This is a genomic window from Streptomyces sp. NPDC060049 (assembly GCF_042736715.1).
Taxonomy (GTDB): Bacteria; Actinomycetota; Actinomycetes; order Streptomycetales; family Streptomycetaceae; genus Streptomyces.
The window spans coordinates 168,454-222,999 of sequence record NZ_JBHWVV010000013.1 but is presented as its reverse complement, the minus strand read 5'-3'; the positions used below and the strand labels follow the sequence as shown (position 1 = coordinate 222,999).

57 protein-coding genes and 1 riboswitch (2 of these 58 cut by a window edge) are annotated in these 54,546 nt (G+C 72.8%); of the genes, 25 read left to right on the top strand and 32 right to left on the bottom strand.

Annotated features, from left to right (window positions below; all coding sequences use genetic code 11):
* The 4 genes from ACFWBY_RS24795 to ACFWBY_RS24780 form a co-directional block, all read left to right on the top strand.
* A protein-coding gene (locus ACFWBY_RS24795) for a DEDDh family exonuclease (RefSeq protein WP_385341924.1) crosses the window boundary here: on the top strand, positions 1-560 show its 3' portion. It extends 415 nt beyond the left edge of the window; 560 of the gene's 975 nt are visible here — the last part of the coding sequence; its start codon lies beyond the left edge, outside the window; its stop codon occupies positions 558-560.
* Positions 561-624: 64 nt separating this feature from the next.
* Complete coding sequence (locus ACFWBY_RS24790; protein ID WP_215031936.1) at positions 625-858, top strand: hypothetical protein; 234 nt, start codon at positions 625-627, stop codon at positions 856-858.
* Positions 859-987: 129 nt separating this feature from the next.
* Positions 988-1,785, top strand: coding sequence for an SURF1 family protein (locus tag ACFWBY_RS24785; RefSeq protein WP_385341922.1), 798 nt, complete (start codon positions 988-990; stop codon positions 1,783-1,785).
* A gap of 10 nt (positions 1,786-1,795) precedes the next feature.
* On the top strand, positions 1,796-2,551 hold the full coding sequence (locus ACFWBY_RS24780) for an SDR family oxidoreductase (RefSeq protein ID WP_385341920.1): 756 nt from the start codon (positions 1,796-1,798) through the stop codon (positions 2,549-2,551).
* An 86-nt stretch (positions 2,552-2,637) separates the two neighbouring features.
* On the opposite strand, the gene ACFWBY_RS24775 is transcribed toward ACFWBY_RS24780, so the two are convergent.
* The 8 genes from ACFWBY_RS24775 to ACFWBY_RS24740 all read right to left on the bottom strand — a co-directional run bounded on the left by ACFWBY_RS24775 (position 2,638) and on the right by ACFWBY_RS24740 (position 8,024).
* Positions 2,638-3,183, bottom strand: coding sequence for an alkaline shock response membrane anchor protein AmaP (locus ACFWBY_RS24775; RefSeq protein ID WP_385341919.1), 546 nt, complete (start codon positions 3,181-3,183; stop codon positions 2,638-2,640).
* A complete protein-coding gene (locus ACFWBY_RS24770) occupies positions 3,180-3,710 on the bottom strand; it encodes a DUF6286 domain-containing protein (protein ID WP_385341917.1) in 531 nt (176 codons plus the stop codon). The genes ACFWBY_RS24775 and ACFWBY_RS24770 overlap by 4 nt, the downstream gene beginning before the upstream one ends.
* Positions 3,707-4,069 (bottom strand): hypothetical protein, encoded by a 363-nt coding sequence (locus ACFWBY_RS24765; protein WP_385341916.1) that lies wholly within the window; start codon positions 4,067-4,069, stop codon positions 3,707-3,709. The genes ACFWBY_RS24770 and ACFWBY_RS24765 overlap by 4 nt, the downstream gene beginning before the upstream one ends.
* Positions 4,066-4,269 (bottom strand): hypothetical protein, encoded by a 204-nt coding sequence (locus ACFWBY_RS24760; RefSeq protein ID WP_385341914.1) that lies wholly within the window; start codon positions 4,267-4,269, stop codon positions 4,066-4,068. The genes ACFWBY_RS24765 and ACFWBY_RS24760 overlap by 4 nt, the downstream gene beginning before the upstream one ends.
* Before the next feature lie 32 nt (positions 4,270-4,301).
* On the bottom strand, positions 4,302-4,742 hold the full coding sequence (locus ACFWBY_RS24755; RefSeq protein ID WP_385341912.1) for an Asp23/Gls24 family envelope stress response protein: 441 nt from the start codon (positions 4,740-4,742) through the stop codon (positions 4,302-4,304).
* A 138-nt stretch (positions 4,743-4,880) separates the two neighbouring features.
* Positions 4,881-5,660, bottom strand: a complete 780-nt coding sequence (locus ACFWBY_RS24750; RefSeq protein ID WP_385341911.1) for an enoyl-CoA hydratase/isomerase family protein — start codon at positions 5,658-5,660, stop codon at positions 4,881-4,883.
* A gap of 172 nt (positions 5,661-5,832) precedes the next feature.
* Positions 5,833-6,054 carry a helix-turn-helix domain-containing protein gene (locus ACFWBY_RS24745; RefSeq protein WP_018518904.1) on the bottom strand — a complete coding sequence of 74 codons (222 nt, stop codon included), beginning with the start codon at positions 6,052-6,054 and terminating at the stop codon, positions 5,833-5,835.
* Positions 6,055-6,425: 371 nt separating this feature from the next.
* Entirely contained in the window at positions 6,426-8,024 is a 1,599-nt protein-coding gene (locus tag ACFWBY_RS24740) for an ABC-F family ATP-binding cassette domain-containing protein (protein WP_385341909.1), read from the bottom strand.
* A 298-nt stretch (positions 8,025-8,322) separates the two neighbouring features.
* Here ACFWBY_RS24740 and ACFWBY_RS24735 point away from each other — a divergent pair, with 298 nt between their 5' ends.
* The gene (locus tag ACFWBY_RS24735) at positions 8,323-9,213 is read left to right on the top strand and encodes a neutral zinc metallopeptidase (protein WP_385341908.1); all 891 of its coding nucleotides are present in this window, start codon (positions 8,323-8,325) and stop codon (positions 9,211-9,213) included.
* A gap of 76 nt (positions 9,214-9,289) precedes the next feature.
* Entirely contained in the window at positions 9,290-9,685 is a 396-nt protein-coding gene (locus ACFWBY_RS24730) for a VOC family protein (protein ID WP_385341906.1), read from the top strand.
* 37 nt (positions 9,686-9,722) lie between these two features.
* Here the strand turns inward: ACFWBY_RS24730 and ACFWBY_RS24725 are convergent, their stop codons facing one another.
* A complete protein-coding gene (locus ACFWBY_RS24725) occupies positions 9,723-11,150 on the bottom strand; it encodes a hypothetical protein (protein ID WP_385341904.1) in 1,428 nt (475 codons plus the stop codon).
* A gap of 252 nt (positions 11,151-11,402) precedes the next feature.
* A complete protein-coding gene (locus ACFWBY_RS24720) occupies positions 11,403-12,545 on the bottom strand; it encodes an alpha/beta hydrolase family protein (RefSeq protein ID WP_385341902.1) in 1,143 nt (380 codons plus the stop codon).
* Positions 12,546-12,933: 388 nt separating this feature from the next.
* Between ACFWBY_RS24720 and ACFWBY_RS24715 the strand changes: the two genes are divergently transcribed.
* The 7 genes from ACFWBY_RS24715 (at position 12,934) to ACFWBY_RS24685 (ending at position 21,536) form a co-directional block, all read left to right on the top strand.
* Complete coding sequence (locus ACFWBY_RS24715; protein ID WP_385341900.1) at positions 12,934-14,202, top strand: anion permease; 1,269 nt, start codon at positions 12,934-12,936, stop codon at positions 14,200-14,202.
* Positions 14,203-14,230: 28 nt separating this feature from the next.
* Positions 14,231-14,452, top strand: coding sequence for a hypothetical protein (locus ACFWBY_RS24710; RefSeq protein ID WP_214955936.1), 222 nt, complete (start codon positions 14,231-14,233; stop codon positions 14,450-14,452).
* Between the two features lie 156 nt (positions 14,453-14,608).
* Positions 14,609-14,751, top strand: a riboswitch (cobalamin riboswitch).
* A 37-nt stretch (positions 14,752-14,788) separates the two neighbouring features.
* Entirely contained in the window at positions 14,789-15,754 is a 966-nt protein-coding gene (locus ACFWBY_RS24705; RefSeq protein ID WP_385341898.1) for a cobalamin biosynthesis protein, read from the top strand.
* On the top strand, positions 15,751-17,271 hold the full coding sequence (locus ACFWBY_RS24700; protein ID WP_385341897.1) for a cobyric acid synthase: 1,521 nt from the start codon (positions 15,751-15,753) through the stop codon (positions 17,269-17,271). The genes ACFWBY_RS24705 and ACFWBY_RS24700 overlap by 4 nt, the downstream gene beginning before the upstream one ends.
* Before the next feature lie 91 nt (positions 17,272-17,362).
* Positions 17,363-19,468 carry a putative cobaltochelatase gene (locus tag ACFWBY_RS24695; RefSeq protein ID WP_385341896.1) on the top strand — a complete coding sequence of 702 codons (2,106 nt, stop codon included), beginning with the start codon at positions 17,363-17,365 and terminating at the stop codon, positions 19,466-19,468.
* Positions 19,468-20,067, top strand: a complete 600-nt coding sequence (cobO, locus tag ACFWBY_RS24690) for a cob(I)yrinic acid a,c-diamide adenosyltransferase (RefSeq protein WP_385341894.1) — start codon at positions 19,468-19,470, stop codon at positions 20,065-20,067. Before ACFWBY_RS24695 ends, cobO begins: the two co-directional genes overlap by 1 nt.
* Positions 20,061-21,536, top strand: coding sequence for a cobyrinate a,c-diamide synthase (locus tag ACFWBY_RS24685; protein ID WP_385341892.1), 1,476 nt, complete (start codon positions 20,061-20,063; stop codon positions 21,534-21,536). Before cobO ends, ACFWBY_RS24685 begins: the two co-directional genes overlap by 7 nt.
* Positions 21,537-21,610: 74 nt before the next feature.
* On the opposite strand, the gene ACFWBY_RS24680 is transcribed toward ACFWBY_RS24685, so the two are convergent.
* Together ACFWBY_RS24680 and ACFWBY_RS24675 are read right to left on the bottom strand one after the other, a co-directional pair.
* The gene (locus ACFWBY_RS24680; RefSeq protein ID WP_385341890.1) at positions 21,611-22,396 is read right to left on the bottom strand and encodes a ZIP family metal transporter; all 786 of its coding nucleotides are present in this window, start codon (positions 22,394-22,396) and stop codon (positions 21,611-21,613) included.
* A complete protein-coding gene (locus ACFWBY_RS24675) occupies positions 22,387-22,539 on the bottom strand; it encodes a hypothetical protein (protein WP_385341888.1) in 153 nt (50 codons plus the stop codon). The genes ACFWBY_RS24680 and ACFWBY_RS24675 overlap by 10 nt, the downstream gene beginning before the upstream one ends.
* Positions 22,540-22,571: 32 nt before the next feature.
* Here ACFWBY_RS24675 and cobC point away from each other — a divergent pair, with 32 nt between their 5' ends.
* Both cobC and ACFWBY_RS24665 read left to right on the top strand, forming a co-directional pair.
* A complete protein-coding gene (gene cobC, locus ACFWBY_RS24670; protein WP_385341887.1) occupies positions 22,572-23,996 on the top strand; it encodes an Rv2231c family pyridoxal phosphate-dependent protein CobC in 1,425 nt (474 codons plus the stop codon).
* A gap of 312 nt (positions 23,997-24,308) precedes the next feature.
* Complete coding sequence (locus ACFWBY_RS24665) at positions 24,309-25,553, top strand: CapA family protein (RefSeq protein WP_385341886.1); 1,245 nt, start codon at positions 24,309-24,311, stop codon at positions 25,551-25,553.
* Here ACFWBY_RS24665 and ACFWBY_RS24660 read toward each other — a convergent pair whose 3' ends face one another.
* Both ACFWBY_RS24660 and ACFWBY_RS24655 read right to left on the bottom strand, forming a co-directional pair.
* Complete coding sequence (locus tag ACFWBY_RS24660; RefSeq protein ID WP_385409700.1) at positions 25,554-26,480, bottom strand: SCO1860 family LAETG-anchored protein; 927 nt, start codon at positions 26,478-26,480, stop codon at positions 25,554-25,556. It abuts the gene before it with no gap.
* 283 nt (positions 26,481-26,763) lie between these two features.
* A complete protein-coding gene (locus tag ACFWBY_RS24655) occupies positions 26,764-27,858 on the bottom strand; it encodes an amidohydrolase family protein (RefSeq protein WP_385344725.1) in 1,095 nt (364 codons plus the stop codon).
* Positions 27,859-27,941: 83 nt separating this feature from the next.
* Here ACFWBY_RS24655 and ACFWBY_RS24650 point away from each other — a divergent pair, with 83 nt between their 5' ends.
* Positions 27,942-29,027 (top strand): pyridoxal-phosphate-dependent aminotransferase family protein, encoded by a 1,086-nt coding sequence (locus tag ACFWBY_RS24650; RefSeq protein WP_385344727.1) that lies wholly within the window; start codon positions 27,942-27,944, stop codon positions 29,025-29,027.
* A 129-nt stretch (positions 29,028-29,156) separates the two neighbouring features.
* Here ACFWBY_RS24650 and ACFWBY_RS24645 read toward each other — a convergent pair whose 3' ends face one another.
* The 4 genes from ACFWBY_RS24645 to ACFWBY_RS24630 form a co-directional block, all read right to left on the bottom strand.
* Positions 29,157-29,867: a DsbA family oxidoreductase gene (locus ACFWBY_RS24645; protein ID WP_385344729.1), complete on the bottom strand. Its 711-nt coding sequence runs from the start codon at positions 29,865-29,867 to the stop codon at positions 29,157-29,159.
* A 58-nt stretch (positions 29,868-29,925) separates the two neighbouring features.
* Positions 29,926-30,417: a GNAT family N-acetyltransferase gene (locus tag ACFWBY_RS24640; protein WP_385344732.1), complete on the bottom strand. Its 492-nt coding sequence runs from the start codon at positions 30,415-30,417 to the stop codon at positions 29,926-29,928.
* 100 nt (positions 30,418-30,517) lie between these two features.
* Entirely contained in the window at positions 30,518-31,972 is a 1,455-nt protein-coding gene (locus ACFWBY_RS24635) for a peptidoglycan D,D-transpeptidase FtsI family protein (RefSeq protein ID WP_385344735.1), read from the bottom strand.
* 94 nt (positions 31,973-32,066) lie between these two features.
* On the bottom strand, positions 32,067-32,849 hold the full coding sequence (locus tag ACFWBY_RS24630) for an IclR family transcriptional regulator (RefSeq protein WP_385344739.1): 783 nt from the start codon (positions 32,847-32,849) through the stop codon (positions 32,067-32,069).
* A 152-nt stretch (positions 32,850-33,001) separates the two neighbouring features.
* Between ACFWBY_RS24630 and ACFWBY_RS24625 the strand changes: the two genes are divergently transcribed.
* The 4 genes from ACFWBY_RS24625 to ACFWBY_RS24610 all read left to right on the top strand — a co-directional run bounded on the left by ACFWBY_RS24625 (position 33,002) and on the right by ACFWBY_RS24610 (position 36,464).
* Complete coding sequence (locus ACFWBY_RS24625; protein WP_385344742.1) at positions 33,002-34,534, top strand: aldehyde dehydrogenase (NADP(+)); 1,533 nt, start codon at positions 33,002-33,004, stop codon at positions 34,532-34,534.
* Between the two features lie 61 nt (positions 34,535-34,595).
* Positions 34,596-34,817 carry a hypothetical protein gene (locus tag ACFWBY_RS24620; protein WP_385344745.1) on the top strand — a complete coding sequence of 74 codons (222 nt, stop codon included), beginning with the start codon at positions 34,596-34,598 and terminating at the stop codon, positions 34,815-34,817.
* Positions 34,818-34,937: 120 nt separating this feature from the next.
* Positions 34,938-36,194, top strand: a complete 1,257-nt coding sequence (locus ACFWBY_RS24615) for a TerD family protein (RefSeq protein WP_385409699.1) — start codon at positions 34,938-34,940, stop codon at positions 36,192-36,194.
* Between the two features lie 102 nt (positions 36,195-36,296).
* On the top strand, positions 36,297-36,464 hold the full coding sequence (locus tag ACFWBY_RS24610; RefSeq protein WP_385344993.1) for a hypothetical protein: 168 nt from the start codon (positions 36,297-36,299) through the stop codon (positions 36,462-36,464).
* A gap of 129 nt (positions 36,465-36,593) precedes the next feature.
* On the opposite strand, the gene ACFWBY_RS24605 is transcribed toward ACFWBY_RS24610, so the two are convergent.
* Together ACFWBY_RS24605 and ACFWBY_RS24600 are read right to left on the bottom strand one after the other, a co-directional pair.
* The gene (locus tag ACFWBY_RS24605; protein ID WP_385344990.1) at positions 36,594-38,033 is read right to left on the bottom strand and encodes an alkaline phosphatase PhoX; all 1,440 of its coding nucleotides are present in this window, start codon (positions 38,031-38,033) and stop codon (positions 36,594-36,596) included.
* A gap of 165 nt (positions 38,034-38,198) precedes the next feature.
* Complete coding sequence (locus ACFWBY_RS24600; RefSeq protein ID WP_385344987.1) at positions 38,199-39,746, bottom strand: hypothetical protein; 1,548 nt, start codon at positions 39,744-39,746, stop codon at positions 38,199-38,201.
* Positions 39,747-39,994: 248 nt separating this feature from the next.
* On the opposite strand from ACFWBY_RS24600, the gene ACFWBY_RS24595 reads away from it, so the two are divergent.
* The 3 genes from ACFWBY_RS24595 (at position 39,995) to ACFWBY_RS24585 (ending at position 42,824) form a co-directional block, all read left to right on the top strand.
* Complete coding sequence (locus ACFWBY_RS24595) at positions 39,995-41,836, top strand: endonuclease/exonuclease/phosphatase family protein (protein ID WP_385344985.1); 1,842 nt, start codon at positions 39,995-39,997, stop codon at positions 41,834-41,836.
* 58 nt (positions 41,837-41,894) lie between these two features.
* Positions 41,895-42,353 (top strand): GNAT family N-acetyltransferase, encoded by a 459-nt coding sequence (locus ACFWBY_RS24590; protein ID WP_385344983.1) that lies wholly within the window; start codon positions 41,895-41,897, stop codon positions 42,351-42,353.
* 216 nt (positions 42,354-42,569) lie between these two features.
* Positions 42,570-42,824, top strand: a complete 255-nt coding sequence (locus ACFWBY_RS24585) for a hypothetical protein (RefSeq protein ID WP_385344980.1) — start codon at positions 42,570-42,572, stop codon at positions 42,822-42,824.
* Between the two features lie 197 nt (positions 42,825-43,021).
* Here ACFWBY_RS24585 and dapD read toward each other — a convergent pair whose 3' ends face one another.
* Entirely contained in the window at positions 43,022-44,002 is a 981-nt protein-coding gene (gene dapD / locus ACFWBY_RS24580; protein WP_385341462.1) for a 2,3,4,5-tetrahydropyridine-2,6-dicarboxylate N-succinyltransferase, read from the bottom strand.
* Positions 44,003-44,011: 9 nt separating this feature from the next.
* Positions 44,012-45,229 (bottom strand): MFS transporter, encoded by a 1,218-nt coding sequence (locus ACFWBY_RS24575; RefSeq protein ID WP_385341466.1) that lies wholly within the window; start codon positions 45,227-45,229, stop codon positions 44,012-44,014.
* An 82-nt stretch (positions 45,230-45,311) separates the two neighbouring features.
* On the opposite strand from ACFWBY_RS24575, the gene ACFWBY_RS24570 reads away from it, so the two are divergent.
* Positions 45,312-46,190 (top strand): winged helix-turn-helix transcriptional regulator, encoded by an 879-nt coding sequence (locus tag ACFWBY_RS24570; RefSeq protein WP_385341460.1) that lies wholly within the window; start codon positions 45,312-45,314, stop codon positions 46,188-46,190.
* A 34-nt stretch (positions 46,191-46,224) separates the two neighbouring features.
* On the opposite strand, the gene ACFWBY_RS24565 is transcribed toward ACFWBY_RS24570, so the two are convergent.
* The 10 genes from ACFWBY_RS24565 to ACFWBY_RS24520 all read right to left on the bottom strand — a co-directional run bounded on the left by ACFWBY_RS24565 (position 46,225) and on the right by ACFWBY_RS24520 (position 53,809).
* Positions 46,225-46,743, bottom strand: coding sequence for a TetR/AcrR family transcriptional regulator (locus ACFWBY_RS24565; protein ID WP_385341459.1), 519 nt, complete (start codon positions 46,741-46,743; stop codon positions 46,225-46,227).
* Positions 46,743-47,066, bottom strand: a complete 324-nt coding sequence (locus ACFWBY_RS24560) for a DMT family transporter (RefSeq protein ID WP_385341457.1) — start codon at positions 47,064-47,066, stop codon at positions 46,743-46,745. Before ACFWBY_RS24560 ends, ACFWBY_RS24565 begins: the two co-directional genes overlap by 1 nt.
* 135 nt (positions 47,067-47,201) lie before the next feature.
* Complete coding sequence (locus tag ACFWBY_RS24555; RefSeq protein ID WP_214952726.1) at positions 47,202-47,549, bottom strand: metal-sulfur cluster assembly factor; 348 nt, start codon at positions 47,547-47,549, stop codon at positions 47,202-47,204.
* Entirely contained in the window at positions 47,546-48,007 is a 462-nt protein-coding gene (gene sufU, locus ACFWBY_RS24550) for a Fe-S cluster assembly sulfur transfer protein SufU (RefSeq protein WP_214952728.1), read from the bottom strand. Before sufU ends, ACFWBY_RS24555 begins: the two co-directional genes overlap by 4 nt.
* A 28-nt stretch (positions 48,008-48,035) precedes the next feature.
* The gene (locus ACFWBY_RS24545) at positions 48,036-49,292 is read right to left on the bottom strand and encodes a cysteine desulfurase (protein ID WP_385341454.1); all 1,257 of its coding nucleotides are present in this window, start codon (positions 49,290-49,292) and stop codon (positions 48,036-48,038) included.
* Positions 49,289-50,056 carry a Fe-S cluster assembly ATPase SufC gene (gene sufC, locus ACFWBY_RS24540; protein ID WP_266630406.1) on the bottom strand — a complete coding sequence of 256 codons (768 nt, stop codon included), beginning with the start codon at positions 50,054-50,056 and terminating at the stop codon, positions 49,289-49,291. The genes ACFWBY_RS24545 and sufC overlap by 4 nt, the downstream gene beginning before the upstream one ends.
* Positions 50,057-50,063: 7 nt before the next feature.
* A complete protein-coding gene (locus ACFWBY_RS24535; RefSeq protein ID WP_214952732.1) occupies positions 50,064-50,381 on the bottom strand; it encodes a bifunctional 3-phenylpropionate/cinnamic acid dioxygenase ferredoxin subunit in 318 nt (105 codons plus the stop codon).
* Complete coding sequence (sufD, locus tag ACFWBY_RS24530; protein WP_385341452.1) at positions 50,381-51,559, bottom strand: Fe-S cluster assembly protein SufD; 1,179 nt, start codon at positions 51,557-51,559, stop codon at positions 50,381-50,383. Before sufD ends, ACFWBY_RS24535 begins: the two co-directional genes overlap by 1 nt.
* Before the next feature lie 58 nt (positions 51,560-51,617).
* The gene (gene sufB / locus ACFWBY_RS24525) at positions 51,618-53,033 is read right to left on the bottom strand and encodes a Fe-S cluster assembly protein SufB (protein WP_385341450.1); all 1,416 of its coding nucleotides are present in this window, start codon (positions 53,031-53,033) and stop codon (positions 51,618-51,620) included.
* Positions 53,030-53,809, bottom strand: coding sequence for a helix-turn-helix transcriptional regulator (locus ACFWBY_RS24520; protein ID WP_385341448.1), 780 nt, complete (start codon positions 53,807-53,809; stop codon positions 53,030-53,032). Before ACFWBY_RS24520 ends, sufB begins: the two co-directional genes overlap by 4 nt.
* A 296-nt stretch (positions 53,810-54,105) precedes the next feature.
* Between ACFWBY_RS24520 and ACFWBY_RS24515 the strand changes: the two genes are divergently transcribed.
* Positions 54,106-54,546, top strand: the 5' portion of a protein-coding gene (locus ACFWBY_RS24515) for an ABC transporter ATP-binding protein (protein ID WP_385341446.1). Its footprint extends 486 nt past the window's final position; the window shows 441 of its 927 coding nt (coding positions 1-441); its start codon is at positions 54,106-54,108; its stop codon lies beyond the right edge, outside the window.

Sequence of the window (54,546 nt, the reverse complement as noted above, 5' to 3'; positions counted from 1 at the left end):
TCCCGCTGCCCAACCACAAGCTGGAGTCGCTCGCCGCGCACTTCGGCGTCGTCCAGCAGCGCGCGCACCACGCGCTCGACGACGCCCGCGTCCTCGCGGAGGCGTTCCGCCCGTCCCTCCACCACGCCGCGCGGGACAACGTACGGCTGCCCCTGCTGGAATGCCGCCCGCTGACGGAGTGGTCGGACTCCCCCGCCGCCCCGCGCGTCGGCTACCAGGCCTCCTACGGAGCCGGTTCCAGCTGGCGGCCCTCGCGCAAGCGTCCGCCGTGCCCGCACCCGAACCCGGGGCGGTACACGGAGGGCGAGCCGCTGAGGCAGGGCATGCGGATCGCGTTCTCCGGCGACACCTCGGTGGACCGGGAGCTGCTGGAGGACCGCGCGGTCGAGGCGGGCCTGCACATCGCGACGAGCCTGTCGCGGCTCACGAGCCTGCTCGTGACGAACGACCCGGACTCGGCGACCTCCAAGACGGTCAAGGCGAAGTCCTTCGGTACCCCCGTCGTCGACGAGGCGGCCTTCACCCAGCTTCTGCGGGACGTGGCTGCGGCAGACGGGTGAGCCTCGGGCGACTCGCCCGGCGCCCGCTTTCCCGGCCCGCCGGTCCGGTCCCACCCTGTGGCCCATGGCACGTTGCGAAGTCTGCGGAAACGATTACGGCATGTCCTTCGAAGTGCACGCGCAAGGCGCCGTGCACGTCTTCGACTGCTTCTCCTGCGCCATTCACCGCATGGCGCCCATCTGTGAGCACTGCCGGGTCCAGATCATCGGCCAGGGCGTCGAGGTCGAGGGACAGTGGTTCTGCGGCGCGCACTGCGCCCGCGCGGAAGGGAAGGTGGGCATCACCGACCGCGTCTGACCACGCTCCCGGGAACCCCTCCGGGAGCCCGCCGCGGGACCGCGCGGCGGACCGCGCCCCGCCTCACCGGGGACCCCGGACGGCCACCCGGCCGCCGGGGCCCTCGCCGCTGGGGGTACCGTCGTGGGCGTGTACCGCTTTGTACTGACCCGGCAGTGGGTGTGCCTCACCCTCATCGGCCTCGTCCTCGTCCCCGCGATGATCAAGCTGGGCTTCTGGCAGTTCCACCGCCACGAGCACCGGGTCGCGCAGAACGAGCTCATCGCGGCCAACCTGCGCGCGGAGCCGGTCCCGATGACCGAGGTCACCTCCCCCGGACACGTCGTCCCGCGCGCCGACTACTGGCGCGCCGTGACCGCCACCGGCACCTACGACCCGGCGCACGAGGTCGTCGTACGGATGCGCACCTCGAACGACGACAGGGTCGGCTTCCATGTCGTGACCCCGCTGGTGCAGGCCGACGGCGAGGTGGTGCTCGTCGACCGCGGCTGGGTGGCGGGCGGCGACGACCCCCGCGCGTACCCCCCGGTGCCGGCCGCGCCCGCGGGCGAGGTGACGGTGACCGGCCGGCTGAAGGCAGACGAGACCAGCGCCGGCAGCGGCATCAAGGACCGCAAGGGCCTCCCGGACCGCCAGGTGATGCTGATCAACAGCGGGCAGCAGGCCCAGTACATGGGCAAGCCGGTCCTCGGCGGGTACCTGGAACTCACCACCCCCGTCCCGGCGGACGGCAAGCCCGAGGTGGTCGCCGAACCCGACCACGACTCCATCGGGCCGCACATGGCGTACGCCGTGCAGTGGTGGCTCTTCACCTTCGCGGTGCCGGTGGGCTGGACCGTCCTCGTGCGGCGCGAGAAGCGCGACCGCGAGGAGGCCGCCTCCGCCGCGGCCGCCGCCTCGGAGCGGGAGCCTGCACCGACGGCGTAGCGTGTCGGGCATGGATCTTGGACTGAAGGACCGTGTCTACGTCGTCACCGGCGCCACCAGGGGCCTGGGCTACGCCTCCGCCCGCGAACTGGCCGCCGACGGCGCGAAGGTGGTGCTGAGCGGCCGGGACGCGGCGCGCGCCGAGGCCGCGGCGGCGACGCTGGGCCCGAACGCGGTCGGGGTGGGCGCGGACAACTCCGACCCCGAGGCGCCCTCCCGCCTCATCGGGGCGGCACGGGAGCGCTTCGGCCGCTTCGACGGCATCCTCATCAGCGTGGGCGGCCCGGCTCCCGGTTCGGCGGCGGACAGCACCGACGAGCAGTGGACGGCGGCGTTCGAGTCGGTCTTCCTGGGCGCCGTCCGCCTCGCCCGGGCCGCCGCCGCCCAGCTCTCCGAGGGCGGGGTCGTCGGCTTCGTCCTCTCGGGCTCCGTCCACGAGCCGATCCCGGGCCTCACCATCTCCAACGGCCTGCGCCCGGGCCTGGCGGGCTTCGCGAAGTCCCTCTCGGTGGAACTCGGCCCGCGCGGAATCCGCGTCGTCGGCCTGCTCCCCGCCCGCATCGACACCGACCGGGTCCGCGAGCTCGACTCCCTGTCCGGGGACGCGGCCGCCGCCCGGGCCGGCCAGGAGTCCCGGATCCCGCTGGGGCGTTACGGCACCCCGGAGGAGTTCGGCCGCACGGCGGCGTTCCTGCTGTCGCCGGCGGCCTCGTACCTGACCGGGGTCATGCTGCCGGTGGACGGCGGCTTCCGCCACGGCTTCTGACCGGGCGGGCGGTACGACCCTTCCGGGGCACCGGGCCAGGTCACCCGGCCGGGCCGTCTCCTTCGGCAAGATCCGAAAGAGAGGGTCTAGGTCACCCGCCGCGCCCGGTGCCGCTTGACGTGGAGGCGGGCCTCCGTCGGCAGTTCGCCGAGCCCCGCCGAGTCGCGGGCGCGGGCCAGCACCGGGCCCGCCAGCGCGGCCATCGCGTCGGCCGGCACCGCGTGCGGCTCCAGTTCCATCGCGAGCCGCAGGGCCGGGGAATGGCGCCGCCCGCGCAGCGCGACCCGGCAGTGGGCCACGCCCTCCACCGTGCCCCGTACGTCGGCCGCCACGGCCTCCTCCAGCGCGCGGCCCCGCAGCACCGCGAAGCTCCCGTCGCCGGTGTCCACCAGCACCGCCGCCAGCCGCGCGCGACGCAGTTGGGACAGCAGCCACCACAGCGCCAACAGGACGCACACACCGAGTACGGCCACCACCGCCCACCACGGCAGGCTCCGGCGCTCCTGTGCCGTCAGCAGCGGCTCGTGGGGGCCCCCGAGCGGCCAGGACGCGGTCAGCAGCACCACCCCCGCCGCCAGTAGCGCCAGTCCGAGCAGCGCGAGCAGGATCCGGTTCACCACGGCCAGCCTCACCGCCGGTTCACCCGTACCCTCGGGCGCAGCGCGTGCGCCAGGCCCAGCTCCGCGGTCCCGACGGCGAGCACCGCGTCGAGGTCGGCCCGCACCTCGTCCAGTTCGCGGAAGTGGGAGACGGCCCGGACCCCGATGCGGGACCGGCCCACCTTGACCCGCACCGACCTCACTCCGGACACCTCCATCACCCGGTCGCGCAGCACCTGCGCGGCGGCCCCGCGTTCCAGTCCGGCCCGGACTCCGGGGTGTTGCGTCCGCATCGTCAGGATGGCGCGCAGTCCCGGGGTCAGGGCGTACAGCAGCAGGACCGCCCCGACCGCCGCGAGGACGCCGCCGCCGATCACGACGCCCAGGTCCGCCGGGGTCTGCCGCTCCAGTTCACGGGAGAGTTCGCGACGCCAGCCCATGCCGGGCCGGTGGGCCCGTACCGCCGCGAGGTCGTACAGGAGCAGTCCCGCCGCGGCCAGTACGGCGAACGCCGCCACCGCCGCCGGGATCCGCCGGTCCGAGCGGAACCGGGGGGTCACCGCAGCCGCCGGGCCCGCCCGGCGGCGGGCCGGACCCGCTCGGGGCGCAGCCGCTCGATGTCGATGTCCACCTCGGGTACGGCCATCTCCGCGTACGCCTCGACGCGCAGGGCGACCTGACGGCGTACGGCCGCGCACTGCGCGGCGAGGTCGGCGGGATAGGCCAGCTCCAGGGCCACCCGCACGCGGGCGATGTCGTGGTGCACGGTGACCGTGGCGTGCGGCGGGGCGGCGCCGCGTCCGGCGAGCGCCTCGCGCGCGGCCTGGGCGGCGATCTTCGCCACCACCCGGTCGGCGATGCGGGTGGCACCCCGCTCGGCGGCGGCCACCCGGGGCGGGGCGGGCCTGGGCGTGCTCATCGGTCCCGGTCCCGGCCTCGGGTGTCACGGTCGCGGGGGCGGAAGAAGTCGCCGGGTTCCAGGTCCCCGTCGAGGAACCGCCCGAGGATGAAGCCGATGGCGCCGAGCGCCGCCACCAGCAGGAAGGCCCCGAAGCCGCCGAAGTACCCGGCGAACCCCAGTGCCATGCCGGCCACCAGGCCGACGACCGCCATGCTCATGCGGGCTCCTCTACTGCGGTCGGGGCTCCGGTCTACTGCAGTCGGGGCTCCGGCTCCTCGTCTTCCTCGTCGGGCAGCTTGACGTCGCTGACCGCGATGTTGACTTCGACGACCTCCAGGCCGGTCATCCGCTCCACCGCCGAGATGACGTTCTCACGAACGGCCCGGGCGACGTCGCGGATCGACACGCCGTAGTCGACGACGATCTCCAGATCGAGGGCGGTCTGCACCTCGCCGACCTCCGCCTTCACGCCGCGGCTGACGGAGGCCTTGGCCCCGCCGGGGACGCGGTCACGGACGGCGCCAAAGGTGCGGGAAAGGCCGCTGCCGCTGCCCATGGCATGGACGCCGACCACCTCGCGGGCGGCCAGGCCGGCGATCTTCTCGACCACCCCGTCGGCGATGGACGTGCGGCCCCGGTCGCCGGCGGCCGGGGCCTTGGCGATGCTGCCGCCTGTAGCGGATTCGGTCATGTCGGATCCCTTCGCGCGGGTGGCCTCCGACCACGGTAAGCCGCCGACTCCCGCACCGCGCGGGAGCGCCCCGATCCGTGCCCCGTTTCCCACCCGGGGCGCGCTGCCGCCGGCCGGCCGCGGGACCCCGGAGACCCGTCAGTCCGAGAGCCCCGCCAGGTCGCGGAGGCGGCGGGCCTGGGCGGCGCGTTCCGCCGTGCGCTGTTCGTCGTAGGTGCGCGAGCCCGCACCCCGCAGCAGTGCCTTCGTCTCGATCACGGCGTCCCGCGGCGGGGCCAGCAGGGCCGTGGTGAGGTCCTGGACCGCCGCGTCGAGTTCGCCGGCCGGGACGACCAGGTTCGCGAGGCCCACCCGTTCGGCTTCCTCGGCGTGGACGAAGCGGCCCGTCGCACAGATTTCGAGCGCGCGTGCGTAGCCGACCAGCGAGGTCAGCGGCTGGGTGCCGCCGAGGTCGGGGACCAGGCCCAGCCCGGTCTCGCGCATGGCGAACTGCACGTCGTCCGCGACGACGCGCAGATCGCACGCGAGGGCAAGCTGGAAACCGGCACCGATCGCGTGCCCCTGAACGGCGGCCACGGAGATGATGTCGTTGCGCCGCCACCAGGTGAACGCTTCCTGGTACTCGGCGATGGTGGAGTCGAGCAGTTCCTCCGAACCGCGCGCCAGGTCGAGGAAGGACGGCTCGCCCTCGAAGCCTTCGGGGGTGAACGCCTGCCGGTCGAGCCCTGCGGAGAAGGACATGCCTTCGCCGCGCAGCACGACGACTCGGACGGTGCCCGGCAACGACCGTCCAGCCTCCGTCAACGCCCGCCAGAGCGCGGGGGATTGAGCGTTTCGCTTGGCCGGATTGGTCAGTGTCACCGTGGCGACCGTCTCGTCGACGGTGAGCCGTACGCCGTCCTTGTCGAGCAGAGCCATCTGTGTGCCTCCGGTGGTTGTGCGGTCGGTCGGCCGCGATCTCGGCCTAAGTGACTGCACAGTAACCACCCAGTCGGCCGTGGAGCCGACCGGGGGTCACCGAAGACGGTGGAGCTGGAACCGGTGAAGCTGAGTACGGGAAAACCGTTGGAACCGAAAACGGAACCGACGGTCAGGCCGTAGCCGCCTTCTTGCCGCGCGTCGCGCCACCGCGACCGCGCAACGTGACTCCGGACTCGCTGAGCATCCGATGGACGAATCCGTAGGACCGGCCGGTCTCTTCGGCCAGCGCCCGGATACTCGCACCGGAGTCGTACTTCTTCTTCAGGTCTGCCGCGAGCTTGTCGCGCGCGGCGCCGGTTACCCGGCTGCCCTTCTTCAGAGTTTCGGCCACCCGTGCCTCCTCATGGGAAGTGCGCTCTGGACTTCTCATGATCACCCCTCCCCGCCTTCCTGGCCACCCATTCAGCAAGGTCGGTACGACGGCATTTCCCGCGGGGTGGACACCCGAGCAGAACGGAATCTCCTCTTCCGCTGCATGACCTCCGTCACATTCCCGCGCACCACGGGTGAATCACCAGGTCAGGGGCCGGGTAAGGAAGGCCGACGGCCCCGGTCGCGCATCCGTACGGATGCGGCCGGGGCCGTTGTCGAGCGCGGGACGGTACGAGACCGTCTCACTCAGATGATGGATCACGCCTGAGCCGAATGATCCAGAAGGAACTGGATCAACCCCCACGGAGGCGGAAACGGAAGCGGAACGGCTCAGGCGAGTGCCACGAGGTCCCGGTAGTCGGGACCCCACAGGTCCTCCACGCCGTCCGGGAGCAGGATGATCCGCTCCGGCTCCAGCGCCTCGACGGCGCCCTCGTCGTGCGTGACGAGGATGACCGCGCCCTTGTACGTGCGCAGCGCGCCCAGGATCTCCTCGCGGCTGGCCGGGTCGAGGTTGTTCGTGGGCTCGTCGAGCAGGAGCACGTTCGCCGAGGAGACGACCAGGGTCGCCAGGGCCAGGCGGGTCTTCTCGCCACCGGACAGGACGCCCGCCGGCTTGTCCACGTCGTCGCCGGAGAAGAGGAACGAGCCCAGCGTCTTGCGTACGGCGACCAGGTCCAGGTCCGGCGCCGAGGAGCGCATGTTCTCCAGGACGCTGCGCTCCGGGTCCAGGGTCTCGTGCTCCTGGGCGTAGTAGCCGAGCTTGAGGCCGTGGCCGGGGACGACGGTGCCGGTGTCCGGCTTCTCGGTACCCGAGAGCAGGCGCAGCAGCGTGGTCTTGCCGGCGCCGTTGAGGCCGAGGATGACGACGCGGGAGCCCTTGTCGATGGCCAGGTCGACGTCGGTGAAGATCTCCAGCGAGCCGTAGGACTTCGACAGGCCCTCGGCGGTCAGCGGGGTCTTGCCGCAGGGCGCCGGGTCCGGGAAGCGCAGCTTGGCGACCTTGTCGGAGACGCGGACGGCCTCCAGGCCGGAGAGCAGCCGCTCGGCACGCTTGGCCATGTTCTGCGCGGCGACGGTCTTGGTGGCCTTGGCGCGCATCTTGTCGGCCTGCGAGTTCAGTGCCGCGGCCTTCTTCTCGGCGTTCTGGCGCTCGCGCTTGCGGCGCTTCTCGTCGGCCTCGCGCTGCTGCTGGTAGAGCTTCCAGCCCATGTTGTAGACGTCGATCTGGGAGCGGTTGGCGTCCAGGTAGAAGACCTTGTTGACGACCGTCTCGACCAGGTCGACGTCGTGGGAGATCACGATGAAGCCGCCGCGGTAGGACTTCAGGTAGTCGCGCAGCCACACGATCGAGTCGGCGTCGAGGTGGTTGGTCGGCTCGTCGAGGAGCAGGGTGTCCGCGTCGGAGAAGAGGATCCGGGCGAGCTCCACGCGACGGCGCTGCCCGCCGGAGAGCGTGTGCAGCGGCTGGCCGAGGACGCGGTCGGGCAGGCCGAGTGCGGCCGAGATCGTCGCGGCCTCGGACTCGGCGGCGTACCCGCCCTTGGTGAGGAACTCGGTCTCCTGGCGCTCGTACTGGCGCAACGCCTTCTCGCGGGTGGCGCCGGAGCCGCTGGAGATGCGCTCCTCGTTCATCCGCATCTTCTTGAGCAGCACGTCGAGACCGCGCGCGGACAGGATCCGGTCGCTGGCCAGCACGTCGAGGTCACCGGTGCGCGGGTCCTGCGGGAGGTAGCCGACCTCACCGGAGCGGGCGATGCTGCCGCCGGCGGGCTGGCCCTCGCCGGCGAGGCACTTGGTGAGGGTGGTCTTGCCTGCTCCGTTGCGGCCGACGAGGCCGATGCGGTCGCCCTTGGCGACACGGAAGGAAGCGTTCTCGATGAGGATGCGGGCGCCGGCGCGCAGCTCGATGCCGGTGGCGGTGATCACGGAAATACTCCAGGGCGGGTGGGGACGGCGGAAGGGGGGCAGGACGCGATGCTTCGACGCCGCTAATCCGCGAGGAGATTTGCCATGGGAGTCATTCTACCGGGGGTGCGCAACTACTTTCGGGGCCGTCCCGTGCGCCCCGCTCCGCCGGTGGACGGGCCGCGTCTCCTTCCGGGCGCCCACCGTTCGGCCCAAGGACCACACCGCACGCACGAGACGCGTATCAGGATGAACGGGTTGATACTCGCCGCAGGGGTGGACACGGGCCCCTCTCGTTCACGATGCAGGGCGGTGCGGGATGCAGTTCGACGACGACGCCAATCTGGACACTTCCGAGGTCAATGACGTGCGCGGCAGCCGCGTCCCCGGCGGGAAGGCCACCATCGGCGGCGGCATCGTGGGGCTCATCGCACTCGTCGTGGCCCTGGTCTTCGGGGTCGCCCCGGAACAGCTGGGCCTGTCGGACGGGAGCCAGGAGCCGGCGCCGACCTCGTCCTCGGCGGCCCAGGTGCAGCAGACGTGCAGGACGGGGCAGGACGCGAACGAGCGCGAGGACTGCCGGCTGGTGGCCGTGGTCAACAGCACGCAGGACTTCTGGAGGCAGGAGTTCACCCGGCGCGGCGGCAGCTACAGCCCGGCCCGGACGGTGTTCTTCTCGGGGAAGGTGGACACCGCCTGCGGGACGGCCACCGCCGCCGTGGGCCCGTTCTACTGCCCCGCCGACCGGCAGGTCTACCTGGACTTCAAGTTCTTCGAGGACCTGCGCACCAAGTTCGGCGCGCGCGGCGGCCCCTTCGCCCAGGCGTACGTGATCGCCCACGAGTACGGGCACCACATCCAGAACCTGATGGGCACCCTGCAGAAGGCCCAGGACGGCGGGCAGGGCGCGAACAGCAACGCCGTACGGGTCGAGCTGCAGGCCGACTGCTACGCCGGGGTGTGGGCGCACAACGCGACGAGGACCCCGGACGAGTCCACCGGCAAGCCGCTGATCACCCGCCTGACCGACCAGGACATCGAGGACGGCCTGGACGCGGCCGCCGCGGTGGGCGACGACCGGATCCAGGAGAAGCTCCAGGGCCGGGTGACCCCGGAGTCCTGGACGCACGGCAGCGCCGAGCAGCGCCAGCAGTGGTTCTACCAGGGCTACCGCACCGGCGACATGGCCCAGTGCAACACCTTCCGCTGACTTCCCGCGACGCCTGCCATGCTGTGACGCGGGTCACCGTCCACCGTCCGCACACGGCACCAGAGGAGTGATCGCCATGGCAGGCGTTCCGTCCATCTATCCGACGCTGCTCTACACCGACGCCAAGGCCGCCATCCAGCAGCTGACGGAGGCGTTCGGCTTCACCCAGGTCGCGGCGTACGAAGGGGAGGACGGGGCCGTGATGCACGCGGAACTGTCCTACGGGAACGGCATGGTGATGCTCGGCAGCAAGGGCCGCGGCGGCGCCTTCGACAAGGCCATGGAGGCGGCGGGCCCGGCCGGGGTCTACGTCGTCGTCGACGACGTGGACGCCCACCACCGCCGGGCCGTCGAGCACGGCGTGGAGATCCTGATGGAACCGGCCGACCAGGAGTACGGCTCGCGGGACTACATGGCCCGCGACGCCGAGGGCAACGTCTGGAGCTTCGGGACGTACGCGCCGCAGGCCTGAGCCGCGGCGCGTAGGCCCCTACGTCGCCCGCGGGGCGCTACGAGCCGCCGGTGTGCACCTGGAAGGCCGCCCGGCGGACCGCCTTGGCCAGGGCCGGGTCGGGGTGCGCGGCCGCCAGCGCGACCAGCACCTGCACGGTCCGGGGATGGCCGACCGCGCGGACCTCGTCCAGCAGCCGCGGGACGGTGGTCCGCACGGCCGAGTCCAGGTGACGGGCGAGCAGGTCGGCCTCGCCGTGGTCGGCGATGGCCGCGGCGGTGTCCACCCAGAGCCAGGTCCGCTCCTCGGCGGTGAGCACGTCCTGTGCCTCGTCGGGGTCCACCCCGTCGTACACGGCCAGCCAGAGCAGGGCGTAGGGGCGCAGCGTCGCCTCGCGGGTGGCCGCGCGGACCTCGGGCTCGGCGGGGGCTCCCACCACGCGCAGCGCCTCGAAGGCGAGCCCGCGCAGCAGGGCGTCCTCGCCGCGGGCCGCGTTCAGCAGCTCGGAGACGGCGTGGCCGACGGGCCGGGCGGCGAGCCAGGCCTGGTATTCGGCGCGGGCCGGGCCCGGGGTGAGCCGGGCGCAGCCGTGGAGCATCGCGGCAGCCGACTGCTCGATGTTCCCGGCCGGGCTCTGCGCGGCGACGCAGATCTGTTCCAGCTTGACCCAGACGGCCCAGCTCCCCAGCGGCGTGAGGGCGGCCCGGGCGGGGCCGAGGGTGACGGCGTCGACGGCGGCGAGTCCGCCGAGCGCCCAGCGCAGCAGCCGGGCGAGCGGCACCGGGGGCGCGGCGGGCGCGGGGCCGGCCGGCACGGGGCCGGCCGCTTGCGCGGTGGCCTCGTAGGGGACCTCGCACCGCTCGTCGCGCAGTTCGTCGACGCGCTGCCCGAGCAGGTCCAGCAGGTCGGGGACGGTCACGGGACCGGCGGAGAGCTGGAGCAGGGAGAGCAGCTGGGGCATGGCCTCGACGACCTCGGCGACGGCCGCGGGGGCGATGTCGGCGGGGGCGGGGTGGACCAGTGACCAGGCGTCGAAGAGGGCGACCCAGCCGCGCAGTACGGCCGCGTCGTCCCGGTCCCAGGCGCGCAGGCGCCAGCCGGGGCGGGCGTGGTCGCCGTGCACCTCGACCAGGCCGGAGAGCCGGGCGCGGTCCCAGCCGACGCGGATCTGGCCCGGTGTCAGGCGCAGTTCCGCGGCGGCGCGTTCGACGTCGTCGGCGGGCAGCGCGCCCGTCGGGGCGGGCCTGCCGCCGTCTCCGGCACCGAGGTTGAGCTCGGCCCAGCGGGCGAGTCTCACGGCGTCGGCGAGCGAGGCGCGGGCCCTGTTCGCGAGGTCGGCCGTGGCGGGGGTGCCCGCCGGAGGCCTGGGGGTGGACCGGGTTCGCCGGTCGGCCACCGCCTTGCGGGCCGTACCCGCGGACAGCGGGTGGACGAGTCGGAGTCTGGAGTCGCGAGCCAACTGCTCATCAGGCTTTCGGGACGTCACGTGAGCAGTCTCGCCCGTCACCGGCCGAAAGCCCAAACGGAACCAGCCATTGCCACCGGACACCGGGGGGACAGACCGGGATGATCCACCCAGCCCGCCCTCCTTGACCCACGCGCTTCGGACTTCGGACCCGACGGATCGTCACACGGTGCGCCGAGCGGTGGCCCGCGGACGCGCCGCGGACGCGCCGCCGACGCTCCGGCGAAGCCCTGCCGAAACCTCGGCGAAACCCCGACGAAGCCCCCGGCGCGGCTACATGAGGGGGGTCAGGAAGCGGCGCAGCGCTTCCTCGTACCCGGCCGGGTCGGCGTTCCACATCGCCCCGTGCGCGGCCCCGGGCACGGTGCGCAGGGTGACCAGGTCGGGGCGGGCGGCGGCGAGCCGGCGGGAGGGCTCCCAGGGGGCGAGCGCGTCGTCGGGGCCGTGGAAGATCAGGACGGGGATCCTCACGGCGGCCGGATCCGACCCCGGGGCCCGGCGGTCGGCGCGCAGGCCCGCCCGGCCCTCGGCGGCCCTGACGACGAGCGGGAGGAGCGGGGCCGGGGTGCGGCGCGCGGCGGCGAGGGCGCGCAGGGTGGCGTGCCAGTCCAGGACGGGCGAGTCGAGCACCAGCCCGCAGATCCGGTCGGCCAGCGCGGAGCGTTCGGCCGCGTGCAGGGCCATGGTGGCGCCGGTGGACCATCCGTGCAGGACGATGCGGCGGGCGCCGTAGCGCAGGGCGTAGCGGATGGCGGCGTCGAGGTCCCGCCACTCGGACTCGCCGAGGTGGCCGAGGCCGTCCGGGGAGGCGGGGGCGCCGAGGTCTCCCCGGTAGCCGAGGTCCAGGACGGGCAGCCGCCTGCGGTTGAGGAAGGGCATGACGACCATCGGGTGCTCACGGGTGGCGCCGAGTCCGTGGACGGTGATCACCCAGGTGTCCCGGACCGCGGGCACGAACCAGGCGGGCAGCGCGCCGAGCTCGCCCGGGATGTCCACGTCGGCGTGGTCCAGTCCGAGGGCGGAGCCCGGGTTCCCCAGGTGGATCTGGGGGGTGAGCGTGACGCGGGCGCCCGGTTCCAGCCTGCCGTGGGTGACGGCGACGAGCCGGCGGACCACGGTGTCGGGTCCGTGCGGGGCGTCGGCGAGGACGGGCCCGACCACGGCGTGCACTCCGGGCGCGGTGAGCCCGTACGTGCCGGGTCGCAGGGAGGCCAGCGAGCGGGTCAGCTCGACCCGGCCGGCGGCCGTGGAGTGGACGCTGAGCCGTGCGCCGCCGGGGAGCGGGCTGCCGGGCTCGCTCCGCAGGGCGGCGTCGGCGGCGTACCGCGCCGCCAGGGCGGCGGCGGCGACGGCGGCCGCGCCGGCGCCGAGCAAGGTCGTGGTGACGGCCGCTGCCGTCGCTGTAGCGGTGCGCACCGCTCCAGTGTCGAGGCGGATGCGGCGGCGGGCCACCGGAGGAGGCCGTGGCGCCCTGAGGTTCCCCCCGGCAGCCCACCCCTGCGCCGGGTCCCCGCACCGGCAAGCGGAGTCGGTCCGGCCGGGGGCCCGGAGGGCCGTCCGGGAGGGTGATCTGGGTCTCTTCGGGGTTCCGGTCCGCGCGGGGCGGCGTCCCGGAAGTCCGCCCGCGGAGGCACGGACACGCCGCCGTGACGTGCACTAATCGACATATCTTCACCCAGACCTGGACGGAGGTCCCGATCCCGTGTCGGGCAGGGACACCACCTCGCCCCTGTCAGTTCACCTTCCGTTCATTCAGATTGCCTACGGTCCACGAACCACTGACGCCAAACAGAAGCCTGGGTAAATGGAGCACATAACGCTTCTCCTCGGGATCGTGATCATCACCGCTCTCGTGTTCGACTTCACGAACGGTTTTCACGACACGGCCAACGCGATGGCCACCACCATCTCGACCGGCGCCCTCAAGCCCAAGACCGCGGTGGCCATGTCCGCCGTGCTCAACCTCGTCGGCGCTTTCATGTCCGTGGAGGTCGCCAAGACGATCTCCAAGGGCCTGGTCAACGAGGAAGGCATCCAGCCGGAGGTCATCTTCGCCGCCTTGGTCGGCGCGATCCTCTGGAACCTGGTCACCTGGCTGGTCGGCCTGCCCTCCAGTTCGTCCCACGCCCTGATGGGCGGCCTGATCGGCGCCGCGGTCGCCTCGGCCGGCATGGGCGCCGTCAACGGCAGCGTCGTCGTCACCAAGGTGCTGATCCCCGCGATCGCCGCGCCGCTGGTCGCCGGTGTCGCCGCCTACCTGGCCACGAAGGTCACGTACAAGGTCGGCGGCGCCATGGGCGAGAAGACCTCGGCCAAGGGCTACCGCGCCGGCCAGATCGCTTCCGCCGGTCTCGTCTCGCTCGCCCACGGCACCAACGACGCGCAGAAGACGATGGGCATCATCACCCTGGCGCTGGTCGCCGGCGGTGCGCTCGCCCCGGGCTCCAACCCGCCGGTCTGGGTCATCGTCTCCGCGGGCATGGCCATCGCGATGGGCACCTACCTGGGCGGCTGGCGCATCATCCGCACCATGGGCTCGGGCCTGACGGACCTGCGGCCGCAGCAGGGCTTCGCCGCGCAGACCTCGGCCGCCAGCGTCATCCTGGCGTCCTCCTCCCTCGGCTTCTCCCTCTCCACGACCCACGCGTGCTCCGGCGCCGTCATGGGTTCGGGCCTGGGACGCAAGGGCGGCGTGGTCCGCTGGTCCACCGCCTCCCGCATGTTCATCGCGTGGGGCCTGACCCTGCCGGCCGCCGCCCTGGTCGCCGCCGGCGCCGAGCTGGTCATGCGCACCGGTGACATCGGCGTCGCCGCGGTCGCGGTCTTCCTGGCCGCGTCCTGCGTCGCCATCTGGCTCATCTCCCGCCGCCAGGTCGTCGACCACAACAACGTCAACGACGACCCGTCGGCCGACACCGAGGAGCCGGGTGTCGTCACCACGGCGATCGCGGCCGTCACCGTCCCCCCGACCGTCGCCGCCGCCGGCAGCACCGCCGCGGTGACGGACGAGGAACTCAAGGCCACCATCCCGGCCGCGGCGACGACCCCGGTGGCTCCGGCCGCCGCGGTCTGACCCCGAGAACGACAGAGGAATCAGCGGTATGAAGATCGACTGGGAAGCACTCGGCTCCGTCTTCGGGGTCAGCCTCTCCGCCACCGTCGCCCTCGTGGCCCTGTTCACCCTCGGCCTGGTGGGCCTGTCCAAGCACGAAGCCGCCACCGAGCAGGGCGGCGCCGCCACCCTGGCCCGCAGCGGTGCCTACGCCTGCTTCGCGCTCTGCGCTGCGGCCGTGGCCTACGGGATCTACCTGATCGTTTCCTAGTGGGGCCCCGGTGGACCTTCGCGGTCACCGCGTCCGACGCCGGGCACCACGTGTGAAGGCTCCCTCCGGGTTCGTCCCGGGGGGAGCTTTCGCGTGCCCGGGGCCGCTCGGCCCGTCACCCCGCCGCAGGTCAACGGCGAGTTGACGGGCATTCGCGGTGCGTGGTGGACTGCGCGAGCCAATACGGCGGCATGGAGAGGAAGTCCGGTGCGAATCCGGCGCGGTCCCGCCACTGTCACCGGAGCACTCGGGCGAGTGCGACCGGGAGCCAGGAACTCTCGCCACCGGACACGTCGAACCAGGGCGCGGACCCTGAGTGAGGACATACCTGCCACCATGCGTGCCGACCGCGTCTTCGCGTACGGCGCCACGGCCGGCCTGATCGGCGACCGGATCCTCGGGGATCCGCGCCGGGGGCATCCCGTGGCCGCCTTCGGACGAGCCTGCGCCGCCGTCGAACGCGCCCTGTGGCGCGACGACCGCGCCCGGGGCGTCCTACACACCCTGATCTGCGCCGGGGGCGCGACCGCCGTCGGCGCGCTGGGCGCCCGCGCCGTGCGCTCCCGCCGCCCGGTCGCGCGCATCGCGCTGACCGCCGCCGCCACCTGGGCCGTCGTGGGCGGCACCTCGCTGGGCCGGGAGGCCCGCGCCATCGGCGGAGCACTGGCAGCCGGGGACGCCGAAGTGGCCCGTGAGCGGCTGCCGCACCTGTGCGGGCGCGACCCGCAGGCCCTCGACGAGCAGCAGATGGCCCGCGCGGTGGTGGAGTCGGTCGCCGAGAACACCTCCGACGCGGTGGTCGGAGCCCTGGTGTGGGGCGCCCTCGCCGGTGTCCCCGGGCTGCTGGCCTTCCGTGCCGTCAACACCCTGGACGCGATGGTCGGCCACAAGTCCCCCCGTCACCTGCGCTACGGCTGGGCCTCGGCCCGGCTCGACGACGTCGCGGGCTGGCCGGGCGCGCGGCTGACCGCACTGGCCGCCGTGCTGGCCGGCCCCGACCGGCGCGGAGCCGTACGGGCCTGGCGCGCGGACGCCGCCAAGCACCCCAGCCCGAACGCCGGGCCGGTGGAGTCCTCGTTCGCCGGGGCGCTCGGCGTACGGCTGGGCGGGACCCTGGCGTACGGGGGGCGGGTCGAGCACCGGGCCGTGCTGAACGGGGAGTCGGGGCGGCCCGTGGAGGTCGCGGACATCGAGCGGGCGGTACGGCTGTCGCGGCAGGTGACGTGGGTGGCGCTGGGGGCCTGTGTGGCTGCCCGGACGCTGGTATCCCGGACATCCCGTACACGGAAGGGACGCGCATGAGCGGCGCGAGGCGCGGCGGGGGACTCCTCGTCGCCGGTACGACATCGGACGCGGGCAAGAGCGTGGTCACGGCGGGCATCTGCCGCTGGCTGGCCCGCAGCGGCGTGAAGGTGGCCCCGTTCAAGGCGCAGAACATGTCGCTGAACTCCTTCGTGACCCGCGGGGGAGCCGAGATCGGGCGCGCGCAGGCCATGCAGGCCCAGGCGGCCCGCGTGGAGCCGACCGCGCTCATGAACCCGGTGCTGCTCAAGCCCGGCAGCGACCGGAGCAGCCAGGTGGTGCTGCTGGGCAAGCCGGTGGGCGAGATGAGCGCGCGCGGCTACCACGGCGGACGCCAGGAGCAGTTGCTCGGCATCGTCACGGACTGCCTGGAGCAGTTGCGGGGCACGTATGACGCCGTGATCTGCGAGGGGGCGGGCAGCCCGGCCGAGATCAACCTGCGCCGGACCGACATCGTGAACATGGGCATCGCGCGGGCCGCGCGGTTCCCCGTGGTCGTGGTCGGCGACATCGACCGCGGCGGTGTCTTCGCGTCGTTCTTCGGTACGACGGCGCTGCTGTCGCCCGAGGACCAGTCGCTGATCGCCGGATACCTGGTCAACAAGTTCCGCGGCGACGTCACCCTGCTGGAACCGGGCATGGAGATGCTGCGCGGCCTGACCGGGCGCGCGACGTACGGCGTGCTCCCCTTCCAGCACGGGCTGGGCATCGACGAGGAGGACGGCCTGCGGGTCTCCCTGCGGGGCGCGGTGCGGGAATCCGTGGTCGCCCCGCCCGTCGGCGAGGACGTGCTGCGGATCGCGGTGTGCGCGGTGCCGCTCATGTCGAACTTCACGGACGTCGACGCGCTCGCGGCGGAGCCGGGCGTGGTCGTGCGGTTCGTGGACCGGGCCGAGGAGCTCGCCGACGCGGACCTGGTCGTCGTCCCCGGCACCCGCGGCACGGTGAAGGCCCTCGCCTGGCTGCGCGAGCGCGGGCTCGCGGACGCGCTGGCGCGGCGGGCCGCCGAGGGGCGGCCGGTCCTGGGGATCTGCGGCGGGTTCCAGGTGCTGGGCGAACACATCGAGGACGAGGTCGAGTCGAAGGCCGGCTCCGTGCCGGGGCTCGGCCTGCTGCCGGTACGGGTGCGCTTCGAGCGGGAGAAGACCCTCGCGCGGCCCGTGGGCTCGGCGCTCGGCGAGCCCGTCGAGGGCTACGAGATCCACCACGGCGTGGCCGAAGTCCTGGGCGGGACCCCCTTCCTGGACGGGTGCCGCGTCGGCTCGGTGTGGGGCACGCACTGGCACGGATCGCTTGAGTCCGACGGCTTCCGCCGGGCGTTCCTGCGCGAGGTCGCCGCGGCCGCCGGACGGCGCTTCGTCCCGGCCCCGGACACCTCCTTCGCCACCCTGCGGGAGGAACAGCTGGACCTGCTCGGCGACCTGATCGAGGAACACGCGGATACCGACGCGCTGCTGCGGCTGATCGAGACCGGAGCCCCGTCGGGCCTCCCCTTCCTGCCGCCGGGCGCGCCGTGAGGGCCGCGGCCCTGCGGGAACCGTCGCCCGGCCGCACGAGCCCGCGCATCCGTACCCGTACCCGTACCCGTATCGAAGGAGGGGCCACCGCATGAGTACGCCCTACCCGTTCACCGCGCTGGTCGGCCAGAACGACCTGCGCCTCGCGCTGCTGCTCAACGCGGTCAGCCCCGCGGTCGGCGGCGTACTCGTGCGCGGGGAGAAGGGGACGGCCAAGTCCACCGCCGTCCGTGCCCTGTCCGCCCTGCTGCCGCAGGTCGACGTCGTGCCCGGCTGCCGGTTCAGCTGCGCGCCCGCCGCCCCCGACCCGCGCTGCCCCGACGGCCCGCACGAGCCCGGAGCGGGCTCCGCGCGGCCCGCCCGCATGGTGGAGCTGCCCGTCGGCGCCTCCGAGGACCGCCTCGTCGGCGCCCTCGACATCGAACGCGCCCTCGCCGACGGCGTGAAGGCCTTCGAGCCGGGCCTGCTGGCCGACGCGCACCGGGGCATCCTCTACGTCGACGAGGTCAACCTCCTCCACGACCACCTCATCGACCTCCTCCTCGACGCCGCCGCGATGGGCGCCTCGTACGTGGAGCGCGAGGGCGTCTCCGTGCGGCACGCCGCGCGCTTCCTCCTCGTCGGCACGATGAACCCCGAGGAGGGCGAGCTCCGCCCGCAGCTCCTGGACCGGTTCGGGCTGACCGTCGAGGTCGCCGCGTCCCGCGAGCCCGTCCAGCGGGTCGAGGTCGTCCGCCGCCGGCTCGCCTACGAGGACGACCCCGCCGCCTTCGCCGGCCGCTGGGCCGGCGACGAACAGGACGTGCGCGCCCGCGTGGTGGCCGCCCGGGAGCTGCTCCCGAAGGTCGCCCTCGGCGACACCGCGCTGCTGCAGATCGCCGCGACCTGCGCCGGTTTCGAGGTCGACGGCATGCGCGCCGACATCGTGATGGCCCGGACGGCGACCGCGCTGGCCGCCTGGGCCGGGCGGACCGAGGTGCGCAAGGAGGACGTGCGGCAGGCCGCCCTGCTCGCGCTCCCCCACCGGCGCCGCCGCAATCCCTTCGACGCCCCGGGCCTCGACGAGGAGAAGCTCGACCGGATCCTGGACGGGTTCCCCGACGACGAGCCGGAGCACGAGCCCGAGCCGGATCCGCGGGGTCCGGACGGGAGCCCGGAGGACGGCGGCCCGGACGACGGCGGTCCCGACGGCGGAGGCGACGGTGGCGTACCCCCGCAGGGGTCGGGACCCGACGCCCCGGAGGGGCAGGCAGACCGGCAGCCGGAGTCCGAGCTCCCGGAGGCACCCGAGCCGCAGCCCTCCGCCCAGGGCTCCGACGCGGCCGAGCAGGCCGCCGTACGGGCCGCCGAACCGTTCCGCACCAAGATGCTCAGCGTTCCGGGACTCGGCGAGGGAGCCTCCGGACGGCGTTCGCGCGCCCGCACCGCCCACGGCCGCACCACGGGCGCGCAGCGCCCCCGGGGCCAGCTGACGAAGCTGCACCTGGCCGCGACCGTCCACGCCGCCGCCCCGCACCAGAAGGCGCGCGGCCGCACCGGGCGCGGCCTGGTGATCCGCAAGGACGACCTGCGCCAGGCGACGCGCGAGGGCCGCGAGGGCAACCTCGTCCTGTTCGTCGTCGACGCCTCGGGCTCCATGGCCGCCCGGCAGCGCATGAGCGCGGTCAAGGGCGCGGTGCTGTCCCTCCTGCTCGACGCCTACCAGCGTCGGGACAAGGTCGGCCTGATCACCTTCCGCGGCGCCACGGCCGAGCTGGCCCTGCCCCCCACCTCCTCCGTCGACGCCGCGGCGGCCAGGCTGGAGAAGCTGCCGACGGGCGGGCGGACCCCGCTCGCCGCCGGGCTGCTCAAGGCCCACGAGGTACTGCGGATCGAAAGGCTGCGGGACCCGAGCCGGCGGCCGCTCCTCGTGGTCGTCACCGACGGGCGGGCCACCTCGGCCGGCGCCGGCGGCGGCCTCGCGGACGGCACGCCGCGGGAGCTCGCCGGGCGCAGCGCCCGGCTGCTGGCGGCCGGAGGGGTCGCCTCCGTGGTCGTCGACTGCGAGTCGGGGCCGGTCCGGCTGGGGCTGGCCGGAGTGCTGGCCGCCGATCTGGGCGGTCCCGCCGTCACCCTCGACGGGCTGCGGGCCGACTCGCTGGCCGGGCTCGTGAAGAACGTACGTACCCCATCCCCGACCCTCAGGAGGGCCGCGTAATGCCGCAGGGACAGCCGTCCGTCGTTCCGGACGACGGACTCACGACGCGTCAGCGCCGCAACCGCCCGCTCGTCTTCGTCCACACCGGGCCGGGCAAGGGCAAGTCGACGGCGGCCTTCGGGCTGGCGCTGCGCGCCTGGAACCAGGGCTGGCCGATCGGGGTGTTCCAGTTCGTCAAGTCGGCGAAGTGGAAGGTCGGCGAGGAGAACGCGCTGAAGGTGCTCGGCGCCTCGGGCGAGGGCGGCTCCGTCGTCTGGCACAAGATGGGCGAGGGCTGGTCCTGGGTCCAGCGCGACGCACAGCTCGACAACGAGCAGGCCGCCAAGGAGGGCTGGGAGCAGGTCAAGCGCGACCTGGCCGCCGAGACGCACCGGCTGTACGTGCTGGACGAGTTCGCCTACCCGATGCACTGGGGCTGGATCGACGTCGACGAGGTCGTCGAGGTGCTGCGCAACCGCCCCGGTACCCAGCACGTGGTGATCACCGGGCGCAACGCGCCGGAGAAGCTGGTGGAGTTCGCGGACCTCGTCACCGAGATGACCAAGGTCAAGCACCCGATGGACGCCGGCCAGAAGGGCCAGAAGGGCATCGAGTGGTGACCTCGTTCAACGTTCCGCGGCTGGTCATAGCCGCGCCGTCGTCCGGCAGCGGCAAGACCACCGTGGCGACGGGCCTGATGGCGGCCTTCTCGGAGCGCGGCCTCGCCGTGTCCCCGCACAAGGCCGGGCCCGACTACATCGACCCCGGCTACCACGCGCTGGCCACGGGCCGGCCCGGGCGGAACCTGGACGCCTTCATGTGCGGGCCGGAGCTGGTCGCCCCGCTGTTCGCGCACGGGGCCGCCGGATGCGACCTGGCCGTCGTCGAGGGCGTGATGGGGCTCTACGACGGAGCCGCGGGGCGGGGCGAGCTGGCGTCGACGGCCCAGGTCGCGAAGCTGCTGCGGGCGCCGGTGGTGCTCGTCGTCGACGCGTCCTCGCAGTCCCGGTCGGTGGCGGCACTGGTGCACGGCTTCGCCTCGTTCGACCCGCAGGTGCGCCTCGGCGGCGTGATCCTGAACAAGGTCGGCTCCGACCGGCACGAGGTGATGCTGCGCGAGGCGCTGGAAGAGGCCGGAACGCCGGTGCTCGGCGTACTGCGACGGGCGCCCCAGGTGGCCGCGCCGTCACGGCACTTGGGGCTGGTCCCCGTGGCCGAGCGGCGCGCGGACGCGGTGTCCTCCGTCGCGGCGCTGGCCGACCAGGTGCGGGCCGGCTGCGACCTGGAGGCCCTGATGGCCCTGGCGCGGACGGCCCCGGCGCTGGACTGCGCCGCGTGGTCGCCGCAGGGTGCCCTGGCGGGTCCTGCGGGCTCCGCCCCGAACTGCGCGCCCCGATCGCCGGCGGGGCCGGTTCTTCCAGCCCGTCCGGCGTTCGAGGACCGGGTCCGGGCAGAGCCCGGTTTCGGGAAGGGGCGGGGTGGGGGACCTGTCATCGCCGTCGCCGGAGGGGCCGCGTTCACGTTCTCGTACGCCGAGCACGCCGAGCTGCTCACGGCCGCCGGGGCGGAGGTCGTCACCTTCGACCCGCTGCGCGACGAGGCGCTACCCGAGGGAACCACCGGCCTGGTGATCGGCGGCGGCTTCCCCGAGGTGTACGCCCCCGAGCTGTCCGCCAACGAGCCGCTCCGCGGGGCCGTGGCCGACTTCGCCGCGGCCGGCGGCCCGGTGGCCGCCGAGTGCGCGGGGCTGCTGTACCTGGCCCGTTCGCTGGACGGGAAGCCCATGTGCGGAGTGCTCGACGCCGACGCGCGGATGTCGGAGCGGCTCACGCTCGGCTACCGCGAGGCCGTCGCGGTGTCCGACAGCGTCCTCGCACCGGCCGGAACCCGGCTGCGCGGACACGAGTTCCACCGGACGGTGATCGAGCCCGGCGCCGGCGCCGCGCCCGCTTGGGGGTTCACCCATCCGGAGCGCCGGATCGAGGGCTTCGTGGAGGGCGGGGTGCACGCCAGCTACCTGCACACGCACTGGGCGGCGGAGCCGTCCGTGGCCGTGCGGTTCGCCGAGGCCGCGGCGGCGCGTCGGTGAAGCTCGGGTACTCGGTCCGGCGGGATCGGCAGGATCGGCAGGTCCGGACGGATCAGCCGCGCCGGCCGGACCGGTCAGTCCGCGAGGCCCACCACCAGCCAGATCCCGGCCACCCCGCCCACCGTGCACATCAGCGTGGACAGCGCGGGGTGCTTGTGGTGCGCCTCGGGCAGGATCTCGGCGGCGGCCAGGTACAGCAGGACACCTCCGAAGAAGCCCAGGTACGCCCCGAGCGATTCCTCCGGAAGGGTGAACAGCAGGGTGGACGCGGCCCCCACCACCGGGGCCAGTGCGTCCGCGAAGAGCATCAGCTGCGCCTTGCGGCGGTCGTTCCCGTACAGCCGGGTGAGGGTGTACGTGTTGAATCCGTCGGCGAAGTCGTGGGTGATCACGGCCAGCGCCACGGCCACACCCATCCCGCCGCCGACCTGGAACGCGGCTCCGAGGGCCACGCCGTCGGCGAGGCTGTGGCCGACCATGGCGGCGGCCGCCGTGAGGCCGACCTGGGGGACCCTGCCCGCATGGTCGTCCGGCGCGTCCCCGAGCGGGCGCCCGTCGGCGTCCGCGTCCTCGTTCCGGCCGCCGTGGGAGGCCTGGCGGACCGCCAGCAGGCGTTCCCCGCAGTGCGCGAGGAGGAACCCGCCGACGAAGAGCAACAGGGCGAGCGGGACGCCGAACACCTCCTGGTCGGGACCACCGGCCGCGTGCATGGCCTCCGGGAGCAGGTCGAGGCCCACGACGCCGAGCATCAGTCCGCCGGCCAGGCCCAGCACGAGGTGGCGGCGGTCGGTGACGCGCTGCGCCGTCCATCCGCCCGCCAGGGTCATCAGGAACGCGCCCAACGCCACGATCACAGCCATGCGCCCTTGCATACCGACTGGCGGCCCCGCGCGCACGTCCGGACGCTGGTGGCGGACCACGGACGGTTGACGAGCACCACGAGCACGGCGACGAGCACGGCGAGCACGGCGACGAGCACGGCGACGAGCACGGCGACGACCACGACCGAGAACGACTGACAACGACTGAGAACGGGTGAACCTGGTGGGCGAGTACGCGACGCAGCTGGTGGTCGGGGTCGGCGGCCGCGCGGGGGTCTCCGTGGCGGAGGTCTGCGCCCTGGTGGAGGAGACCCTGCACGGCGCCGGACTGTCGGCTGGGGCGGTGACGGCCCTGGCCACGGTGGAGGCGAAGGCGGTGGAGGCGGGGATCGCGGGTGCGGCGGAACGTTTCGGCGTGCCGCTGCTGAGCTACTCCGCCGCCCGGCTGGCCTCGGTCCCGGTCCCCCACCCCTCGGACGCGGCGCGCGACGCCGCCGGCACCCCGTCGGTGGCGGAGGCCGCCGCGCTCGCCGGGGGCGGGGAACTCCTCGTACCCAAGCGGCGCTCGGTGGCGGCGACTTGCGCGGTCGCGACCGCCCACACGCACGACCTGCGCCACCACGGGGACGCGGAGGTGGCGGACACGGGCGGGGCGCTCGTCGATCTCGCGGTGAACGTACGGGCAAACACGCCGCCGCAGTGGCTCAAGGACCGGATCGCGGCTTCGCTCGACGTCCTGTCCGCGTATCCCGACGGTCGGGCGGCCCGCGCGGCGGTGGCCCTGCGCCACGGGCTGCCGGTCGAGCGGGTGCTGCTGACGGCGGGGGCCGCGGAGGCGTTCGTACTGATCGCGCGGGCGCTGGGTGCCACGAGACCCGTCGTGGTGCATCCGCAGTTCACCGAGCCCGAGGCGGCCCTGCGCGACGCGGGCCACCAGGTGGAACGGGTGGTGCTGCGCGCGGCGGACGGCTTCCGCCTTGACCCGGCGGCCGTGCCGCAGGACGCCGACCTCGTGGTGGTCGGGAACCCGACCAACCCGACCTCGGTCCTGCACCCGGCGGCCACGCTGGCCGCGCTGGCCCGGCCCGGGCGGACCCTCGTGGTCGACGAGGCGTTCATGGACGCCGTCCCGGGCGAACGGGAGGCACTGGCCGGGCGGACGGACATACCGGGCCTGGTGGTGCTGCGGAGCCTGACCAAGACGTGGGGGCTGGCCGGACTGCGCATCGGCTACGTGCTGGCAGAGCCTCACGTGATCGCGAAGCTGTCGGCCGCGCAACCGCTGTGGCCGGTGTCCACGCCTGCGCTGGTGGCGGCCGAGGCGTGCGTGGCCCCGGCGGCCCTGGCAGAGGCGGAGGCCGCGGCCCGGCAGATCGCGGTGGACCGGGAGCACCTCCTCGCGGGGCTCGCGGAGTTCGAGGAGATCTCGGTGGCGGGCACGGCGGCGGGGCCGTTCGTACTGGTCCGGATCGAGGGCGCGGAGGAGATCCGCACCCGCCTGCGCGCGCTGGGCTTCGCCGTCCGCCGCGGCGACACCTTCCCGGGCCTGGACCGCTCCTGGCTGCGCCTGGCGGTCCGAGACCGCGCGACCACGGGCCGCCTGCTCCAGGCCCTCGACCTGGCCCTCGCCGCCCGTTGACCCGCGGCCCGGGCGCGGGCCCCGGCGGGCCGCCGCCCTGCGCCCCGCCGGGGACCGGCCAGAGCCGGGGCCCGGTACCCGGCCCGGAGGCCCGCCCGGCGCCCCGTCCGGCGACCGCCGCCTCACGACCCACGGCTCATTGCCTACGGCTCACCGCTCACCGCTCACCGCTCACCGCTCACCGCTCACCGCTCACCGCTCACCGCTCACCGCTCACCGCTCACCGCTCACCGGTGAGTCTGGCGGTGGCCGCGGTGCTGCGCGAGGATCACGACAGCAGTGGTCACCACGCGAGACCGGGGGGTACGGGGGATGAGGAAGCTCGGCAGGACGGGGAGGATCACCGCGGCCGCGGCCGGCCTGGCCGTCGTCGGGGCGGCGGCCTACGGCATACCGCACCTGACCGGCGGCGGGGGCGGCCCGGCCACCGGGCAGCGCCTCGGGGCGAAACCGGGACCGCCGGCGCGCCCGGGCGAGGACTCCACGGCCACGGCCACGCCCACCAACCCCGTCGCCGTCGCCGTCGGGAAGCCGTTCACGCTCGTCGGGACGGGCGACATCATCCCGTACCCGTCCATCGTGCAGCGGGCCGCCGACGACTCCGCGGAGGAGGGCGGCCACGACTTCCGGAAGATCCTCGCCGGGGTCCGGCCCGTCGTCTCCGCCGCCGACCTCGCCGTGTGCCACCACGAGATACCGTACGGCCGGCCCGGCGGCCCCTACACCGGGTACCCCCTCTTCAAGGCACCGCACCAACTGGCCGACGCCCTCAGGGACACCGGGTACGACAGCTGCTCCACCGCCTCGAACCACACCTTGGACGACGGCTACGACGGGCTCGTCCGCGTCCTCGACAACCTCGACCGCGTCGGGATCGCGCACGTGGGGTCGGCCCGCAACGCCGAGGAGGCGAAGGCCCCGGCACTGCTCGAAGCCGGCGGCGCCAAGGTCGCGCAGCTGGACTACACCTACGGGACGAACGGCATCCCGCTCCCCTCCGACAAGCCCTGGGCCGTGAACCTGATCGACCAGGACCGGATCGTCGCCGACGCCCGCGCCGCTCGCGCCGCCGGCGCGAACGTCGTCGTCCTCAGCGTCCACTGGGGATCCGAGTGGCAGACGGCGCCCGACCGGCAGCAGTTGGACCTGGCCGGGGCGCTGACCGCGTCGCGCGGGGCGGACGGCCTCCCCGACATCGACGTGATCCTCGGGACGCACAACCACGTGCCGCAGCCCTACGAGAAGGTCAACGGCACGTGGGTGGTGTACGGCATGGGCGATCAGATGGCGAGCTTCTACGAGGCCGGGAAGGCCCGGGGCAACATGTCCTCGATCCCCCGTTTCACCTTCGCCCCGGCGGCCGCCCATCCCGGCCGCTGGGAGGTGGTGAAGGCCGAGTACCTCACGCAGTACTCGGACATGCGGCCGCCGTTCCGCGTCGTCTGCGCCTCGTGCGACCCCTCCGACAGCGCGTACGCGGCCGCTGACCGCGAGGTCACGAAGGCCGTGATGTCGCGCGGCGCCGGGGAGCAGGGGCTGACGCGCGCCACGCGGTAGCTACGAGGACCTGCCGCGCCGGGTCACGACCAGCGCCGTCGCGCCGAAGCCGAGGAGGATCAGCGCGCCGCCCGTCACGTAGGGAGTGAGCGAACCGCCGCCGGTCTCCGCGAGACCGGCGGCGGTCCCCGTGGTGCCCGAGGTACCTGTGGTGCCCGAGGTGCCCGTACCGACGGTCTGGGCCTTGATGTCGGGCTGCGCCGGGGGACGGACGGCGGGGGCGGCCGGGGATTCGCAGCGGGCCTCGGCGAGCACGACCTCGCCCTCCACCTGCGCGACGTTCAGTTCGAGCGGGTTCAGCGACACCTTGAGCCGCAGCGCGGCCGCCGCGGCCGTGGTGGAGGTGGTCTCGGTGGCGGAGAGTTCCAGGCTGACCAGCCCGACCTCCGGCACCTCGACCTTGGTGGGCTCGCCCGCCGACAGGGTGACCTTCTTGCCGAGCACGGTCACCGTGCCGAGGACGTTCGACGTGGCGACCGGCTTCTCGCCCGCCGCGCAGACGGCCTTGGAGGTGACCTTCTCCACCTCGATCAGGGAGAGCCGGGGCAGGCCCGGTACGTACACGCGGGCCTTGGCGAGGTTCGCCTCCGCCTCGGCCCGTTTCTCGTCGGCGGTGGCCCTGGCGGTGGCGACGTCGGCACGCAGGACGCTCACCGGCTGCCCCCCGTCGACCCCGTCGAGCGTGACGGTCAGCACCGTCTTCGCCGCGTCCGCCGGGGCGCTGACCTCGTTGAGGGTCGCCTTCAGCGGAACGTGCACGGTCTTGTTGAGCAGGCCCACGTCCAAGCCGGTGCGCAGGACGACGGCGCCGGCCTTCCCTTCGCCCGGGTGGGAACCGGTGGCGGAGGCGGGCGGAGCCGCGAGCAGGGCAACCGCTCCCGTGGCGACGAGCGCGGCCACGGGCATGCGGAAGGTGTTGCTGTTCAAGTTGGTGGAACCCCCGGGGAGATGGGAGCCGTCGCGCCGCCAATGGGGGACATTGCGCGCGCCGACGGCCTCGACCCCGGAATCTTTACGCACTGAGAGTGAACGGGTGCCAACCTGACGTGAGTTCACCCCAAAGGGTGGTTTCCACGCATAGGTTCGAATTAATACACCCCTTACGGAACGGCAGTTCCCTCCTGCATCGGATATTGCGGACACCGCCGCCCCGCGAAGACGTACACAACGACCGCCGGGCCGTCGGCGTCACGCCCCGTCAACCCGCCGCTCAGGCCACCACCTTGCCGTTGACCACCACCCGTGAGGGCCGCGCCAGCGCCCGTACGTCAGCTCGCGGATCGGACGCGTAGACCACGAGGTCGGCCGGGGCCCCCTCGGTCAGGCCCGGCCTGCCGAGCCACGCGCGCGCCGCCCACGCCGTCGCCGACAGGGCCTCCAGCGGCGGGATGCCTGCCTTGACGAGCTCGCCGACCTCGGCGGCGACCAGGCCGTGCGGCAGGGAACCACCCGCGTCGGTGCCCACGTAGACCCCGATACCGGCGTCGTAGGCGGCTCGGACGGTGTCGTAGCGGCGCTCGTGCAGTCGGCGCATGTGCGCCGCCCAGCCGGGGAACTTCGCCTCCCCGCCGGCCGCCATCTTCGGGAAGGTCGCGATGTTCACGAGGGTGGGGACGATCGCGACCCCGCGCTCCGCGAACAGCGGGATGGTGTCCTCGGTGAGTCCGGTGGCGTGCTCGACGCAGTCGATGCCCGCCTCGACCAGGTCGCGCAGGGAGTCCTCGGCGAAGCAGTGCGCGGTGACGCGGGCGCCCAGGCGGTGGGCTTCGGCGATGGCGGCCTCGACCTCGGCGCGCGGCCAGCAGGCGGTCAGGTCTCCGACCTCGCGGTCGATCCAGTCGCCGACCAGCTTGACCCAGCCGTCCCCGCGCCGCGCCTCCCGCGCCACGTAGGCGACGAGCTCGGCCGGCTCGATCTCGTGGGCGTAGTTGCGGATGTAGCGGCGGGTGCGGGCGATGTGCCGACCGGCCCGGATGATCTTCGGCAGGTCCTCGCGGTCGTCGATCCAGCGGGTGTCGGAGGGGGATCCGGCGTCCCGGATGAGGAGGGTGCCCGCGTCGCGGTCGGTCAGGGCCTGGCGTTCGGCGGTGTCGGCGTCGACGGGGCCGTGGGCGTCGAGTCCCACGTGGCAGTGCGCGTCGACCAGCCCGGGCAGGACCCAGCCCGTGATCGCGGTGACCTCGCGGGCACCGCGGGGCCGCTCGTAGGAGACCCTCCCGCCGATCACCCAGAGTTCGTCGCGCACCTCCTCGGGCCCGACGAGCACCCGTCCCCTCACATGCAGCACACCGCCGTCGTCGCTCATATCGGCACTGTACGGCGGCGCTCGGTAGGCTCTCCAGGTCGCTCGGGACGATCCCGGACGACCCCGGACGAAGAGAGCACCCCGTGAACCACCCCCTCCTGGACCTCCCGCCCCTCACCGCCGCGCGGTTCGCGTCGATCGAGCGGGGGGTCGCGGAGCTGCTCGGGACCCGGGCGGACGTGGTGATCACGCAGGGCGAGGCGCTGCTGCCGCTGGAGGGCTGCATCCGCTCGGGGGCCCGTCCCGGCTCCACGGCACTGAACGTCGTCACCGGCCCCTACGGGACCACCTTCGGCAACTGGCTGCGCGACTGCGGGGCGACCGTGGTGGACCTGGAGGTCCCCTTCGACACGGCCGTCACCGGCGATCAGGTCGCCGCCGCCCTGGACGCGCACCCGGAGATCGACTTCGTCTCGCTGGTCCACGCGGAAGCGGCCACCGGGAACACCAACCCGGTCGCGGAGATCGGCGAGGCGGTACGGGCCCACGGGGCGCTGTTCATGCTGGACGCGGTGGCCTCGGTCGGCGCGGAGGCGCTGCTGCCGGACGAGTGGGGCGTGGACCTGTGCGTGATCGGCGCGCAGAAGGCGATGGGCGGCCCGGCCGGCGTCTCGGCCGTGTCGGTGTCCGACCGGGCGTGGGCCCGCTTCGCCGCGAACCCCTCGGCGCCCCGGCGCTCCTACCTCTCGCTCCTCGACTGGAAGGAGCGCTGGATCGACGGCGGCCGCAAGGCGCTGCCGCACGCGCCGGCGCAGCTGGAGATGCTGGCGCTGGAGGCGTGCCTGGACCGGATCGCGGCCGAGGGCCTGTCCGCGGTGACGGCCCGCCACGCGGCCGCGGCCGCAGCGACCCGCGCGGGCGCGCTGGCGCTGGGCATCGCCCCGTACGTCGGACAGGACGCGGCGGCCGCGCCGGTGGCCACCACGCTGCGGGTGCCGGATGCCTCGCTGGTGGTGGCGAAGGCCCTGACGGCCGATCCGGCGGTGCCCCTCGCGGCGGGCGGCGGCGTCCTGGCCCAGGAGATGGTCCGGGTCAACCACTACGGGACGGCGGCTTCCCCGGAGTCGGTCGGCTCCTGCCTGACGGCCCTCGCGGCGGCCCTCTCCCTGCCGGCGGCCGGCGCCCTCGAGGCGGCGGCCTCGGTCTGGTCGGCGGCCCCGAGGGCCTGACGGGGCGGCGGGGCCGCCTCCCGGACGCGGTTCAGGCGGTCGAAGCCTCCGCAGCCGGCCGGGATCGCGGCCCCCGGCCGGCTCGGCCGGCCGCCACCTCGGTGACGGCTCCGCACCGGTGAGTACGACCTACGGCTGCGGCACCGCGCACGCGCCGTCGGGCTCGCACGCCTCGCCCTCGGGGGCGGCGGGCGCCGATACCTCGCGGCCGGCCCACGCCTGCTCCAGCGCCCGCGTGAACACCTCGGCGCCCTGGCCGCCCGAGATCCCGTAACGGCGGTCGAGGACGAAGAACGGCACCGCGTTGGCGCCCAGTTCGGCCGCCTCGCGCTCGTCGGCCCGGACCTCGGCGGCGTAGGCGGACTCGTCGGCCAGTACCGCGCGGGCCTCGGCCTCCTCCAGTCCCGCCTCTACGGCGAGCGCGACCAGCACCTCGGGGTCGAAGACGGAGCGCTCCTCGCCGAAGTTGGCGCGGTAGGCGAGGTCGAGCAGCTCCTCCTGGCGGCCGCGGGCCGCGGCCAGGTGCAGCAGGCGGTGGACGTCGAAGGTGTTGCCGTGGTCCCGGCCCTCGGTGCGGTACGCCAGCCCCTCGGCGCGGGCGCTCGCGGCGACGTGCTCCTCCATGCCGCGCGCCTCCTCGAGGGTGCGGCCGTACTTCTTGGCCAGCATCTCCACGACGGGCGCCACCTGTCCCTTGGCGCCGTTCGGGTCGAGCTCGAAGGAGCGGAAGACGACCTCGACCTCGTCGCGGTGGGCGAAGTCGGCCAGTCCCCGGGTGAACCGGGCCTTGCCGATGTAGCACCACGGGCAAGCGATGTCGCTCCAGATCTCGACGCGCATGTTCCTTCTTCTCTCCACGGAATGAACTGTTCCGGCTTCAACCAACCACCCTCCGGTCTCATTCCCCGGACGGGTCCCCCACCGTGAGCCACAGGGTGCGGTGGGAGCCGGACTGTGCCGCGGCCGGGTCCGGGAGCCAGCCGTGGGCGGCGTAGAAGGCCTGGGCGCGGAGGTTGTGCTCGTAGACCTCCAGCCGGGCCCTGCGGACGCCCGCCCGGCGCCAGGCGTCCAGGCAGGCGGCGTGCAGGGCGGCGCCGGTGCCCCGGCGCCAGTGCGCGGGCTCCACGTGCAGTTGGGTGAGGACGGTCTCGACCCCGGAGGTGCGGAAGGCGGCGACCCCGGTGAGCTCGCCGTCGAGCTCGGCGCAGAGGACGCCGCCGTCGGCTACGGCGCGGGCCACCGCCAGCGACCAGCCCTCGCGGGTGCGGGCCGGCTCGGCCGCGCCGCCGTAGGCCTCGTGCGGCATCCGGCCCCGGTAGTAGGTGGCACGGGCCCGGGTGTGGAGGGCGGCTATGGCGTCGAGGTCGGCGGGCTGCGCGCTGCGGATCATGGGAAGGAAAACGCGCCGGGAACCCCGCCGGTTCCCCGCGCGGGTCCCTCACGTCCGGCACGCGTCCGATCCGGCCACGCCCGCGAAGCGGCCTGCGCGGCTACTTCTTCAGCCACGCCTCCATCATCTTCTGCGCGACGGGGGCGGCCAGCTTGCCGCCGCCGATCTCGGAGCGGTCGGTGTCCGACCGCTCGATCACCACGGAGACCGCGATCTGCTTCCCGTTCAGCTTTCCGTAGGAGGTGAACCAGGCGAGCGGCGACAGGCTGTTCTTCACGCCGCGCTGGGCGGTGCCCGTCTTGGCGCCCACCTCGGCGCCCGGGACCAGGGCGTTCTTGCCGCCGCCCTCGTTGGCGACCGTGACCATGGCGTCCCGGATCATCGAGGCGGTCCTCTCGCTCATCACCTGCTGGACCTTCGGGTCCTTGAAGCTCTCCAGCACGTTGCCGTTGGAGTCGGTGACCTCGGAGACCTCGTGCGGGGAGACCAGCTTGCCGCCGTTCTCGATCGCGGCCGTCACCATCGCCATCTGGAGCGGGGTGGCCTGGACGTCGAACTGGCCGATACCGGTCTGCGCGACCTCGTCGACCGACATCTTCTTCGTGGGGTACTTGCTGGTCGGGCTGGTCCAGACGGGGATCTTCTGCACCACGTTGAAGCCGAGCTTCTCCGCCATCGCGCGCATCCTGTCCTGGCCCAGCTCGTGGGCGAGCTCCGCGAAGACGTTGTTGCAGGACAGCTTCAGGGCGGTGCGCGGGGAAACGTTGTTGCAGGCCGCGTCGCCCGCCTCGCTGGGCAGCTTGGTCCTCGTGCCGGGAATCGTGTAGTCCCCGGGGACGCCGGTCGGCGTGTCGATGTTCGTGACCAGGCCGTTCTCGATGGCCGCCGCCAGCGTGACCAACTTGAAGGTCGAACCGGGCGCCTGCGGCTTGCGCAGCGCCGTGTTCTCCATCGCCTTGCCCTTGTCGGCGTTGAGCGCGTTCCAGGCCTTCTGGTCCCCGGCGCCGGCGCCGGCGATGGCGCCGGGGTCGAAGGTCGGATTGTTGACGACGGCCAGGATCTCGCCCGTCGCCGGATCGATCGCCACGGCGGAGCCCTGCTTGTCCCGCAGCGCGTCGTAGCCCGCCTTCTGGACGTCCTTGTCGATCGTGGTCAGCACGTTGCCGGGGGCGGCGCGCTTGTTGGTCAGCGTGTCCAAGATCGTCTTGAGCCGGTTGTCGGAGCCGTTGAGGACGCCCCGGTAGACGCCCTCCAGCATGCTCGCCCCGAAGGCCTGGGAGCTGTAGCCGGTGATCGGCGCGTACAGCGGGCCGTCGGTGTAGGTCCGCTTGTACGCGTAGTCCTTGCCGTCCGTCTTCGTGGAGCCGGTGATCGCCTCCCCGCCCACGATGATGTTCCCCAGCGGGTTCTCGTACTGCCCGATGAGGTTCCGCTTGTTGTTCTTGTCGTCTGCGAGGGCCTGGCCTTGATACGCCTGCACCCAGGTGACCCGCACCAAAAGGGCCAGCACCAGGAGCAGACAGAAGACCGACGCACGCCTGATCGTCTTGTTCATCCCCCAGAAGGACGCCCCAGCCGTCCCGGGCGTTCCACTCTGTCCCGATTGTGGCGGAGTTCTCAGCCTTTCCTCATCGACCGGGCCACACCCGTCACATCCGCCGCGTCACCACCGACAGCCGGTCCCGCGCCTCGAAGAGCGCCGCCTTGATCACCTGCTCGTGCCCCGGCGTCAGCCGCGCCACCGGCACCGAGCAGCTCACCGCGTCCCGCGCCGGCGTCCGGTAGGGCACCGCCACGCCGAAGCACCGCAGACCGAGCGTGTTCTCCTCGCGATCCACCGCGTACCCCTGTTCCCGCACCAGCGCCAGCTCGTCGATGAGGCGGTCGCGGTCGGTGACGGTGTGCTCGGTGACGGCTTCCAGCCGTCGCGGGAGCAGTGCCCGCACCTCCTCGTCCGTGTGCGTGGCCAGCAGTGCCTTGCCGAGGGCCGTCGAGTGCACGGGCAGCCGCCGCCCGACTCGGGTGAAGGGCCGCAGGTAGTGCTGGGACTGGCGGGTGGCGAGGTAGACCACGCTCGTCCCGTCCATCCGGGCCAGGTGGATGGTCTCCGTCGTGTCGTCGGAGAGCCGGTCCAGCGTCGGCCGCGCCGCCGCGACGACCTCGTCCCCGTCGATGTACGAGCTGCCGACGAGCAGCGCCCGCACGCCGATGCCGTACCGCGTCCCCGTCGCGTCCGTCTCCACCCAGCCCAGGTTCACCAGTGTGCGCAGCAGCATGTAGAGGCTGGACTTGGGCAGGGAGAGGTCGTTCTGGATGTCGGCCAGGCTGTGCAGCCCCGGCCGCGACGCGAAGTGTTCCAGCAGTTGGACCGTGCGTACCGCCGACTTGACGGCCGCCGGCGCGCCCGAGCCCCCCGACTCAGCTGTGGTCATACGCCTTCGTGCCCCTTTGTCTCTTGTCAACCCGGAAGACGCGGAAATAGAGTCCACGATGGATATGATCATTCATCCACCGGAACGGCGTTCACAATACTGAACGCAACCGCGCGGGTCAGCGCAGATCCCGATCCAGGAGGCAATTCGCCATGGCAGCAACACCAGTCTGGAGTGTGGACCCCCGCACCGGGAAGCCGCGCGAGCAGGTTGCGTCGGAGGCCACACCCCAGGAGGTGGACGAAGCCGTACGCGCGGCCCACGCGGCCCGCGGCGCGCTCGCCGACGCCGTGACCCGCGCCGCCTTCCTGCGCACCGCCGCCGACCTGCTCGACGGGGCCGCCGCCCGGGTCGTGGAGGCCGCCGACGCCGAGACGGCGCTCGGCCCCGGCCGGCTCACCGGCGAGCTCGCCCGCACCACCGGCCAGCTGCGCGCCTTCGCCGACGCCGTGGACGAGGGCTCCTACCTCGACATCCGCATCGACCGCGCCGACCCCTCCGCCACCCCGCCGCGCCCCGAACTGCGCCGCTACAAGGTGCCGCTCGGCGTGGTCGCGGTGTACGCCGCGTCCAACTTCCCGCTCGCCTTCTCCGTACCCGGCGGCGACACCGCCAGCGCCCTGGCCGCCGGCTGCCCCGTCGTGGTCAAGGCGCACCCCGACCACCCGGCCACCTCCGAGCTGTGCGCGTCGCTGCTGCGCCGCGCGGCCGTGGACACCGGGCTCCCGGCCGAGGTCGTCTCGGTGGTGCACGGCTTCGACTCGGGCCTGGAACTGATCCGGCACCCGCTGGTCACGGCCGCCGGCTTCACCGGTTCCATCCGGGGCGGCCGGGCACTGTTCGACGCCGCCTCCACCCGGCCCGTGCCGATCCCCTTCCACGGGGAACTGGGCTCGCTGAACCCCGTCGTCGTCACCGAGGCGGCCGCCGCCGAGCGCGCCGAGGAGATCGGCGGCGGACTGGCGGGCTCGGTCACGCTCGGCGTCGGCCAGTTCTGCGTCAAGCCGGGCCTGGCCCTCGTACCCGAGGGCGCGGCCGGCGACCGGCTCGCGGACTCGCTGGCCAAGGCGCTCGGCGAGACCGGGCCGGGGGTCCTGCTCGACCACCGGATGCGGGACAACTTCGTCGCCGGTGTCCGCGAACGCGCGGCGCTGCCCGGGGTCGACGCGCCCGTCGCCCCCGGCTCCGGCGGGGAGCACACCGTCGGCGCGGGCTACTTGAGCGTGCCGGCGCGGACGCTGCTGGAGGGCGGCCCCTACGAGCTGCTCCTCGAGGAGTGCTTCGGCCCCGTCACCGTGCTCGCGCGGTACGCCGGCCAGGACGAGGCCGCCGCCCTGCTCGGCCGGCTCCCCGGGAACCTCACCGCGACCCTCCAGCTGTCGGCCGCCGAGGCCGATGGCGGCCCGGGGCCCGCGGCGGAACTGATCTCCCAGGTCACGACCCTGGCCGGACGGGTCGTGGTGAACGCCTGGCCCACCGGCGTGGCCGTGGCCCCGGCCCAGCACCACGGCGGCCCCTACCCGGCGGCGACCTCACACTCCACCTCGGTCGGCGGGACCGCGATCGAGCGCTGGCTGCGGCCGGTCGCCTACCAGTCGGTGCCGGACGCCCTGCTGCCGGCTCCGCTGCGGGAGGCCAACCCCCTGGGGCTCCCGCGCCGGGTCACGGGCGACGTGCCTTCCTAGGCGAACGGCCGGGACGCTTAATGCGTTGCCGCCCCCGCACCGGGGCGGCAGGCTTCGCCCCATGCCGAAACCGCACGGATTCTCATACGAACGACTGGGCGACCAGGCCGTCGCCATCACCCACCACGGCCGGTCCGCGGCCACCTTGCGCGGCGGCCGCGCCGACAAGTTCCTGGCCGAGGTCGAGGCGGGCGACGCACAGCTGGTGATGGCCCGGTGGACGGGCGCCTACAAGTTCGGCAACGAGCGCACGGCGAAGAACCACCCCCGCAACCGGGGCTGAGCGCGCCGGACCCGGCCGACGACGTGCGCCCGGGGTCCCGGGTGGATTCTCCGCGTCCAATCTCGTGCGAAAGCAAGGGAACGGCAAAGCACCTTCGGTCGTTCTCCCGGCATGACCGCTATGACCCCTGGTTCAAACCTGCCGCTCCAGACCGTCCGGGTGACGGTGGACGTGGCTGCCCCGGTGCGGCTCGACGTGTCCGGGCTCCTCCTCGCCGCCGACGGCAAGGTGCGCTCCGACGCCGATTTCATCTTCTACAACCAGCCCGCCGGCCCCGGCGTCAGCTACCGGTCCGGCGGCGGTACGGCGCCGGACTCGATCACGGTGGACACCGGCTCGGTGCCGCCCGGCATCGAGCGGATCGTGGTCACCGCCAGTCCGGACGCCGCCGGTCAGACCTTCCAGGGCGTCGAGCCCACCGCCACCGTGCGGGACGCCGCGAGCGGAGCGGTGATCGCCACCTTCACCCCGCCCCAGCTCGGCGCGGAGACCGCCCTGGTGGTCGTCGAGGTGTACCAGCGCGGCGGCGTGTGGAAGGTCCGCGCGGTCGGACAGGGCTATGCGAACGGCCTCGCCGGCATCGCCACCGACTTCGGGGTCTCCGTGGACGAGGAGCCGGCTCCCGCGGCCGCCGCCCCCGCGCCCGTCGCCCCGCCCGTGCCGCCGGCTCCCCCGGCCCCGCCCGCGTACCCGGCCTCCCCCTGGCTCGGCAGCGGCGCGTCGACCCCGGCGCCCGCGCCGGTCGCCCCCGCACCGCCCGCCGCGCCCGCCCCCGCGGCCGCGGCCGCCCCCGGCGCCGGGAAGATCAACCTCGACAAGGGCCGCGTCAACCTCCAGAAGAACCAGACCGTCTCCCTGGTCAAGGGCGGCCGCCCGCTGCTCTCCCAGGTCAAGATGGGCCTCGGTTGGGAGCCGGCGTTCGGCGGCCGCGACATCGACCTCGACGCCTCCGTCATCGCCTACGGCCCGCAGCGCAACCACATCGACAGCTGCTACTTCGGCAAGCTGTCCATCCTGGGCGGCTCCGTCAAGCACTCGGGCGACAACCTCACCGGTGAGGGCGCCGGCGACGACGAGGTGATCGTCGTGGACCTCGGCCGGCTCCCCGCCGAGGCGACGGGCCTGGTCTTCACGGTCAACTCCTTCTCCGGCCAGAAGTTCACCGAGGTCGCCAAGGCGTACTGCCGCCTCATCGACGCCGCGAGCGGCGAGGAGCTGGTGCGCTTCGACCTCACCGGCACCGAGCCGCAGACGGGCGTGATGATGGCCAAGTTGATCAAGCAGTTCTCCGGCGAATGGGAGATGACGGCCATCGGCGACTTTGTGAAGTCGCGCACAGTGCGCGGCATGGTCAAGCCCGCCGCGCAGGCACTCTGAGCAGGTGGGCGGGCACATGGAGCGACGGACACCCCCTGCGGGTGACTAGTTCCACCCTTAATGCGGAGGTGGCTGTCAGTGCCCGCCCGTAGCCTTGTACATATGCACCAGACACTCCAGCCCGCGGGTCCCGCGCGCCCGTCCGCCGCCGAGGCGAACGAGGCGATCAGGCGCCTCGTCGAGAGCCGGGTGGACGGCGAGTGGCCCTCCGAGGCGTACGAGTTCCTCCTCGAGGAGTGGGCCGTGGCCAGCCGCGCCGAAACCCAGTGATCCAGCCGGACCGATGAACAGACGACCCGCACGAACCGATGACGAGGCGAGCCGCCGGAGCCCCAGGGCCCGGCGGCTCTCCTCATTGCTCCAGGCCCCCGGCCGGCGGGCCCGCCGCGGCCGGCCCGCTCAGCGCCCGCGCCGCCACGGGCCGGTGATCGCCAGCATGATGCCCGGGTCCTGGAGGTTGGCGAACAGCGTCCGCCCGTCCGGCGAGAAGCAGACGCCCGTGAACTCCGAGTACTCGGGCTCCTCGGCGGTCCCCAGGTTCATCTCGTTGCGGGCCAGCGGGTAGGTGCGCCCCGACTCGGTGGCGCCGAAAAGGTGCTGGAGCCCCGAGCCGTCCTCCGCGATGATCAGGCCCCCGTACGGGGAGACCGTGATGTTGTCGGGCCCGTCGTAGCCGCCGTCCACCGAGGTGTCGGCGTTCACCCCGAGCAGGACCGTCAGCCGGAGCGTGCGCCGCTTCGGGTCGTAGAACCACACCTGGCCGTCGTGCGCCGTGCCGGGGCTCTCCTCGCGGGCGAAGGAGGAGACGAAGTACGCTCCGCCGTCGGCCCACCACATGCCCTCGAGCTTGCGCCCGCGGGTCACGGCCACCACTCCGAACTGCTTGCGCACCGCCACGGTGCGGGCGTCGCGGTCCACGACCGGGACCCAGTCGACCCCGTAGGTGGTCCCGATCCTCGTCGCCCGCGAGAGGTCGTCGACGAACAGGCCCGAGCTGTCGAAGCACTTGGCGGCGGCCAGCACGCCGGCGTCGTCGGCGAGGGTACGGAGCTTGCCGCGCCCGTGGCGGAAGCCGCTCGGCGGGGTCCAGCGGTAGAGCAGGCCGTTGGGGCCGGAGGCGTCCTCGGTCAGGTAGGCGTGGCCTTGGCGCGGGTCGATGACGACGGCCTCGTGCGCGTACCGGCCGAAGGCCTTGACCGGCTTCGGGTCGCGGTTGGCGCGCCGGTCGTGCGGGTCCACCTCGAAGACGTAGCCGTGGTCCTTGGTCATCCCGTTCTTGCCGGCCAGGTCCTCGGTCTCCTCGCAGGTCAGCCAGGTGTCCCAGGGGGTCGAGCCGCCGGCGCAGTTGGTCGACGTGCCGGCGACGCCCACCCACTCGGCCACCTCGCCGCCGCGCCGGACCTCGACGACCGTGCAGCCGCCGGAGGCCGCCGGGTCGTAGACGAGGCCCTCCGTGAGCGGGACGGGGTGCGTCCAGCCCGAACGGGGGCCCCTCAGCTCGTGGTTGTTGACGAGGAGGGTGACTCCCCGGTGGCCCTGGAACGCGGCCGTGCCGTCGTGGTGGGACGGAGTGCTCTCGCCGGTCTCGAGCGCGGTGACACCGCTGTGGGTGATCACGCGGTACTCGAATCCGGCCGGGAGGGCCAGGATGCCGGCCGGGTCGGGGAGGAGCGGGCCGTAGCCGGGTCCGTGCGGGTGGCCGTTCTCGCCCTGCGGCGCACTGTCGTCGGCGGCGAGGGCCCCGGGGGCGGTGGCGAGGGCTCCGACCGTTCCCGTGAGGGCGACACCCGCACCGGCGAGGACGGTGCGGGCGGTGAAGTCTCTGCGGCTGAGCGGCATCGGGTCTCCAGGGGTGGGGAGGTGGTGCGCAGGTCGTGCGGTCGTCGGCGCACACGCTCCCGCCCGCACGTGAACGCCGACTGAACTACCCGGGAAAACCGGTCGGCCCCTACCCCGTGCCCCCGTTGGCCGACTCCCTTTCGGGAACGGCTTGTTACCACCGCATCACGGCGTGCGGGAACGCGCCTTGAAGGCGGCCTTGCGGGCCTCCTTCGCCGCCTTCTTGTCGGGGTGCAGCCGTCCCATCGCCTCCAGCACGTAAGCCGTCGCCGGGTGCTCCACCCGCCAGGCCTGTTCGAAGAACCCGGCGTGATGGGCGGTGAGCGACTCGATCAGCAGCGGCAGTTCCCGCGTGTCGTCCTCCCCGTCCGCCGCGAGCTGCGCGGCGATCGTGTCGACCGTCAGCCAGAACACCATCGCCCCGTCCGGGGCCGGTACGTCGGCCACCCCGCTCTCGGCCAGCCAGACCCGCGCGAGGCCGCCGAGCTCCGGGTCGTCCAGCACCGCGCGCACGGCCTGCTCTGCCTGGGCCGCGCCCTCCTCTCCGGCGCGGGCGCCGGCCTGTGCGAGGGCCTGCTGGCAGCGCAGCCGGCGCAGCGGGGCGCCCGGGTCGGCGCCCCGGGCCGCGGCGAGCAGTTCCTCGACGGCTCCGGCCACGGGGCGGTCGGCCAGCCAGTGCTCGATCTCGGCCTGGGCGGCGCCCTCGGGGTAGGAGGAGACCGCGTCGAGCAGGACGTCGGCGCCCTTGTCGGCGAGGTCTCCGACGGCCGGGGCCTCCACGCCGGCTTCCAGCATGCGCGCCCGGATCCCGTACAGGCCGAGCGGGGTCAGGCGGACCATCCCGTAGCGGGAGACGTCCTCGTCGTCGGCCACCGGTCCCGCGGCGAGCGCCTCGTCGTCGGCCTCCGCCATCAGCTCCTCGTCGACGGGGCGGTACTCGACCAGCCCGATCGGCTCCAGCTGCCGGAACTGGTCGTCGAGGCGCATCATCGCGTCCGAGACCTGTTCCAGCACGGCGTCGGTGGGATCGCCCATGTCGTCGGGCACCACCATGGAGGCGGCGAGGACGGGCAGCGGAACGGGCTCGTCGGCGGCGGCGCCCTCGGCGACGGCGAGCAGGTAGAGGTTGGCGAGGACACCGTCGAGGAAGTCGGCCTCGCGGCGCGGGTTCCAGTCGAGCTGCTCGAAGTCGATCTCGCCGCCCGCGTCGAGGGCGTCCACGAGGTCGTCCAGGGCGGGCACCGCCGCGTCGGCGAGCACGGTGTCCAGGGCGGCCAGCCACAGGTCGAGGACGTCGCCGGGGGTTCCCGCGGTCACCAGTGCCAGGTCCTCGCCGGGTTCGGCGGTTCCGAACTCCCCTCCGGAGAGCTCCTGTTCACCGCATCCGGTCGCGTCCTGCGCCTCGGCCCCGTCCCCGGGCTCCTCCTCCGGTTCGGTGACGTCGACGAGGCCGGTGTCGACGGCCACGCGCCAGGCCTGGCCCGCGTACACGGCGGAGTCCTCGTCGGCGGGGTCGAGGCCGAGCCGGGCGACGGCCTCGGGGAGCTGCGCGGCGACGAGTTCGCCGCCGATGTCGACGCGGGTGTCCGGTCCGGCCCAGCGGGCGAGGCGCACGGCGCGGCCGAACAGCGGGGCGGCGAGGGCGTCGCGGGCCAGTTCCGCGTCGGAGGGCAGCAGTACCGGCGGCAGTGAGGGGTGCGAGCCTGCGGACATGGGGCGGTTCTCCTCGCGGGTCATTCGGGTCATTCGGGTCGCTCGGGCGGGGTCCGCAGCCCGGGGCGGGCCGGTCCCACGGCGCACCAGCGTAGACGTACGGGGGGTGCGTCCGGCCTGCCATCACCCTTGGTTCATCCCACAGCCTGACTCCGTCTTCCCTGTAGGGCTTGACAACTTTGCCGGGCACGAAGGAAATTGACGCGCGTAGACATCTGCTCCTCCTCCACACACCGGAGTTCCTGCCCATGCGCTCCTCGCATCCCCGTTCCGCCGCCGTCGCGGCCCTCGTCGCCACCGCGCTGGCCACCGGCCTGCTCGCGGGTACCGCCGACGCGGCCGAAGGCGCCGTGTCCGCCGATCCGATACGCGTCCACGACATCCAGGGCACCACCCGGACCTCCCCGCTCGTCGGCAAGCAGGTGACCGATGTCGAGGGCGTCGTCACGGGCGTCCGCGCCTACGGCTCGCGCGGCTTCTGGATCCAGGACCCGGACGCCGACGACAACGACGCCACCAGCGAGGGCGTGTTCGTCTTCACCAGCTCGGTCCCGACCGTCGCCGTCGGCGACGCCGTCAAGGTCTCCGGCACGGTCGGCGAGTACATACCCGGCGGGCTGAACTCCGGGAACCAGTCGGTCACCCAGATCGCCAAGCCGGTCGTGACCGTGGTCTCCTCGGGCAACGCCCTGCCCGTGGCCACCGCCGTCGACGAGTACTCCGTCCCCTGCGCGTACGCCCCGGCCGGCGACCCGGCCGCCGCCGGCAGCATCAACGGCCTGACCCTGGAGCCCTCGCGCTACGCCCTGGACTACTACGAGTCCCTCGAGGGCATGAACGTCAAGATCGGCACCTCGCGCGTGGTCGGCGCCACCGACCCGTATGCGGAGCTGTGGGTCACGGTCAAGGGCTGGGAGAACAACGCCAAGCGCGGCGGCACGATCTACGGCTCGTACGAGTCCCAGAACACCGGCCGCCTGCAGATCCAGCAGCTCGCGCCGCTCGCGCAGCAGCCGTTCCCCGTGGCCAACGTCGGCGACAAGCTGGTGGGCACCACCGAAGGCCCGCTGGACTTCAACCAGTTCGGCGGCTACACCCTGGTGGCCCGGACCCTCGGCACGGTGACGGCGGGCACCCTCGCCCCCGAGAAGACCAAGACGCAGGCCTCGCACGAGCTCGCGGTGGCGACGTACAACGTCGAGAACCTCGACCCGAGCGACCCGCAGGAGAAGTTCGACAACCTGGCGAAGGCCGTCGTCGAGAACCTCGCCTCGCCCGACATCCTCGCCCTGGAGGAGATCCAGGACGACAACGGCGCCAAGAACGACGGCACCGTCTCGGCCGAGCAGACGCTGACGAAGTTCGCGGCGGCCATCGCGGCCGCGGGCGGTCCCGCGTACCAGTGGCGGACCGTCGACCCGGAGGACAAGAAGGACGGCGGCGAGCCCGGCGGCAACATCCGCCAGGTGTTCCTCTTCAACCCGGCGCGGGTCTCCTTCACGGAGCGCGCCCCGGGCGACGCCGTGACGGCGACCGGCGTGGTGAAGGAGAAGGGCAAGGCCGCCCTGACCCACTCCCCCGGCCGCATCGACCCGGCGAACCCGGCGTGGGTGGACAGCCGCAAGCCGCTGGCCGGCGAGTTCGTCTTCCGCGGCAAGACGGTCTTCGTGATCGCCAACCACTTCGGTTCGAAGGGCGGCGACGAGGGGCTGGCCTCCTCGCACCAGCCTCCGGTGCGCTCCTCCGAGGCCAAGCGGCTGCTGCAGGCACAGGCGGTGAACGGCTTCGTGAAGGACATCCTGGCGGTGGAGAAGAAGGCCGCGGTCCTCGTCGTCGGCGACATCAACGACTTCGAGTTCTCGGACACGACGAAGGCGCTGGAGGACGGCGGGGCGCTGTACTCGGCGATCAAGTCGCTGCCGAAGGCCGAGCGCTACTCGTACGTCTACCAGGGCAACGCGCAGGTCCTCGACCAGATCCTGACGAGCCCGGGCATCAAGCAGTTCAGCTACGACAGCGTGCACATCAACGCGGAGTTCTCCGCGCAGAACAGCGACCACGACCCGCAGGTCGTCCGCTTCCGCCCGTAGCGGCGGCGCCGAGGGGCCGGGCCGCACCGCCGCCCGGCCCCTTTGGCACAATCCCGGCATGATCTTCCGTACCGCGACGCGCCACGACCTGCCCGCCGTGCTCGCCCTCCTCGCCCAGGACGACGACGCGGCCGCGGTCCCGGGGGGCCCTGAGGTTACCGGGGTCACCGAGGCCCACGAGCGGGCCTTCGCCGCGATCGAGGCCGATGCCCGCAACGAGGTACTGGTCCTCGTGGAGGACGGGGCCGTCCTGGGCTGCCTGCAGCTGACGTACATCCCGGGCCTCGGCCGGGGCGGGCGGGAGCGGGCGCTCGTGGAGGCGGTACGGATCCGTGCGGACCGGCGCGGCGGGGGGCTCGGTGCCCGCCTGATGGAGCTGGCGGCGGAGCGGGCCCGTGAGCGCGGCTGCGGACTGGTGCAGCTGACCAGCAACAAGCTGCGGCGCGACGCGCACCGCTTCTACGAGCGGCTCGGCTACGTCCGGAGCCACGAGGGGTTCAAGCTGCGGCTGGGGTAGGCCTGCCCGCCCGCGCACCCGGTACGGCACCGGCGCGGTCTCCGGTACGGCCCGCCGGGCCGGGTGACGGTACGACCCCCGTCCGGTACGCCTATCGGGCGAAATGGGGACCTTCGACCCTGGCGTGACGCTCAGCACATCCCTACCCATTCGGGTGGTTCTGGTGTTGAGTGTCCCCACGCCCCGATCATGCACCCCACTCCTCGGGAGGACCGCGTGTTCCCCTCCATTTCCCTCGCCCAGGAAATCGGCCTCGCCGTCCTGCTCGTGGCCGCTCTCGTCTGGGTCATCGGCCTCGGCCACATGCTGTGGGGCAGGCTTTTCCACCACCCGGAGCCGGCCGCCTTCGAAGGCCTCGCGGTGATCCCGGCCCAGCGCGGCCCGGCCGACCACCCGCTGGAATCGGTCGAGCTGACCGAGGCGGAACAGGAGGCCTTCGCCGGCCTCGTCCGCACGATCCCCCTGCACTGACCGGACCCCGAACGGCCCCGCGGCCCCGCGGCCCCGCGGCCCCGCGGCGCAGGCGAACACCCTCCCCCGCTCGGGTGGGGAGGACGTTCCCGCGCCGGAGCCGCGGACCGGGGCGGAGCACGAGAGCGCCCTCCCACCCCCGTCGGGGTGGGAGGGCGCTCTCGTGCTCCGTCCCGGTAAGACCGGTCCCGGGAGGGTCAGTTGTGGCTGTGGAGGACCTCGTTCAGGCCGCCCCAGGCCGCCTTGTACGGGCGGGCCTCGACGGCGCCGGTGACCGAGTTGCGGCGGAAGAGGATGTTGCTGGCGCCCGAGAGCTCCAGGGCCTTGACGATCTGGCCGTCCGGCAGCGTGACGCGGGTGCCCGCGGTCACGTAGAGGCCGGCCTCGACGACGCACTCGTCGCCCAGCGCGATGCCCACGCCCGCCTCGGCGCCGATGAGGGTGCGCTCGCCGATCGAGATGATCTGCTTGCCGCCGCCCGACAGGGTGCCCATCGTGGACGCGCCGCCGCCGATGTCGGAGCCGTCGCCGACCACGACGCCCGCCGAGATGCGGCCCTCGACCATGGAGGTGCCCAGCGTGCCGGCGTTGAAGTTGACGAAGCCCTCGTGCATCACGGTGGTGCCCTCGGCGAGGTGCGCGCCCAGGCGGACACGGTCCGCGTCGGCGATGCGCACGCCCTTGGGGGCGACGTAGTCCGTCATCCGGGGGAACTTGTCGATCGAGGTGACCTGCAGGTGCAGGCCCTCGGCGCGGGCGTTGAGGCGGACCGTCTCGACCTGGTCGACGGCGACGGGGCCCAGGGAGGTCCAGGCGACGTTGGCCAGCAGGCCGAAGACGCCGTCCAGGTTCTGGCCGTGCGGCTTGACCAGGCGGTGGCTGAGCAGGTGCAGGCGCAGGTACGCGTCGTGCGCGTCCAGCGGCTTGTCCTCCAGGGAGGCGATCACGGTGCGGACGGCTACGACCTCGACGCCGCGCACCGCGTCCTGGCGGATCGCCTTCGGCGCGGTGGCGCCCAGCAGCTCCACGGCCTGTTCGGCGGTGAGGCGCTCGGTGCCGGCCGGGCCGGGCTCGGCGACGAGCTGGGGGGCGGGGAACCAGGTGTCGAGGACGGTGCCGTCGGCGGTGATGGTGGCAAGTCCGGCGGCGACGGCGCCGGTGGTACGCGTAGCAGTCATGCCCGAAACCTAACCGGCGACGGCCCGCCGTCGCGAACCGGTCTCAGGTGCCGGGCGCGCTTCCCGCGCCGACATCCACAGCACCGCCCCGCCCGCCCCCGCCGCCAGCGCCGCGCACAGCGGCCACAGCAGGCCGGGCGCGGCGGAGTACAGCGCTCCGCCGAGCGGCGCGCCGAGTACGACGCCGCTGACCGAGGCCCCCGCGTACAGGCTCTGGAACGTCCCGATGGCGTGGGCGGGAGCCTGGTCGGCGACGTAGGCGGTGGCGGTGGTCTTGTAGAGGATCTCGCCGAGGCTCACCAGCACCATCATCACGGCGGCGGCCCCGATCCCCGTCCCCAGCAGCAGCGCCCCGTATCCGGCGCCGACGAGCAGCAGTCCGGAGCCGACGACGGCCAGTGGCGGGCGGGCGCGCAGGGCGACGGCGGCGGGTAGTTCCAGGACGAGGATGACGGCTCCGTTGAGGGCGATGACGAGCCCGTAGACGCCGGTGTCGAGGCCTTGGTCGGCGAGGAAGAGCGGGAAGGTCGAGTACTGCTGGCGGTAGACGACGTCGACGACGAGGATCGCGCCCAGCAGGACGAGGACGCCGGGCCTGGCCCGCAGCTCCCCCCACACGCCGCGGCCCAGACCCCCGTCCGGGGCCGCGGCGGGGGTACGGGGGGCGCCGCGCGCCGGGACGACGCGGGCGGTCCAGAGGGCGAAGCAGAGGGTTCCGACACCGTCGGCGACGAAGAGCCAGTCGTAGGAGAGGCGCGTCGCGACCAGCGCCCCGAGCGGCGGTCCGAGGGTGAAGCCGCCGTTGGAGACGCAGCGGACGACAGCGAAGGCCTGGCGGCGGGCCCCTGCGGGGACGATGACCGCGACGAGGGCCGAGTTGGCGGAGCGGATCACCCCGAGGGCGTACTGGGCCAGCGGCAGGGCGGCGTAGAGCGCGGCGGTGGGCAGGGGCGGCAGGAGGACGAGGACGCCGCCGGCGAGGGCGGACGCGGTGAGCAGCACGCGGCGGTGGCCGTAGCGGTCTCCGTACCAGCCGCCGGTGAAGTTGCCGGCGATCATCCCGACGCCGCCGAGGCCGGTGATCAGCCCGGCCGTGGTGACGGAGAGACCGCGGGGGCCGGTCAGGTACACGAAGACGAAGACGAAGGTGAAGCTGGCGACGGCGTTGACGAACACGCCCGCCGAAAGCAGCCATACCGGTCTCGGTACGTCCTTGAACCCCTGCAGCACGATCGCCCCCCGAGTAAGTTCCCTTTGGGAACGCACTATGTCAGCATGGCAGCCTCGGGGCAACGGACAAAGGAGTGCCATGGCCCAGCGCACGCCCCTCGATCAGGCGGACTGCTCGATCGCCCAGGCCCTCGACGTCGTGGGCGACTGGTGGACGCTGCTGATCGTGCGCGACGCCGCGCGCGGCGTGCACCGCTTCGACGCGTTCCAGCGCGAGCTCGGCATGTCCCGCAAGGTGCTGGCCGAGCGGCTGAGACTGCTGGTCGAGGCAGGTGTGCTCGCACGGGAGCCGTACCAGGAACGTCCGGTGCGGCACGAATACCGGCTGACTCCGCGCGGGCGGGGCCTGCTGCCGGTCCTGGTGGCCCTCCAGGACTGGGGAGACACCTGGGTCCTGGGAGAGGGAGAGATGACGGCGACCGCCGGAGAGGCCTCACGGGAAGCGGTACGGGTCCACGCGCTGCGGGGCACCCAAGTGCCCGAACTGCTGCTGCCGGACCGTTTCGGCGAGCTCCGCGATCCGGTGGCGGACACGCCCTTCACCGTCCTGTACTGCTTCCCGGGCGCCTACGCCCGGGCCGGGTCCTACCCGCCGGGGTGGGGCGCGATCCCCGGCGCCCGGGGCTGCACCCTCGAGTCCTGTACGTACCGGGACCAGCTGGCCCAGTTCACGGCGGCGGGCGCGGCGGTGCACGGGATCTCGACGCAACGACCGGACGAGCAGCGGGAGTTCGCCGAGGCCGAGGGGCTCCGCTTCCCGCTGCTCTCGGACGCGGAGCTCGGGCTCGTGGCGGCACTGCGGCTGCCGACGTTCCGGGCGGGAGGCGTCAGCCGGCTGAAGCGGCTGACGCTGGTCGTGGACCGGGACCGGACGGTCCGCGAGGTCCTCTACCCGATCCGGGACATCGAGGCGAGCGTGGCGTCCGCGCTCGCGACGGTCCGAGCGGCGGCACGGTGACCGTGCCGCGGGCACGCCACCCGGGCTCTCGCCCTCAGGCCCGCAGCACCCGCCCCAGGATCTCCCTCGCGTACGCCTCGTCGTAGTCCGCCCCGGTCAGCAGCACCTGGAGGCTGAGCCCGTCCATCACCGCCGCCACCGCCCGCGCCGTCGCCGGGTCCACCCGGTCCGACAGGGCCGCGGCGACGGTCTCGTACCACTGGGCCGCCACCGGACGCAGCGCCGGACGGCGCAGGGCGGCCAGGTAGAGCTCGTACTCCAGCTCCGCCCGCGCACGGTCCCCGGACAGCAGCTCGCCGAGCAGCCGCGCCAGCGCCCCGGCCAGGTCCGCCCCGGGGGGCAGCGTCGGGGCGAACTCCTCGTTCGCCTGCCGCAGCGCGGCGACCAGGAGGTCGTCCAGGGTGGCGAAGTGGTACGTCGTGGACCCGAGGGGTACGTCCGCCTCCGCCGCCACGCTCCGGTGGCTCAGCCCCGCGATGCCGCGCGCGCCGACCACCCGGATCGCGGCGTCGATGATGCGCTGCCTGCGGTCGGGGTCGTAGCGGCGGGCCATCAGTGCGTCGTCCCGCCGAGGTTCAGCACGACCACACCGGCGATCACCAGCGCGATCCCGCCTATCTTCGCGGCGGTGGCGGCTTCCCCCATGAAGACCATGCCGATCCCGGCGATCGCCGCCGTGCCGACACCGGCCCATATCGCGTACGCCGTGCCGACCGACATGGACTTCAGCGTCTGGGCGAGCAGCGAGAAGGCGATGACGTAGCCGACGACCGTGAGCAGCGAGGGCCACAGTTTCGTGAAGCCGTCGCTGTACTTCATGGCGGTGGTCCCCGCGACCTCGGCGGCGATGGCGGCGGCAAGCAGTACGTAGGGCATGCGTACAACAGTACACATCGTCGCCGGGACCCCGGTCTCGGCCTCGGCCCAGACGGCAGAGGACCCCCGGCACATGTGTGCCGGGGGTCCTCTGTACGTCCGGCCGTCGGCCGTCAAGCTCGGGTCACACGGGGATCAGACGTTGAAGCCGAGCGCGCGAAGCTGCTCGCGGCCGTCGTCCGTGATCTTGTCGGGGCCCCACGGCGGCATCCAGACCCAGTTGATGCGCAGTTCGTTGACGATGCCCTCCGTCGCCGACTTCGCCTGGTCCTCGATGACGTCCGTCAGCGGGCAGGCCGCCGAGGTGAGCGTCATGTCCAGCGTGGCGATGTTCGCGTCGTCGACGTGGATGCCGTAGATCAGGCCCAGGTTGACGACGTCGATGCCCAGCTCGGGGTCGACCACGTCGTAGAGGGCCTCGCGGACCTCTTCCTCGGTGGCCGGCTTGATCGACGCCGCTTCGGGCGTCGCGTTCTCGGTCATGCCGTCTTCCTCTCGGCGTCGCCCAGTGCCTGGGCGGTCGCGTCCTTCCACGCCATCCAGCTCAGCAGAGCACACTTCACCCGGGCCGGGTACTTGGAGACGCCGGCGAACGCGACCGCGTCCTCCAGCACCTCCTCCATGGCCTCGTCGGGCTCGATCTTGCCCTTGGACTGCATCAGCTCCAGGAAGACTTCCTGGATCTTCCGCGCCTCGCCCAGCTCCTTGCCGACGAGCAGCTCGTTCAGTATCGACGCGCCGGCCTGGCTGATGGAGCAGCCCTGGCCTTCGTAGGAGACGTCCGTGAGCGTCTCGCCGTCGTACTTCACGCGCAGGGTGATCTCGTCACCGCACGTCGGGTTGACGTGGTGCACCTCGGCGTCGCCGTCGCGCAGGCCTCGCCCGCGCGGGTGCTTGTAGTGGTCCAGGATCAGTTCCTGGTACATCGATTCCAGCTTCACTGGCCCTCGTCGCCCTCGTCGCTTCGTCTTATCCGAAGAAGTTCCGTACGTGCTCCAGCCCGTCGATCAGTGCGTCGACCTCGGCCGGAGAGGAGTACAGATAGAAAGACGCTCGCGTCGTCGCCGGAATTCCGTACCGGAGGCAGACCGGGCGGGCGCAGTGGTGACCCACGCGGACCGCGATGCCCTGCTCGTCCAGTACCTGGCCGACGTCGTGCGGGTGGATGTCGCCGAGTACGAAGGAGATCGCGGCCCCGCGGTCCTCGGCCGTGGTGGGGCCGATGATCCGCAGGTCGGGCACCTCGGCGAGCCGCTTGATCGCGTACTCGGTGATCGCGTGCTCGTGCGCGGCGATCTTGTCCATGCCGATCGCGGTCAGGTAGTCCACGGCCGCGCCGAGGCCGACGGCCTGGGCGATCGGGGGCGTACCCGCCTCGAACTTGTAGGGCGCGGGGGCGTAGGTCGAGGCGTGCATCGACACGGTCTCGATCATCTCTCCGCCGCCGAGGAACGGAGGCAGGTCCTCGAGCAGCTCCTGGCGGCCCCACAGGACGCCGATGCCGGTCGGGCCGCACATCTTGTGGCCGGTGAAGGCCACGAAGTCGGCGCCGAGCGCCTGCACGTCCAGCGGCATGTGCGGGGCGGCCTGGGAGGCGTCGATCAGCACGAGGGCGCCGACGTCCTGGGCGCGCCGGACGATCGCCTCGACCGGGTTGACCGTGCCCATGATGTTGGAGACCAGCGTGAAGGAGACGATCTTCGTCTTCTCCGTGATGACCTCTTCGATGTTGGACAGGTCGAGCCGGCCGTCATCGGTGAGGCCGAACCACTTCAGCTTCGCGCCGGTGCGCTGCGAGAGTAGCTGCCACGGCACGATGTTGGAGTGGTGCTCCATCTCCGTGATGGCGATCTCGGTCTCGTTGTCGACCCGGTAGGGCTCGTCCGCCCAACCGAGCATGTTCGCGACCAGGTTGAGCGACTCCGAGGCGTTCTTGGTGAAGATCACCTCGTCGCGGCTCGGTGCGTTGATGAAGGCGGCGACCTTGTCGCGGGCGCCCTCGTACAGCGCCGTGGCCTCCTCGGCGAGCACGTGCACGCCGCGGTGGACGTTGGCGTTGTGCTGCTCGTAGTACTCGTTCAGCGCGTCGAGCACCTGGCGCGGCTTCTGCGAAGTCGCCGCGTTGTCCAGGTAAACGATCTTCTTCCCGTCGTGGACCACACGATCCAGCAGGGGGAAGTCCTTGCGGATCGCCTCGATGTCGAGGAGGCCAGGCAGCTGTGTCACGCGGTCGCGCCACCCTTCGTGCTGTACGCCTCGTAGCCTTCCGCCTCCAGCTTGTCGGCGAGCTCGGCGCCGCCGGACTCGACGATGCGGCCTTCGGAGAAGACGTGGACGAAGTCGGGCTTGATGTAGCGGAGGATCCGCGTGTAGTGCGTGATCAGCAGGGTGCCGACCTCACCGGTCGCGCGGACGCGGTTGACGCCCTCGGAGACCTGGCGCAGCGCGTCGACGTCGAGGCCGGAGTCGGTCTCGTCGAGGATCGCGATCTTCGGCTTCAGGAGCTCCAGCTGGAGGATCTCGTGGCGCTTCTTCTCGCCGCCGGAGAAGCCCTCGTTGACGTTGCGCTCGGCGAAGGCCGGGTCCATCTGGAGCTGCTCCATCGCGGACTTGACCTCCTTCACCCAGGTACGCAGCTTCGGCGCCTCGCCGCGGATGGCGGTGGCCGACGTACGCAGGAAGTTGGAGACCGAGACGCCGGGGACCTCGACCGGGTACTGCATGGCGAGGAAGACGCCGGCGCGGGCGCGCTCGTCGACGGACATCTCCAGGACGTCTTCGCCGTCGAGGGTCACGGTGCCACCGGTGATGGTGTACTTCGGGTGACCCGCCAGCGAGTACGCCAGCGTGGACTTGCCGGAGCCGTTCGGACCCATGATGGCGTGCGTCTCACCCTGCTTGACGGTGAGGTCGACGCCCTTGAGGATCTCGCGGGCGCCGTTCTCGGCCTCGACGGAGACGTGCAGGTCGTGGATTTCAAGCGTTGCCATGGATACCTCAGGACTCCTGGGTGAGGGAGACGAGCACGTCGTCCCCTTCGATCTTGACGGGGTATACGGGTACGGGGCGCGTCGCGGGCAGACCGGACGGCTTGCCGGTGCGCAGGTCGAAGGCCGAGCCGTGCAGCCAGCACTCGATCATGCAGTCTTCGACCTCGCCCTCCGAGAGCGAGACGTTCGCGTGCGAGCAGATGTCGTTGATCGCGAACACCTCCCCCTCGGCGGAGACGATGGACACCGGCGTGCCGTCGAGTTCCACCCGCTTGGGGGTGTTCTCCTCCAGCTCGCTCAGCGCACAGGCCTTGACGTAAGTCATCAGACGGAACCCTGGAGCTCGGTCTCGATCTTGGTGAGCAGGCGCTCCTCGATGTCGTCGACACCGATGTGCTGGACGAGCTCGGCGAAGAAGCCGCGCACGACCAGGCGCCGGGCCTCGTCGGCCGGGATGCCGCGGGCCTGGAGGTAGAAGAGCTGCTCGTCGTCGAAGCGGCCGGTCGCGGAGGCGTGGCCGGCGCCGACGATCTCGCCGGTCTCGATCTCCAGGTTCGGCACCGAGTCGACCCGCGCGCCGTCCGTGAGGACGAGGTTGCGGTTCATCTCGTAGGTGTCGGTGCCCTCGGCGGTCTTCTCGATGAGGACGTCACCGATCCAGACGGCGTGGGCGCCGTCGCCCTGCAGCGCACCCTTGTAGACCACGTGCGACTTGCAGTGCGGGGCCTTGTGGTCGACCAGGAGGCGGTGCTCCTGGTGCTGGCCGGCGTCCGTGAAGTACAGGCCGAGGAGCTCCGCCTCGCCGCCGGGGCCCGCGTAGTTCACGCGCGGGTGCAGGCGGACGAGGTCGCCGCCGAAGGTGACGACGATCGACTTGAAGGTCGCGTCCCGGCCGACGAGCGCGTTGTGCTGGGAGCAGTGGACGGCGGTGTCGTCCCAGTCCTGCACGGACACGACGGTGAGCTTGGCGCCGTCGCCGACGAGGAAGTCGACGTTGGCGGCGCGCACGCCGTCACCGGTGTGGTCGATGACGACGACGGCCTCGGCGAAGGCCTGTACGTCGAAGACGGTGTGGCCGAAGGTCGTGCCGCCCTCGCCGTGCAGCGAGACGCGCACGGGCTCGGTCAGGACGGTCTCCTTGGGCACGGTGACGACCGTGGCCTTGGCGAAGGACGAGAACGCCTGGGCGGCGATCCGGTCCACCGGGACGCCGGCCTTGCCGATGCGCGCGTCGCCGCGCTCCACCGACTCGACCGTGACGCCCTCGGGCGCGTCGATCTGGGCCTTCATGGTGCCGTTGGCGACCGCGGTGCCGTCGTGCAGACCACGCAGGCGCGCCATCGGGGTGAAGCGCCACTCCTCTTCGCGGCCGTGGGGGACGGGGAAGTCCGCCACGTCGAAGGACGGGGGCGCGCTCATCCGGGTGGCGACGGTGGACTCGGCGGCCACCGCGATCGCGCCGGCGGTGGTGGAGCCCGCCGGAATGTTCTGAGCCTCAGCCATGGCTGTCGTGTTGCTCTCTTCCTAGTGAATCTGCTGTGGGACGTCGGGCGGGCCGGGACTAGCCGACCGAACCTTCCATCTGCAGCTCGATCAGCCGGTTCAGCTCCAGCGCGTATTCCATCGGCAGTTCGCGGGCGATCGGCTCGACGAAGCCGCGCACGATCATCGCCATGGCCTCGAACTCCGTCAGACCGCGGCTCATCAGGTAGAAGAGCTGGTCGTCGGAGACCTTGGAGACCGTCGCCTCGTGGCCCATGGACACGTCGTCCTCGCGGACGTCCACGTAGGGGTAGGTGTCCGAGCGGGAGATGGTGTCGACCAGGAGCGCGTCGCACAGCACGTTGGACTTGGAGCCGTGGGCGCCTTCGCCGATCTCGACGAGGCCTCGGTAGGAGGTGCGGCCACCGCCTCGCGCCACCGACTTGGAGACGATGTTGGAAGAGGTGTTCGGCGCCATGTGGACCATCTTGGAGCCGGCGTCCTGGTGCTGGCCCTCGCCCGCGAAGGCGATGGAGAGGGTCTCGCCCTTGGCGTGCTCGCCCATCAGGTAGACGGCCGGGTACTTCATGGTGACCTTGGAACCGATGTTGCCGTCGATCCACTCCATGGTCGCGCCCTCGTACGCCACGGCGCGCTTGGTGACCAGGTTGTAGACGTTGTTCGACCAGTTCTGGATCGTCGTGTAGCGGCAGCGGCCGCCCTTCTTCACGATGATCTCGACCACGGCGCTGTGCAGCGAGTCCGAGGAGTAGATCGGGGCGGTGCAGCCCTCGACGTAGTGGACGTAGGCGTCCTCGTCGACGATGATCAGCGTCCGCTCGAACTGGCCCATGTTCTCCGTGTTGATGCGGAAGTAGGCCTGGAGCGGGATGTCGACCTTCACGCCCTTGGGCACGTAGATGAACGAGCCGCCCGACCACACGGCGGTGTTCAGCGACGCGAACTTGTTGTCGCCGACCGGGATGACCGTGCCGAAGTACTCCTGGAAGAGCTCCGGGTGCTCCTTGAGCGCGGTGTCCGTGTCGAGGAAGATGACGCCCTGCTCCTCCAGGTCCTCACGGATCTGGTGGTAGACGACCTCGGACTCGTACTGGGCCGCGACACCGGCGACGAGGCGCTGCTTCTCCGCCTCCGGGATGCCGAGCTTGTCGTACGTGTTCTTGATGTCCTCCGGCAGTTCCTCCCACGAAGCGGCCTGCTTCTCGGTGGAACGCACGAAGTACTTGATGTTGTCGAAGTCGATGCCGGAGAGGTCGGAACCCCAGTTGGGCATGGGCTTCTTGCCGAACAGCTTGAGGCCCTTGAGGCGGAGGTTCAGCATCCACTCCGGCTCGGACTTCTTAGCCGAGATGTCGCGGACGACCTCTTCGGACAGACCCCGCTTGGCAGCCGAACCGGCCGCGTCGGAGTCGGCCCAGCCGTATTCGTAGGTGCCCAGGCCATCGAGCTCAGGGTGAGCGATCTCCGTGGTCATGCGGGGTTCCTCCCGGCCGTGCTTGCAGATACTGATGTGTCGGTCTGTGTCGCGCCTGTGGCGACGACGCCGCTTCCGCTGCGCGGAATGAACGTCGTGCACACCCCGTCGCCGTGGGCGATCGTGGCAAGGCGCTGCACATGCGTCCCGAGCAGACGGGAGAAGACCTCGGTCTCCGCCTCGCAGAGCTGCGGGAACTGCTCGGCGACGTGTGCGACCGGGCAGTGGTGCTGACAGAGCTGTTCACCGCTGTGCGGACCGGGAGCGCTCTTCGCCGTAGCAGCGTACCCGTCTCCGGTCAACGCCTTGGCAAGGGCCTCGGCCCTGCTTTCGGGGGCGGCCGACTCCACCGCTTCCCGGTACGTCTCCGCCTGCGCCTCCAGTCGCGCCTTTGCGAAAGCGGCCACCGCCGCCTCTCCCTGAGCGCCCCCGCCGGCGGCCTGCGCGATCCAGCGCATGGCGTCCGCGGCGAGCGAGTCGTAGGACTGGTCGAAGGCGTCCCGGCCGCAGTCGGTCAGCGCGAAGACCTTGGCGGGCCGACCCCGGGTGCGCGCGCCGTACACGCGCTGCTCCCGGGGTGCGACCACGTCGTCGGCGACGAGCGTGTCGAGGTGGCGGCGGACGGCCGCCTGGGTGAGGCCGAGGCGCTGTGCGAGGTCGGCGACGGTGGAGGGACCGTGGTCCAGGATGGACCGCGCGACCCGGTTGCGGGTTGACCGCTCCCCGGTCGCGAGTTCGCCCTGGGGCGCCTCGCTCATCCGTTCGCCGTATTTCACAACGCCATTGTTGCGTAATTAGTCGGTGCCCGACAAGCCGTGACCGAGAACACCTCTCGTGGCCTCCATCACTAAGGGTTACCTAATTCACGCAGGGGGCTCTAAAGGACGTCTAAAGAGGGGGGCCTTCCCGCGGCCTCGCGGAAAAAGATCACCGGAACCCGCTGGGCCGTTCAGGGTCGCGAGGGCCGGAAGGGGCCGTGTCCACCAGGCCGTGTTCGAACCGACGGCCCGGGGAGGGCGGGACCCGCGACCCCGCCCCGGGGACTTTTCCCGGCTCCGTAGACTCAAGCCCCATGAGCAACGACCCCGCCGTGGACATCCGCGGACTGGTGAAGCGGTACGGCCCCAGAACAGCGGTGGACGGCCTGGACCTCACCGTCCGCGGGGCCTCGGTCACCGCAGTCCTCGGTCCCAACGGCGCGGGCAAGACGACCACGGTGGAAACCTGCGAGGGCTACCGCCGCCCCGACGCCGGATCCGTCCGCGTCCTCGGCCTCGACCCCGTCACCCAGGCCGACGCCCTGCGCCCGCGCATCGGCGTCATGCTCCAGTCCGGCGGGGTCTACTCCGGCGCCCGCGCCGTGGAGATGCTGAGCCACATGGCGAAGCTCTACGCCGACCCGCTCGACGTGGCCTCCCTGGTGGACCGCCTCGGCCTCGGCGGCTGCGGCCGCACCCCCTACCGCCGGCTCTCCGGCGGCCAGCAGCAGCGCCTGGCCCTCGCCATGGCCGTC

Bases quoted from the DNA above. Each gene is read 5' to 3' on its own strand.
- ACFWBY_RS24790 (WP_215031936.1), top strand. From the start codon at position 625: ATGGCACGTTGCGAAGTCTGCGGAAACGATTACGGCATGTCCTTCGAA.
- ACFWBY_RS24780 (WP_385341920.1), top strand. From the start codon at position 1,796: ATGGATCTTGGACTGAAGGACCGTGTCTACGTCGTCACCGGCGCCACC.
- ACFWBY_RS24765 (WP_385341916.1), bottom strand. From the start codon at position 4,069: ATGAGCACGCCCAGGCCCGCCCCGCCCCGGGTGGCCGCCGCCGAGCGG.
- ACFWBY_RS24760 (WP_385341914.1), bottom strand. From the start codon at position 4,269: ATGAGCATGGCGGTCGTCGGCCTGGTGGCCGGCATGGCACTGGGGTTC.
- ACFWBY_RS24755 (WP_385341912.1), bottom strand. From the start codon at position 4,742: ATGACCGAATCCGCTACAGGCGGCAGCATCGCCAAGGCCCCGGCCGCC.
- ACFWBY_RS24750 (WP_385341911.1), bottom strand. From the start codon at position 5,660: ATGGCTCTGCTCGACAAGGACGGCGTACGGCTCACCGTCGACGAGACG.
- ACFWBY_RS24735 (WP_385341908.1), top strand. From the start codon at position 8,323: ATGCAGTTCGACGACGACGCCAATCTGGACACTTCCGAGGTCAATGAC.
- ACFWBY_RS24730 (WP_385341906.1), top strand. From the start codon at position 9,290: ATGGCAGGCGTTCCGTCCATCTATCCGACGCTGCTCTACACCGACGCC.
- ACFWBY_RS24715 (WP_385341900.1), top strand. From the start codon at position 12,934: ATGGAGCACATAACGCTTCTCCTCGGGATCGTGATCATCACCGCTCTC.
- ACFWBY_RS24710 (WP_214955936.1), top strand. From the start codon at position 14,231: ATGAAGATCGACTGGGAAGCACTCGGCTCCGTCTTCGGGGTCAGCCTC.
- ACFWBY_RS24705 (WP_385341898.1), top strand. From the start codon at position 14,789: ATGCGTGCCGACCGCGTCTTCGCGTACGGCGCCACGGCCGGCCTGATC.
- ACFWBY_RS24700 (WP_385341897.1), top strand. From the start codon at position 15,751: ATGAGCGGCGCGAGGCGCGGCGGGGGACTCCTCGTCGCCGGTACGACA.
- ACFWBY_RS24695 (WP_385341896.1), top strand. From the start codon at position 17,363: ATGAGTACGCCCTACCCGTTCACCGCGCTGGTCGGCCAGAACGACCTG.
- cobO (WP_385341894.1), top strand. From the start codon at position 19,468: ATGCCGCAGGGACAGCCGTCCGTCGTTCCGGACGACGGACTCACGACG.
- ACFWBY_RS24680 (WP_385341890.1), bottom strand. From the start codon at position 22,396: ATGGCTGTGATCGTGGCGTTGGGCGCGTTCCTGATGACCCTGGCGGGC.
- ACFWBY_RS24665 (WP_385341886.1), top strand. From the start codon at position 24,309: ATGAGGAAGCTCGGCAGGACGGGGAGGATCACCGCGGCCGCGGCCGGC.
- ACFWBY_RS24655 (WP_385344725.1), bottom strand. From the start codon at position 27,858: ATGAGCGACGACGGCGGTGTGCTGCATGTGAGGGGACGGGTGCTCGTC.
- ACFWBY_RS24645 (WP_385344729.1), bottom strand. From the start codon at position 29,867: ATGCGCGTCGAGATCTGGAGCGACATCGCTTGCCCGTGGTGCTACATC.
- ACFWBY_RS24640 (WP_385344732.1), bottom strand. From the start codon at position 30,417: ATGATCCGCAGCGCGCAGCCCGCCGACCTCGACGCCATAGCCGCCCTC.
- ACFWBY_RS24635 (WP_385344735.1), bottom strand. From the start codon at position 31,972: ATGAACAAGACGATCAGGCGTGCGTCGGTCTTCTGTCTGCTCCTGGTG.
- ACFWBY_RS24630 (WP_385344739.1), bottom strand. From the start codon at position 32,849: ATGACCACAGCTGAGTCGGGGGGCTCGGGCGCGCCGGCGGCCGTCAAG.
- ACFWBY_RS24625 (WP_385344742.1), top strand. From the start codon at position 33,002: ATGGCAGCAACACCAGTCTGGAGTGTGGACCCCCGCACCGGGAAGCCG.
- ACFWBY_RS24620 (WP_385344745.1), top strand. From the start codon at position 34,596: ATGCCGAAACCGCACGGATTCTCATACGAACGACTGGGCGACCAGGCC.
- ACFWBY_RS24615 (WP_385409699.1), top strand. From the start codon at position 34,938: ATGACCCCTGGTTCAAACCTGCCGCTCCAGACCGTCCGGGTGACGGTG.
- ACFWBY_RS24610 (WP_385344993.1), top strand. From the start codon at position 36,297: ATGCACCAGACACTCCAGCCCGCGGGTCCCGCGCGCCCGTCCGCCGCC.
- ACFWBY_RS24605 (WP_385344990.1), bottom strand. From the start codon at position 38,033: ATGCCGCTCAGCCGCAGAGACTTCACCGCCCGCACCGTCCTCGCCGGT.
- ACFWBY_RS24600 (WP_385344987.1), bottom strand. From the start codon at position 39,746: ATGTCCGCAGGCTCGCACCCCTCACTGCCGCCGGTACTGCTGCCCTCC.
- ACFWBY_RS24595 (WP_385344985.1), top strand. From the start codon at position 39,995: ATGCGCTCCTCGCATCCCCGTTCCGCCGCCGTCGCGGCCCTCGTCGCC.
- ACFWBY_RS24590 (WP_385344983.1), top strand. From the start codon at position 41,895: ATGATCTTCCGTACCGCGACGCGCCACGACCTGCCCGCCGTGCTCGCC.
- dapD (WP_385341462.1), bottom strand. From the start codon at position 44,002: ATGACTGCTACGCGTACCACCGGCGCCGTCGCCGCCGGACTTGCCACC.
- ACFWBY_RS24570 (WP_385341460.1), top strand. From the start codon at position 45,312: ATGGCCCAGCGCACGCCCCTCGATCAGGCGGACTGCTCGATCGCCCAG.
- ACFWBY_RS24565 (WP_385341459.1), bottom strand. From the start codon at position 46,743: ATGGCCCGCCGCTACGACCCCGACCGCAGGCAGCGCATCATCGACGCC.
- ACFWBY_RS24560 (WP_385341457.1), bottom strand. From the start codon at position 47,066: ATGCCCTACGTACTGCTTGCCGCCGCCATCGCCGCCGAGGTCGCGGGG.
- ACFWBY_RS24555 (WP_214952726.1), bottom strand. From the start codon at position 47,549: ATGACCGAGAACGCGACGCCCGAAGCGGCGTCGATCAAGCCGGCCACC.
- sufC (WP_266630406.1), bottom strand. From the start codon at position 50,056: ATGGCAACGCTTGAAATCCACGACCTGCACGTCTCCGTCGAGGCCGAG.
- ACFWBY_RS24535 (WP_214952732.1), bottom strand. From the start codon at position 50,381: ATGACTTACGTCAAGGCCTGTGCGCTGAGCGAGCTGGAGGAGAACACC.
- sufD (WP_385341452.1), bottom strand. From the start codon at position 51,559: ATGGCTGAGGCTCAGAACATTCCGGCGGGCTCCACCACCGCCGGCGCG.
- sufB (WP_385341450.1), bottom strand. From the start codon at position 53,033: ATGACCACGGAGATCGCTCACCCTGAGCTCGATGGCCTGGGCACCTAC.